The sequence below is a fragment of the Bacteroides sp. AF29-11 genome, from assembly GCF_003602895.1.
Classification (GTDB): Bacteria; Bacteroidota; Bacteroidia; order Bacteroidales; family Bacteroidaceae; genus Bacteroides; species Bacteroides uniformis.
This window is the reverse complement of sequence record NZ_QTLY01000011.1, coordinates 57,672-115,342: the sequence shown is the minus strand read 5'-3', so window position 1 is coordinate 115,342 and position 57,671 is coordinate 57,672. Positions and strand designations below refer to the sequence as shown.

General features: G+C 47.2%; 44 protein-coding genes, 1 pseudogene and 1 riboswitch (1 of these 46 only partly in view). Of the genes and pseudogenes, 17 read left to right on the top strand and 28 right to left on the bottom strand.

What is annotated here, in order from left to right:
* Positions 1 to 63 precede the first annotated feature (63 nt).
* The 4 genes from mutY (at position 64) to DWZ03_RS18205 (ending at position 3,664) form a co-directional block, all read left to right on the top strand.
* Positions 64 to 1,104, top strand: coding sequence for an A/G-specific adenine glycosylase (gene mutY, locus DWZ03_RS18220; RefSeq protein ID WP_120130516.1), 1,041 nt, complete (start codon positions 64 to 66; stop codon positions 1,102 to 1,104).
* 72 nt (positions 1,105 to 1,176) lie between these two features.
* A complete protein-coding gene (locus DWZ03_RS18215) occupies positions 1,177 to 1,632 on the top strand; it encodes a single-stranded DNA-binding protein (RefSeq protein ID WP_016273371.1) in 456 nt (151 codons plus the stop codon).
* Between the two features lie 23 nt (positions 1,633 to 1,655).
* The gene (gene gldE / locus DWZ03_RS18210) at positions 1,656 to 3,005 is read left to right on the top strand and encodes a gliding motility-associated protein GldE (protein WP_057281787.1); all 1,350 of its coding nucleotides are present in this window, start codon (positions 1,656 to 1,658) and stop codon (positions 3,003 to 3,005) included.
* Between the two features lie 29 nt (positions 3,006 to 3,034).
* Positions 3,035 to 3,664 (top strand): 4'-phosphopantetheinyl transferase family protein, encoded by a 630-nt coding sequence (locus DWZ03_RS18205; RefSeq protein ID WP_005826741.1) that lies wholly within the window; start codon positions 3,035 to 3,037, stop codon positions 3,662 to 3,664.
* 5 nt (positions 3,665 to 3,669) lie between these two features.
* Here DWZ03_RS18205 and DWZ03_RS18200 read toward each other — a convergent pair whose 3' ends face one another.
* The 3 genes from DWZ03_RS18200 to DWZ03_RS18190 form a co-directional block, all read right to left on the bottom strand.
* Positions 3,670 to 5,043 carry a tryptophanase gene (locus DWZ03_RS18200; RefSeq protein ID WP_016273374.1) on the bottom strand — a complete coding sequence of 458 codons (1,374 nt, stop codon included), beginning with the start codon at positions 5,041 to 5,043 and terminating at the stop codon, positions 3,670 to 3,672.
* Between the two features lie 272 nt (positions 5,044 to 5,315).
* A riboswitch (cobalamin riboswitch) is annotated at positions 5,316 to 5,517 on the bottom strand.
* 327 nt (positions 5,518 to 5,844) lie between these two features.
* Positions 5,845 to 7,638 carry an ATP-binding protein gene (locus tag DWZ03_RS18195; protein ID WP_120130502.1) on the bottom strand — a complete coding sequence of 598 codons (1,794 nt, stop codon included), beginning with the start codon at positions 7,636 to 7,638 and terminating at the stop codon, positions 5,845 to 5,847.
* Positions 7,613 to 8,302, bottom strand: a complete 690-nt coding sequence (locus DWZ03_RS18190) for a response regulator transcription factor (protein WP_005835972.1) — start codon at positions 8,300 to 8,302, stop codon at positions 7,613 to 7,615. Before DWZ03_RS18190 ends, DWZ03_RS18195 begins: the two co-directional genes overlap by 26 nt.
* 288 nt (positions 8,303 to 8,590) lie before the next feature.
* On the opposite strand from DWZ03_RS18190, the gene DWZ03_RS18185 reads away from it, so the two are divergent.
* From DWZ03_RS18185 to DWZ03_RS18160, 6 genes are all read left to right on the top strand, one after another.
* Positions 8,591 to 9,787 (top strand): hypothetical protein, encoded by a 1,197-nt coding sequence (locus tag DWZ03_RS18185; RefSeq protein WP_005835974.1) that lies wholly within the window; start codon positions 8,591 to 8,593, stop codon positions 9,785 to 9,787.
* 681 nt (positions 9,788 to 10,468) lie between these two features.
* On the top strand, positions 10,469 to 13,678 hold the full coding sequence (locus DWZ03_RS18180; RefSeq protein WP_120130501.1) for a SusC/RagA family TonB-linked outer membrane protein: 3,210 nt from the start codon (positions 10,469 to 10,471) through the stop codon (positions 13,676 to 13,678).
* A 21-nt stretch (positions 13,679 to 13,699) separates the two neighbouring features.
* Positions 13,700 to 15,547, top strand: a complete 1,848-nt coding sequence (locus DWZ03_RS18175) for a SusD/RagB family nutrient-binding outer membrane lipoprotein (protein WP_035447986.1) — start codon at positions 13,700 to 13,702, stop codon at positions 15,545 to 15,547.
* A gap of 332 nt (positions 15,548 to 15,879) precedes the next feature.
* Positions 15,880 to 16,686, top strand: a complete 807-nt coding sequence (locus tag DWZ03_RS18170; protein ID WP_165859871.1) for a DUF3805 domain-containing protein — start codon at positions 15,880 to 15,882, stop codon at positions 16,684 to 16,686.
* A 70-nt stretch (positions 16,687 to 16,756) separates the two neighbouring features.
* Positions 16,757 to 18,646, top strand: a complete 1,890-nt coding sequence (locus DWZ03_RS18165) for an ABC-F family ATP-binding cassette domain-containing protein (RefSeq protein WP_005826716.1) — start codon at positions 16,757 to 16,759, stop codon at positions 18,644 to 18,646.
* 44 nt (positions 18,647 to 18,690) lie between these two features.
* Positions 18,691 to 19,533 (top strand): histidinol-phosphatase, encoded by an 843-nt coding sequence (locus DWZ03_RS18160; RefSeq protein ID WP_120130499.1) that lies wholly within the window; start codon positions 18,691 to 18,693, stop codon positions 19,531 to 19,533.
* 72 nt (positions 19,534 to 19,605) lie between these two features.
* Here the strand turns inward: DWZ03_RS18160 and DWZ03_RS18155 are convergent, their stop codons facing one another.
* The 5 genes from DWZ03_RS18155 to DWZ03_RS18135 all read right to left on the bottom strand — a co-directional run bounded on the left by DWZ03_RS18155 (position 19,606) and on the right by DWZ03_RS18135 (position 26,164).
* Positions 19,606 to 20,034, bottom strand: coding sequence for a thioredoxin family protein (locus DWZ03_RS18155; protein WP_005826712.1), 429 nt, complete (start codon positions 20,032 to 20,034; stop codon positions 19,606 to 19,608).
* Between the two features lie 9 nt (positions 20,035 to 20,043).
* The gene (trxA, locus tag DWZ03_RS18150) at positions 20,044 to 20,340 is read right to left on the bottom strand and encodes a thioredoxin (RefSeq protein ID WP_120130498.1); all 297 of its coding nucleotides are present in this window, start codon (positions 20,338 to 20,340) and stop codon (positions 20,044 to 20,046) included.
* Between the two features lie 71 nt (positions 20,341 to 20,411).
* Positions 20,412 to 22,571, bottom strand: a complete 2,160-nt coding sequence (locus tag DWZ03_RS18145; protein ID WP_120130497.1) for a S46 family peptidase — start codon at positions 22,569 to 22,571, stop codon at positions 20,412 to 20,414.
* Between the two features lie 139 nt (positions 22,572 to 22,710).
* Entirely contained in the window at positions 22,711 to 24,876 is a 2,166-nt protein-coding gene (locus DWZ03_RS18140; RefSeq protein WP_120130496.1) for a S46 family peptidase, read from the bottom strand.
* A 52-nt stretch (positions 24,877 to 24,928) separates the two neighbouring features.
* Entirely contained in the window at positions 24,929 to 26,164 is a 1,236-nt protein-coding gene (locus tag DWZ03_RS18135; RefSeq protein ID WP_120130495.1) for an anaerobic sulfatase-maturation protein, read from the bottom strand.
* A 133-nt stretch (positions 26,165 to 26,297) separates the two neighbouring features.
* Between DWZ03_RS18135 and DWZ03_RS18130 the strand changes: the two genes are divergently transcribed.
* Positions 26,298 to 27,047 carry a DUF4369 domain-containing protein gene (locus DWZ03_RS18130; RefSeq protein ID WP_008663699.1) on the top strand — a complete coding sequence of 250 codons (750 nt, stop codon included), beginning with the start codon at positions 26,298 to 26,300 and terminating at the stop codon, positions 27,045 to 27,047.
* 83 nt (positions 27,048 to 27,130) lie between these two features.
* On the opposite strand, the gene DWZ03_RS18125 is transcribed toward DWZ03_RS18130, so the two are convergent.
* The 7 genes from DWZ03_RS18125 to DWZ03_RS18095 form a co-directional block, all read right to left on the bottom strand.
* On the bottom strand, positions 27,131 to 27,889 hold the full coding sequence (locus tag DWZ03_RS18125) for a lysophospholipid acyltransferase family protein (protein ID WP_005826706.1): 759 nt from the start codon (positions 27,887 to 27,889) through the stop codon (positions 27,131 to 27,133).
* A gap of 49 nt (positions 27,890 to 27,938) precedes the next feature.
* Positions 27,939 to 29,114: a metallophosphoesterase gene (locus DWZ03_RS18120; protein ID WP_120130494.1), complete on the bottom strand. Its 1,176-nt coding sequence runs from the start codon at positions 29,112 to 29,114 to the stop codon at positions 27,939 to 27,941.
* Positions 29,102 to 29,728 (bottom strand): hypothetical protein, encoded by a 627-nt coding sequence (locus DWZ03_RS18115; RefSeq protein ID WP_005826703.1) that lies wholly within the window; start codon positions 29,726 to 29,728, stop codon positions 29,102 to 29,104. Before DWZ03_RS18115 ends, DWZ03_RS18120 begins: the two co-directional genes overlap by 13 nt.
* A 4-nt stretch (positions 29,729 to 29,732) precedes the next feature.
* Complete coding sequence (locus tag DWZ03_RS18110; protein ID WP_005826701.1) at positions 29,733 to 30,218, bottom strand: RNA polymerase sigma factor; 486 nt, start codon at positions 30,216 to 30,218, stop codon at positions 29,733 to 29,735.
* A 193-nt stretch (positions 30,219 to 30,411) separates the two neighbouring features.
* Positions 30,412 to 31,326 (bottom strand): vitamin B12 dependent-methionine synthase activation domain-containing protein, encoded by a 915-nt coding sequence (locus tag DWZ03_RS18105; RefSeq protein ID WP_120130493.1) that lies wholly within the window; start codon positions 31,324 to 31,326, stop codon positions 30,412 to 30,414.
* Between the two features lie 40 nt (positions 31,327 to 31,366).
* Complete coding sequence (locus DWZ03_RS18100) at positions 31,367 to 32,713, bottom strand: dihydroorotase (protein WP_057088097.1); 1,347 nt, start codon at positions 32,711 to 32,713, stop codon at positions 31,367 to 31,369.
* A 44-nt stretch (positions 32,714 to 32,757) separates the two neighbouring features.
* On the bottom strand, positions 32,758 to 33,513 hold the full coding sequence (locus DWZ03_RS18095) for a polyprenol monophosphomannose synthase (RefSeq protein WP_005826694.1): 756 nt from the start codon (positions 33,511 to 33,513) through the stop codon (positions 32,758 to 32,760).
* A 653-nt stretch (positions 33,514 to 34,166) separates the two neighbouring features.
* Between DWZ03_RS18095 and mfd the strand changes: the two genes are divergently transcribed.
* Positions 34,167 to 37,556 carry a transcription-repair coupling factor gene (mfd, locus tag DWZ03_RS18090; RefSeq protein WP_120130492.1) on the top strand — a complete coding sequence of 1,130 codons (3,390 nt, stop codon included), beginning with the start codon at positions 34,167 to 34,169 and terminating at the stop codon, positions 37,554 to 37,556.
* A 19-nt stretch (positions 37,557 to 37,575) separates the two neighbouring features.
* On the opposite strand, the gene DWZ03_RS18085 is transcribed toward mfd, so the two are convergent.
* From DWZ03_RS18085 to DWZ03_RS18045, 10 genes and pseudogenes are all read right to left on the bottom strand, one after another.
* Positions 37,576 to 38,220: a hypothetical protein gene (locus DWZ03_RS18085; RefSeq protein ID WP_005826687.1), complete on the bottom strand. Its 645-nt coding sequence runs from the start codon at positions 38,218 to 38,220 to the stop codon at positions 37,576 to 37,578.
* A 35-nt stretch (positions 38,221 to 38,255) separates the two neighbouring features.
* The gene (locus tag DWZ03_RS18080) at positions 38,256 to 40,094 is read right to left on the bottom strand and encodes a YgiQ family radical SAM protein (protein WP_005826685.1); all 1,839 of its coding nucleotides are present in this window, start codon (positions 40,092 to 40,094) and stop codon (positions 38,256 to 38,258) included.
* Complete coding sequence (locus DWZ03_RS18075; RefSeq protein ID WP_005826683.1) at positions 40,091 to 40,309, bottom strand: sulfurtransferase TusA family protein; 219 nt, start codon at positions 40,307 to 40,309, stop codon at positions 40,091 to 40,093. Before DWZ03_RS18075 ends, DWZ03_RS18080 begins: the two co-directional genes overlap by 4 nt.
* Positions 40,310 to 40,624 carry a hypothetical protein gene (locus DWZ03_RS18070; RefSeq protein ID WP_009036810.1) on the bottom strand — a complete coding sequence of 105 codons (315 nt, stop codon included), beginning with the start codon at positions 40,622 to 40,624 and terminating at the stop codon, positions 40,310 to 40,312.
* A 116-nt stretch (positions 40,625 to 40,740) separates the two neighbouring features.
* The gene (locus DWZ03_RS18065) at positions 40,741 to 43,671 is read right to left on the bottom strand and encodes a xanthan lyase (protein ID WP_120130491.1); all 2,931 of its coding nucleotides are present in this window, start codon (positions 43,669 to 43,671) and stop codon (positions 40,741 to 40,743) included.
* Between the two features lie 148 nt (positions 43,672 to 43,819).
* The gene (locus tag DWZ03_RS18060; protein ID WP_120130490.1) at positions 43,820 to 44,698 is read right to left on the bottom strand and encodes a DUF4886 domain-containing protein; all 879 of its coding nucleotides are present in this window, start codon (positions 44,696 to 44,698) and stop codon (positions 43,820 to 43,822) included.
* A gap of 169 nt (positions 44,699 to 44,867) precedes the next feature.
* Positions 44,868 to 46,859, bottom strand: coding sequence for a glucosamine-6-phosphate deaminase (locus DWZ03_RS18055; RefSeq protein WP_005826674.1), 1,992 nt, complete (start codon positions 46,857 to 46,859; stop codon positions 44,868 to 44,870).
* Between the two features lie 95 nt (positions 46,860 to 46,954).
* A complete protein-coding gene (nagA, locus tag DWZ03_RS18050) occupies positions 46,955 to 48,121 on the bottom strand; it encodes an N-acetylglucosamine-6-phosphate deacetylase (RefSeq protein ID WP_016273389.1) in 1,167 nt (388 codons plus the stop codon).
* Between the two features lie 337 nt (positions 48,122 to 48,458).
* Positions 48,459 to 48,705: pseudogene (locus DWZ03_RS20295) on the bottom strand (penicillin-binding protein 1C); the annotation flags it as partial.
* A gap of 109 nt (positions 48,706 to 48,814) precedes the next feature.
* Positions 48,815 to 50,572: a BACON domain-containing protein gene (locus tag DWZ03_RS18045; RefSeq protein WP_016273391.1), complete on the bottom strand. Its 1,758-nt coding sequence runs from the start codon at positions 50,570 to 50,572 to the stop codon at positions 48,815 to 48,817.
* A gap of 813 nt (positions 50,573 to 51,385) precedes the next feature.
* Between DWZ03_RS18045 and DWZ03_RS18040 the strand changes: the two genes are divergently transcribed.
* The 4 genes from DWZ03_RS18040 to DWZ03_RS18025 all read left to right on the top strand — a co-directional run bounded on the left by DWZ03_RS18040 (position 51,386) and on the right by DWZ03_RS18025 (position 54,706).
* Positions 51,386 to 52,195 carry an ISAs1 family transposase gene (locus DWZ03_RS18040; protein ID WP_310591525.1) on the top strand — a complete coding sequence of 270 codons (810 nt, stop codon included), beginning with the start codon at positions 51,386 to 51,388 and terminating at the stop codon, positions 52,193 to 52,195.
* 342 nt (positions 52,196 to 52,537) lie between these two features.
* Entirely contained in the window at positions 52,538 to 52,768 is a 231-nt protein-coding gene (locus DWZ03_RS18035; RefSeq protein ID WP_016273394.1) for a hypothetical protein, read from the top strand.
* 41 nt (positions 52,769 to 52,809) lie between these two features.
* A complete protein-coding gene (locus DWZ03_RS20470) occupies positions 52,810 to 52,965 on the top strand; it encodes an HTH domain-containing protein (RefSeq protein ID WP_165852465.1) in 156 nt (51 codons plus the stop codon).
* A 1,039-nt stretch (positions 52,966 to 54,004) separates the two neighbouring features.
* Complete coding sequence (locus tag DWZ03_RS18025; RefSeq protein ID WP_016273396.1) at positions 54,005 to 54,706, top strand: SIMPL domain-containing protein; 702 nt, start codon at positions 54,005 to 54,007, stop codon at positions 54,704 to 54,706.
* On the opposite strand, the gene DWZ03_RS18020 is transcribed toward DWZ03_RS18025, so the two are convergent.
* The 3 genes from DWZ03_RS18020 to DWZ03_RS18010 are packed head-to-tail and all read right to left on the bottom strand — an operon-like array spanning position 54,678 to position 56,332.
* Positions 54,678 to 55,484, bottom strand: coding sequence for an amidohydrolase (locus DWZ03_RS18020; protein ID WP_005826667.1), 807 nt, complete (start codon positions 55,482 to 55,484; stop codon positions 54,678 to 54,680). The genes DWZ03_RS18025 and DWZ03_RS18020 overlap by 29 nt on opposite strands.
* A gap of 22 nt (positions 55,485 to 55,506) precedes the next feature.
* On the bottom strand, positions 55,507 to 56,061 hold the full coding sequence (locus DWZ03_RS18015) for a 1-acyl-sn-glycerol-3-phosphate acyltransferase (RefSeq protein WP_005826663.1): 555 nt from the start codon (positions 56,059 to 56,061) through the stop codon (positions 55,507 to 55,509).
* Between the two features lies 1 nt (position 56,062).
* On the bottom strand, positions 56,063 to 56,332 hold the full coding sequence (locus DWZ03_RS18010; protein WP_005826660.1) for a hypothetical protein: 270 nt from the start codon (positions 56,330 to 56,332) through the stop codon (positions 56,063 to 56,065).
* 303 nt (positions 56,333 to 56,635) lie between these two features.
* Between DWZ03_RS18010 and DWZ03_RS18005 the strand changes: the two genes are divergently transcribed.
* Positions 56,636 to 57,671, top strand: partial view of an efflux RND transporter periplasmic adaptor subunit gene (locus tag DWZ03_RS18005; RefSeq protein WP_005826657.1) — the 5' portion only. Its footprint extends 239 nt past the window's final position; only the first 1,036 of its 1,275 coding nucleotides appear in the window; the start codon lies at positions 56,636 to 56,638; its stop codon lies beyond the right edge, outside the window.

The following is a 57,671-nucleotide window of genomic DNA, read 5'->3' as shown; positions in this document are numbered from 1 at the left end:
CAATTTTCTAAAAAAGTCTTGGCATTAAGCTTTGTTAGGCTGAAAATGAAGTATTTTTGCAGCATGAATATTTTTAGCGGAACATTGTTGGACTGGTATGCGGAGAACAAACGCGACCTTCCGTGGCGAAATACCACGGACCCTTATCTGATATGGATTTCTGAAATCATCTTACAACAGACAAGAGTGGCGCAGGGGTATGAGTATTTTCTGCGTTTCATAAAACGCTTCCCGGATGTGGTGTCGCTGGCTGCTGCGTCCGAGGACGAAGTGATGAAATATTGGCAGGGCCTGGGGTACTATTCGCGTGCCCGCAACCTGCATGCCGCAGCCAAAAGCATGAAGGGGACATTTCCGAAAACCTATGCAGAGGTACGTGCTTTGAAGGGAGTGGGGGATTATACGGCAGCGGCCATCTGCTCCTTTGCCTATGACATGCCTTATGCGGCGGTCGACGGGAATGTGTATCGGGTGCTTTCCCGCTATTTCGGCATTGATGTTCCCATTGATTCTACTGAAGGGAAAAAGACTTTTACCGCTTTGGCGGGTGAGGTGCTCGATAAATCCAGGCCGGCAGATTATAACCAGGCAATTATGGACTTCGGAGCCGTGCAGTGTACGCCGCAGTCGCCCAACTGTCTGTTTTGTCCTTTGTCCGGCAGCTGCCGGGCATTGTCTGAAGGAAAAGTGCAGCAACTGCCCGTGAAGCAGCACAGAACCAAGACCACCAACCGCTATTTTAATTATATATATGTACGCATGGGCGCGCATACCTTGATACATAAGAGGACGGAGGACGATATCTGGAAAAATCTCTTTGAATTGCCTCTGGTTGAAACGGAAAAAGATTTATCCGAAGAGGAATTTCTGGCATGTCCGCAGTTTCATGCGCTGTTTGCAGAGGGAGAGGTGCGGATGGTCCGTACACTGCTTCGGGGGGTGAAACATGTATTGTCCCACAGAGTGATTTACACCAACTTCTACGAGGTTACTCTGCCCGATAATTCGAGCTCCTTCTCAAGTTACCAACGGGTTGCAGTCGAAGATTTGGACCGTTATGCGGTACCCCGGCTGATACATGCTTTCTTGGAGAAATATGTATAAAAGTTGTTCGTATTCTTGCATGGTGTGAATATTCTCGTTAATTTTGGCAGCAAATTAATAAAATAGAAGCTTATGTCAGTAAATAAAGTGATATTGATAGGAAATGTGGGACAAGACCCTAAAATAACCTATTATGAAGGTGGAAACTGTGTTGCCCAGCTTTCTTTGGCCACTACGGAGAAAGGATACACTTTGCAGAATGGTACGCAGATTCCGGACCGTACCGAATGGCATAACCTGATATTCCGTGGCCGTTTAGGCGAAATCGTTGAGAAATATGTGCATAAAGGCGATAAGCTTTACGTGGAAGGTAAGATACGTACCCGTTCTTACGATGACCAGGGAGGCATCAAGCGCTATGTGACTGAGATATTTGTCGACAATATGGAGATGCTGACTCCGAGAACGGCAACTCCCGGTGCCGCCCCTTATGCGCCGCAGGCGGGAGCCGCCCCCCAGCCACAACAACCAGTACAACCGCAGGCTGCCCCTGCACAAGATAACCCGACGGACGACTTGCCGTTCTAATTGTTTAACTAAAACCAAAATCTTTGGACCCAGACGCTTATTTATGCCAGTTGGCAGATGTTTTTAACGGTATATCCGTACAGACTCCTTCTATTTCGGCCATTGTAGCCATTGTGTTGGCAGGTTTGCTTTTGCTTGTTTCCGGTTTTGCATCAGCTTCCGAAATAGCCTTTTTCTCTCTTTCTCCGTCAGACCTGAATGCAATAGCGGAGAGAAAGCATCCTTCGGATGAGAAAATCAGTAATCTGCTGGACAACAGCGAACGTTTGTTGGCAACGATTCTGATTACGAACAACTTCGTGAATGTAACCATAATCATGCTCTGCAACTTCTTCTTTATGAATGTGTTCCAATTTCATTCTCCCATTGCAGAGTTCCTCATTCTGACAGTGGTCCTTACATTTTTGCTGTTGCTTTTCGGTGAAATCATGCCTAAGATATATTCGGCTCAGAAGACGCTGGCTTTCTGCCGTTTTGCCGCTCCCGGCATCACGTTTTGCCGTTCCGTATTCTATCCGATGGCATCTATGCTGGTACGTTCCACCTCTTTCTTGAACAAGCATATGGTCCGCAAGAACCATAACATATCGGTCGATGAACTCTCGCATGCGTTGGAGCTGACCGACAAGGCAGAGCTTTCGGAGGAGAATAATATTCTGGAAGGTATCATCCGCTTTGGCGGGGAAACGGCCAAGGAGGTCATGACCTCTCGCCTTGATGTGGTGGACCTGGATATCCGTACCCCTTTCAAAGATGTGGTGAAGTGCATCGTAGAGAATGTCTACTCCCGTATTCCCATCTATGCGGATAGCCGTGACAATATCAAGGGGGTGCTTTATATCAAGGATTTGCTTCCCCATCTGAACAAAGGGGATAATTTCCGTTGGCAGTCGCTTATCCGGCCCGCCTATTTTGTGCCCGAAACCAAGATGATTGATGATTTGCTGCGCGATTTCCAGGCAAACAAGATTCATATAGCCATTGTGGTCGATGAGTTCGGTGGTACGTCGGGCATTGTCACCATGGAGGACATTATTGAGGAGATTGTGGGCGAAATTCATGACGAATACGATGATGAAGAACGTACATATGCCGTACTGAATGACCACACTTGGGTATTTGAAGCCAAGACCCAGCTGACTGATTTCTATAAAATAACGAAGATAGACGAGGAAACGTTCGATGAGGTGGCAGGGGATGCCGATACGCTTGCCGGACTTCTGCTGGAACTGAAGGGGGAATTTCCTGCTCTCCATGAAAAGGTGACCTACGGCCGTTATGAGTTTGAGGTGTTGGAGATGGACAACCGCCGTATCCTGAAAGTGAAGTTCACAGTAAATGCCCCGGCAGAACCCAACTCTTCTTCCCTTTAATTTTTAATTATTAATTTTTAAATTGTTCCGTGCCCCTCTTCTTGCAACATACCGCTCTTCCCTGTCGATGGGGAATTTGGAAAACGGAGGAATCTCCGGAGGAATTGCTGGCCATGCTTCCTCATCAGGAAGTATACCGGGAAGGTATGCGGCGCTTCACCGCGGCACACCGCCGTTTGGAGTGGCTGGCTGTCCGCGTATTGCTTTATACTCTGTCGGGAGAAGAGAAAGAGATTGCCTATCATCCCAGTGGGAAACCTTATCTGGCGGATGACTCCGCCTCTCTCAGTATTTCGCATACGAAAGGTTATGTGGCTGTTGTCTTGGGATTGCCGGGTCGGGAAGTGGGTGTTGACATCGAGCAGTATGGTGAGCGGGTAAGGAAGGTGGCACATAAATTCATGCGCGAAGATGAACAGCCATCCGTGTTTCGCGGAACCGACACTTGGTCACTGTTGCTGCACTGGTCGGCTAAGGAGACCATGTTCAAATGCCTGAATGCTTCCGAGGTTGATTTTCGCGGGCACATGCGCATTCTGCCTTTTGCTGTAAATGAAAGCGGCGTATTCTCCGCCGAAGAATATCGTACGGTGGAGAAACGCCGGTTCACTATTCATTATTATTTGTTTCCGGATTTTGTCTTGACATTGAGTCTGTAAATCTCTTACAGCCTTTCCAGTTGTACCGTGAAGTGTCTCATCAACGGAGCTTCCCAGGTGATGCGCACTCCGCGGGTAATACTTTCCCGTTTGTCATATACATTTTTCAGAGCGGCTGCCACCACATCCATGTGGTTGTCGGTATACACACGGCGGGGGATGGCAAGCCGGAGCAAGTCCAGGCCGTTGAAGCGGTTTTCGCGGGTCACCGGGTCGCGGTCTGCCAGCAGATAGCCGATTTCACAACCGCGTATGCCTGCTTCCAGATAGAGCTCAGCGGTCAGTGTTTGTGCCGGGAATTCTTCTTTGGGCACATGTGTCAGCACTTTGGGGGCATCCACAAATATGGCATGGCCGCCTGCGGGACGTTGGTAGGGTATCCCGTACTCATCCAGTTTCATGGCGAGATAGCCCACCTGGTGGATGCGGGTTTCCAGATTGTCGAATTCGGTATTCTCGTCCAGGCCGATAGCAAGGGCGTTCATGTCACGACCGTTCATGCCTCCGTAAGTAAGGTAGCCTTCGAACTGCACGCAGAAGCCTTTGGCACCTTCATACCAGTCTTTCCGGCGGGTGGCTATGAATCCGCCCATGTTGACAATACCGTCTTTTTTGGCACTCATCGTCATACCGTCGGCAAGGTCAAACATCTCGCGGGTAATTTCCTTTATGCTCTTGTTGCGGTAACCTTCTTCTCTCATTTTGATGAAGTAGGCATTTTCCGCAAAGCGTGCCGAGTCAAAGAGAACGGGCTTGCCGTACTTGTCGGCAATGGCGCGGACTTCGCGCAGGTTCTGCATGGAAACCGGCTGGCCGCCTGCAGTGTTGTTGGTTATGGTGACGATGACGAACGGTATCCGTTCGCTATGTTCCTGTAATGCTTTTTCCAGTTTTTTAGGGTCTACATTGCCTTTGAAGGGAATTTCCAGCTGTGTCTGTTTGGCTTCGTCTATGGTGCAGTCCAGAGCCAATGCCCGGCGTCCCTCGATATGTCCTTTGGTGGTGTCGAAATGGGAGTTTCCCGGCACAATGTCGCCCTCGTGCACCAAGTAGGAGAAGAGTACATTTTCGGCAGCGCGTCCCTGGTGGGTGGGGATAATGTATTCAAATCCGGTGAGGCGGGTGATGACTTCCTTCAGTTTGAAGAATGAGGTGGCTCCGGCATAGCTTTCGTCGCCCAGCATCATGCCTGCCCATTGGCGGTCGCTCATGGCTCCGGTGCCCGAGTCGGTGATGAGGTCGATATAAACTTGTTCCGATTTGAGTTGGAATACGTTGTAGTGGGCCTCTTTCAGCCATTGTTCGCGTTCCTGGCGGGTACTTTTGCGGATAGGTTCCACCATTTTGATTTTCCATGCTTCGGCAAATGGTAATTCCATAGACTCTGTATCTTTAATAATTTGACAATAGGTTAACGGATAAACCGATTATTGCGGTTTAATGTGCCGAATTTAGACAAAATCTATGTAATAACCAATTTAAATATGACTTTTTGTAATGTAAATGTCCGGACGAAATCACTTCGGCCGGACATCATCAAATAAACTTGGCAGAGTTTATTACCTTCTTTACTTTCTCTGAATTAGGTTTGATGAATGAAATGATGGACGGTTTGTCCGGCTCATTAGACTCAACGCTTTTTCCTCGAAAGCAATGATAAAGTATGCATGGCAGGTCTTCTGACTTGTTTCTGTTGCAGGCGCCTTCCCGGAAGAATATTCCAGTGGCATAGAGTAATTGTCTGCAACGTTGCACGAAACTTACAGCAGCGGGACTGTCCAGGATTTACACCTGATTCCCTTTTAATCGCTTTCCCAGAAGAGGGGGAGCGAACCAATGCATGACAAAGATACGGATTCTTTTTGAGAAAACAATTCTATGAGTGATAAATTTTCTTCCCCTCTCTCTTTCTTTTTGCCGACAAATTGGCAAGGTTTTGCCACCCTCTTGGCAAGACTTTGTCACCGCGTTGGCAAAACTTTGCCATAGGTATGGCAAAAGTTTGCCAAAAGCATGGCAATAGGTTGGCAAAATTACTCTCTGATTGATAGTGACTTAAGGCGATTTAAGCAATCCGTCATGTCGGTAAGGTGAAAAGATACCAATACAAGCCACACTTGCCACAAGAACCTTCTCCAGAGGTATGCAAAGCATTTTGTTTGGTGTGGTAAAACGGGCTGTTATCTCTCTTTTGCCAGTGTGAATACAAACTCCAGTCCTCCGCCTTGGTTGTTTTTGGCAGAGATGGTGCCTCCGTGAATAAGGACTGCATTCTTCACTATGGCGAGCCCCAAGCCGGTGCCGCCCAACTTGCGCGAGCGTCCTTTGTCTACACGGTAGAAGCGTTCGAACAAACGGTTCAGATGTTCGGGAGAAACGCCGATGCCGGTATCGGCAAAACTGAAATAATAGTAATTCTCGTCTTCGCGGAAACAACTGATGTTGATGTGTATGTTGGTGCCGGCATAAGCGATGGCGTTGTCCATGAGATTGCGGAAGATGGAGTAGAGCAGAGAGTAGTTGCCCCGCAACTGTATCTTCGGTTTTAGGGAATTGACAACGGTGATTTGCTTCTGTTCCAGTTCCAGGGACACTTCGTTGACGATGTTTGAAACCAGCATGCTGATGTCCACCTTTTCCATATCAATCATGTTGGCGGCTTCGTCCATGCGGGTCAGTACGGATATGTCGCGCAGCAGGCGGCTCAGGCGGTTGCTTTGCGCGTAGCAGCGTTCCAGGAAGACCTGTATCTTTTCGGGTGCAATGTTTTCGTTGTTCACGATGGTTTCCAGATAGCCTTGTATGCTGCTTACGGGGGTTTTCAGCTCGTGGGCGATGTTTTGGGTCAACTGCCGTTTCAGCCGTACTTGCTCTTCTTCCTGGGTGATGTCGTTGATGGAAATTTCAAAGCTGAGGTCTTGGAAGATGATGCACTCCACGATGAAGGTGCGTCCGTTCTTGTTGATGTGTACGGACATCCTTCGTTCTTCGTTGTAGGAGGGGCGCTTCTGCGCCTTGTTGATGAAATCCGTTATCTTCTGGAATTCGCAGATGGAGAATATCTCTTCGGTAGCCTGCAGGTTGGAGTCTGAAATCAGATTGCCGTATTGGGTGAACAGATTGTTTACCAATATCTCCTTTTTGTCTCTGTTGAATACGCCCAGTCCTTCGCGGGAGGTTTGCAAATGGGTGATAAGCTTTTCGCGCTCAATGTAAAGCGCCTCTTTGGTTTCGCGCAGGCGCTTGTATATCTGTATGATATGCTGCGAAATCTCTCCAAGCTCATTGTGCGGGAAGGCGGCTTGTATGTCCATGTCTATGGGTTCGTTCTTGTCGGCCCTTTTGGCAAACTCGCGCAGGTGGTTGATGGCGCTGCCCAGTTTGGAGGTGAATTTGTAGAAGACGGATATCAGCAACAGTGATACAATGACCGTGAACCAGATGTAGTGTGGGTCGGCAGCCAGATTGTTCATCAGGTTGACGTTGTAGGGGAGGGCTGAACGGATGATGCAGCCTTCGTAGGCGGTGGCAGAATAAAAATAGGTCTTGCCGGTGGTTTCGGAGATGCGCCGCAGGTCATAGCCCTTGCCGTCTTTCAGCGCTTTCTGTACTTCGGGGCGTTTGATGTGGTTGTCCAGTTCATGGCTGTCGTTCTGGGAGCTGTCGAACAATACGTTGCCATGAAGGTCTACCACAGTGACGCGCAATTCCTTGTTCACATGCTTGGAGATGTAGCTGTCCAGCATGGAAGTCCATAGGCTGTCGGGGAGGTAGCGAAGCTCCTGGTGCAGTCTGTCGTTATAATCTTGCAGCTGCATGTCCAGCAGCTCCACTTTGTATTCCTTTTCCCGCTGATACTGGTAGGCGATGAAGCAGGCGGCGAATACGAGGAACAGCGAGATGACCGAAAGGAAAAGCTTCCGGCTGAAGGACAGAAAGTGTCTGTCGTTATTCGGCTTCGAAACAATAACCATATCCCAAGCGTGTTACGATACATTTGCCATAAACTCCGATTTTCTTGCGCAGGCGTGTGATGTTCACGTCGATGGTGCGGTCCAGCACATATACTTCGTCGCTCCAGATGCGGTTCAGTATATCCTCGCGCGAGAATACGCGTCCTTTATTCTGCAAAAGCAGCAATAAGATTTCAAATTCCTTTTTGGTGAGCGGTGCCTCTTCGCCGTCAATGCAGACTTTCTTCTTGATGATGTCCAGTACCAGCGTCTTGTAGACAATCTGTTCCGGTGCATGTTCCGTTTCTCCTTGCCGGGTGCGTCTAAGTACGGCTTTGACACGTGCCGCCACTTCGCGCAGCGAGAAGGGTTTGGATATGTAGTCGTCCGCTCCCAGGTTGAAACCGGTCACGGTGTCATTTTCCGTATCTTTGGCGGTAATGAAGATGATGGGTATCTGGGCTGTCTTCTTGTCCTTCTTCAGCATGCTCGCCATTTTGAAGCCGGAAATTTCTCCCATCATCACGTCCAGCAGTAGCAGGCTGTAGCTGCCAATGTCCATTCTCAGAGCTTCTTCAGCGGAGTTTGCCGTATCCACTTCGTAGCCTTCGTTTTCGAGGTTGAACTTCAGAATTTCACATAAGTCTTCTTCATCGTCCACTACTAAAATCCGGTAATCGTTCATTGCTTTGTTGTTTATGTATGACAAGGATAAAACAATTCTCTTGTCACAAAGTTAAACTTTATTTCTTTTTATCGGCAAAAATAGTGCAAACCGAATGCAGAATTTTCATGTTTGCATGAAAACTTGTGCTGAGATGCAGGCCATTTCTACTTTCTGGGTACAAAAGTGAGGCTAATTTGTTACGGAATGATGAAACAAGTGTTACATTTGGGTTACATTAAATTCTCGTTTATCTAAAAGCCCTGTCACATATAAAATATTATCTTTGCTTCGTAAATATTGAATTGTATGAAAGAACTTATGTATATCAGGAGTTTCTCTAAAAGGCGTTTGCCGGTTATTGTGGGAACTCTGCTTTTAGTGATAATCGGCTCTGTCTGGCTGAATACGGCTCCTTTCCGTTCGGGCTTTGATATCGCGGATGAGCTGGGCGGTAATATATTCCCTTCCAGTATCCTTTCAGTGGCTACCACCGATGCTCAGGTCATAGTGCCGGTAGACTCCATGTATGTAGGTAATCCGAAGTCGTGCATCGCTGTCCGTGTCCGTTCGAGGAATGCTTATAGCCGGGTGCGGGTAGAAGTTGCGGAGACTCCGTTCTTTTCCCGTTCAGTGTCGGAGTTTGTGTTGGCAAAACCGCGTACGGAGTATATTATCTATCCTGATATCATATGGAATTATGAGGCTCTGAAGAATAACAACCAGGCGGAACCCATTAGTGTGGCCGTTATGGTAGAGATGAACGGTAAGGATTTGGGGCAGAGGGTGCGTACTTTTTCCGTTCGCAGCATTAATGAATGTCTGTTGGGGTATGTCACGAATGGTACAAAATTCCATGATACCGGCATCTTTTTTGCAGCATATGTAAATGAGGAGAATCCTATGATTGACAAGCTGTTGCGTGAAGCGCTGGATACGCGTATCGTCAACCGTTTTTTAGGCTATCAGGGAGGTGCCGAAGTGGTGGACAGGCAGGTTTATGCCTTGTGGAATGTACTGCAGAAGCGTAAGTTCCGTTATAGCTCGGTCTCCAATACGAGCCTTTCCAGCAATGTGGTCTTTTCACAGCGTGTGCGCACGTTCGATGACGCCTTGGAGTCCTCGCAAATCAACTGTGTGGATGGAAGTGTGCTTTTTGCTTCTCTGCTCCGTGCCATCAACATAGAACCTATATTGGTGCGCACCCCGGGGCATATGTTTGTAGGATACTACACGGATTCCAGTCATAAAGACATGAATTTCCTTGAAACGACCATGATTGGTGATGTGGATTTGGATGATTTCTTTCCGGACGAACAGTTGGATTCGACGATGGTGGGAAAGTCGCAGAACCAGATGTCGCGCATCACCTTTGACAAGTCCAAGGAGTATGCCAATAAGAAGTATGCCCAGAATAAGGAAGGCATTCATTCCGGCAAACTGAACTATATGTTTCTGGAAATATCCAAAGAGGTGAGAAGGAGAATACAGCCGATAGGGAAATGAGGCGTAGAATGCAAACAGCCGATTTTCACGAACCGGCCGTTCCAATCATCATCTATGAATGAAGACCGTTGAGAGGCTTCAATGAATTAAATCTCACACTCATGCTACGTGCTGTCATGAAATAATCTGTACCATTATATATGTCACCACTACTGATATGGAAATTCCACAACATGGAAAGAGACCAGTTCTTATAAGTGAAACTTGTATATATTAGTATTATGCTGAAAAATAAAATGTTAATGTAGATTATATATGGAATTTATTATTGTTAATAGTCTAACACTATTTTTTGATGAACTTATGAATCATTTTAACTAATTTGCTTTTTAGAATCCTTATCCATACCAATATCCCCACGTAATTAAGTTCTTTTTATATAAAAAGATTTATGAATATGCTTTAATGCGTAAATCAAATAGTTCAAAATATCGCTATATATAAATGATAAATGTGATGTGTTTTTCGTTTTTTTCGCATCATTGAGATATATTATATACAAGTACGGCATCAATATGATTAAGAGTTAATGCTTTGAATAATTACTAAATAGATATTTAAAACTTTGCAAAAATATAAATGCAAATGTTTTAATATTTATTTAGTATTTTTTAATTCGATTGATGATAGAATTTCTAAATTAATTCATATGTTTGCAAACAAATCCAAATAATAGAGCTTATGAAAAGAAATTATTGCTTATCATTAGTGTTGCTTGCATTGTTTGGGGTGTCTGCACCTTTTGCTGCTAATGCAGCTGTTGAAAGTGTGCTAAGTTCCCAAAGTGCTCAGCAAGCCAAGAAAATCACAGGTAAAGTTTTAGATGCGGCAGGCGAACCCATCATCGGCGCCAGCGTGTTAGTAAAAGGTTCTGGTACCGGCGCTGTGACGGATATTGATGGAAATTTTTCTGTAGAGGCGCCGGTGGGTAGCACATTGGAGGTATCTTTCATTGGGTACAAAACAGTGACATTGAAGGTGACGAACGCCACTACTTATACTGTGAGTTTACAAGATGACTCGCAAGCGCTGGACGAAGTGGTTGTGACGGCAATGGGTATCAAGAAAGAGCGCAAAGCTTTGGGATATTCAATGGAGGATGTGAAGTCGGATGAATTGATGAAGATGAAAACTGCCAATCCTATTTCATCCCTTTCGGGGAAAGTGGCCGGTGTGAATGTTACTCAGTCATCCGGTGCCGCTGGTGCGGGCGCTCAGATTATATTGCGTGGAGGAACGTCGGGTGCTGAAGGCAAAGACAATCAGCCGCTCTTTGTGGTGGATGGTGTTATTTTTGATAACTCTTCATCAGTGGTGGGCAATTCGGCTTTCGATGGTTCTATGCGTTCTGCCTCTACTACTTCCAATCGTTTGATGGATATAAACCCCGAAGATATAGAAAGTATGTCGGTGCTCAAAGGCCCTGCAGCTGCCGCTTTATACGGTTCACGTGCAGCCAACGGAGTTATTCTTATCACTACCAAGAAAGGTAAAGAGGGCGTGGTTGAAGTGAATATCAATTCTAAGTTTACTGCTTCATGGGTAAAGAGCCTGCCGCAAACGCAACGCCAATATGCCCGTGGATATATGGAAGACCAATATGATTCAAAGAAGAACTATACTGGTACTGTGTTTAATGACTTTGCTTATACTTCGTGGGGAGAGAAGTCGAACGCAGCTACTTATGATAACATAGGTGATTTCTTTCAAGGCGGAAACATTTTCGATGAAAGTGCCAGCGTAGCCGGGGGTACCAAGAATAGTAAATTCTATCTTTCAGGGTCTTACTATGATCAGGTAGGTGTTGTGCCCGAGACCGGATACAAGAAATATGCTTTCCGTTTCAATGGTGAGCAGAAGGTGGGGATTTTTACCTTTAACGCCAGTGCCGCATATAGCGATGCTCATACGGACCGTACTTTGACGGGTGCCGGACTTTATAATTCGAGTGGTAATGGTGCTCTTTATGGTGTGTACAACTGGTCTCCTTTCGACCGAATGACCCACTATCAGAACGAGGATGGTACCCGTTATCGTTTGTTTGGCGATCGTCTTGATCCATGGGACGAACGCGACAACCCCTATTGGATTGTCAATCGTAACCACATGTATGACGACATCGACCGTTTCAATGGGATGCTCAGTATAAAAGCCGATATTGCCAAATGGTGGTTTGTTTCTTATAAAATAGGTATTGACCGTTATACCCAAACCGCTTCCAACCGTTTGGCTGCCAATGGCGTGCTTAAACAAGTGTGGCAAAAAGGTATGATGAGTGACAACACCCAGCAGTTCCGCTATATGAGCCATGACTTTATGTCGAACATGAGCCATAAGTTCGGTGATTTCGATTTGAATCTTTTGTTGGGTGCCACAATGGACGAAACCAAGACAGACCGTAGCTCGATGATGGCTTGGAACTTTTCCGTTCCTGATTTTTTCTCATACGCCAATGCCAGTAAAGACAATAAGCAATTCACACATGCAGCTACTAAGAAACGTTTGGTAGGAGCTTTTGGAGAATTCCGTGCATCATGGAAAAATATGCTCTATCTCACTGTGAGCGGTCGTAATGACTGGACTTCTACTCTTCCTCTTGAAAATCGTTCGTACTTCTATCCTTCGGTAAGCGGTTCATTCGTATTTACTGAAGCCTTGCAGCGACTCGGTTGGCTGGATGACAGTGTGCTCAACTTTGGTAAATTGCGTGCATCGTGGGCCAAGGTAGGTAAAGATACCGGTGTGTACGAATTGGAAACTGCCTTATGGCCTACGGGTACCTATCTTGACGGTACGGTAGGTGTGGGAAATACTTGGACACGCGGTAATGACAAACTGAAACCGGAAATGACCAAGTCTACCGAAATAGGCGTGGAATTGAGTTTCTTCAAAAACCGCCTGCACATAGACTATGCTTACTATACCAACAATTCATATAATCAGATTCTTGCTCCTCGCGGTCCGCAATCTACCGGTTACATCTTTTGGAGTATCAATGCGGGCAATGTGTATAACAAAGGTATGGAACTCTCTATTTCGGGAACTCCCATACAGACTAAGGACTGGACATGGGACATTGGCTTGAACATGGCAGGTAATCGTGGTACTTTGGACGGGCTTCCCGAAGGTATGGGCGTGATGTATGTTACCGATGTGCAATATGCCGGTATGCAGGCAGCCTCGTTCAGCGGTGGAGATTTTATGGGTATTGCCGGTACCAAATGGAAACGTAATGACGCCGGTGAGGTGATACTCGACAAAAACGGTATGCCTACTTATGATAAAACCCTTGTAGCAGTAGGTAATCGTGAATCATCGTTTACCGGTGGATTAAACAATACCCTTACTTGGAAGAATTTTACTTTCAATATGCTATGGGAATTCCGTGTAGGTGGTGATGTGGTCAACGGTACTCAATATGCTATGGATAACAGCGGTGTGAGCCAGTTTTCTGCCGATGTACGCAATCGTTCTCTCACTGTAACGGGTGTCAATTCCAATGGTGACCCAGTGACCAATACTTGGGAAGCCGATAAAACTTATACTTTTAATGGAGTGCAAATGAGTGGTTACAACATCATTAAGGATTATTATCAGAACTATTACTCCAAGGAGTCAGCCAACTATATTACCGATGTCAATTCTTTGCGTTTACGCTCTGTTTCATTGAGCTATGAGTTTCCTAAAACGTGGCTTTCCAAGATTGGATTTGTAAAGCGTGCTTCGGTATCGGTAGCTGCTACCAATCTATTGCTCATCACCAATTACGACGGTGATCCTGAAGTGGCTGCCGCCGGTGCGGGTGTAGGTGGCTCATCATCAGTAGGATTTGACTACTGCGGTGTACCTGCCACTTCTACCATGTCGTTTGGCTTGAATCTTACTTTCTAACTCTTAAAAAACAGAAGCAATATGAAATTATTCAAATCTATGATATTATGTAGTGTGGGTGCCCTTATTACTTTGTTCTCGGGGTGTAGTGACTGGCTCGATGTAAATGTCGATCCCGAAAATCCCACAGCCGGAAATGCGACCTATGATTCACGATTGGCACATATTGAATTTTATACCAACAGTGCCACTCAGTTTGCTGCTTGGCGTTCCAGTATGTCTATGGGCGATTGGACACGCTATTATGACGGCGGCACTTATTGGAGCATGTCTTATTGGAGTCCTCAGACCGGTGCCGTTACCACTCCCTACCAATGGTGGTTCTGTGGAGCTGCTGTAAATATTCCATTTTTGATTGACAAGGCTACGGCAGCCGAGGCTTGGCATTATGTGGGTGCAGCTCGCGTAATTCGTGCCTATGGTTTTATGCTTATGACAGACCTTTATGGAGAAATGCCTTACAAGTCGAGTGAGGCTGAAGCCGGTGTTACTCCTACCTATAATGACGGAAAAACAATCTATTTGGGCTGTTTGGCCGATCTTGACACCGCTATCGAGATGTTCCAAAAAGAGCAAGGGTCTGCGACAGCTTCGTTGGCTGTAGGCGATATTTGGAATGGTGGTAGTGTAGACAAGTGGCTTAAATTGGCATATTTACTTAAAGCACGTTACATTAACAAGCTTATTAAAAAGGGTGAAGGCAGTTATCTTGAAGGGAAATACGATGCCGCAGAAATCTTGGCTTGTCTTGACAAGGCTCAGCAAAGCAATGCCGACAATACCGTATTCAATCATATTGATGCCAATAATTCGCATGATGTATTGGGATGGGACGAACCGGTTGATTATTCACCGCTCTTTTCTGTATGTGGCATGAATGCCGGCTATATGCCTACCAAGATGCTTTACGATAATCTGACAAATTTTGCCGGAAGTGGAATAGAAGATCCGCGTGCCGATAAGATTTTACCTTGGGCATATTCGAAGCAATCAAGTAATTCACCCGCAGAGGTGAAGTTCAAAAACGGTTGGCGTCGTTCTATGGGTGTAGACATGATTGGCAATGATAGTCCCAGCCTTACCGGCGGACCGTTGCGCTCGAACTTCTCGGCAGCCAAAGGTTGGTGGATTGACAGTGAATCTTCTACCCGTAAGGGGGACACTATTTATGTAGAGTGTACCAGTCAGTGCAAAGCTTATCAAGGACGTCCTGATTTACTTTATCGTCGCGATGGCACTGATGCCTCTCGCGAATCGGGAACTTTCTATACTCGCGTGTCTTCTCCCACCTATATTGGAACCTATGCCGAAGCTTGTTTCATACGTGCTGAAGTACTCTTTAACCAAGGTAATAAAGGAGCGGCTTTTAATGCTTATAAGAAAGGTATTGCAGCCAGTATCGACGGTATGAACGATAAGTTGAAAGTGTGGTGCCGTGAAGATGCCAATTTGGAAGCATGCCCCTCGTTCTCTCCTATGACGCAAACCGACATTGACAACTATTTGAACAATGGTATTGGCACTGAAGAGAATATTACTTTGGGCAAGATTCTTACTCAAAAGCGTTTGGCATTGCATTTTTCCATGGAAATTTGGAACGATATGCGTCGCTACGATTTTAATCCGGAGCTTTTCTTAGGCTGGGGTATTCCTGCACGCTATGGCGTTGATGCTACTGCCCAAAAGAATATTCCGCAAGGTAAACAGTTCCGTCGTTGGCAGCAATGCAGTCATGAACTCAACTACAATACGGCCAATCTGCAAGCTATCGGTGCCACTGTTCCGGGAGCTGATACTTCAATTGCACTTTGGAATGCTGCCGAGGACGTATGGACTTTACCCGTATGGTGGGACAGTGCCCAAAACTAATTTTTCATTGCATTTTATTTTGTGATACAAATTCATTATCTTTACGCCCAAAATGTGGATTTTAAGATATAGTTAAGATATTGAAGGCTCTAATGGTCTTCATTCATAGATGATGATTGGAACAGCCGGTTCGTGAGAATCGGCTGTTTTTTTTGTTTCGTTTGTTTGCATATCAACGGCGGTAATATGTTACTTTTGCCCTAAAACCGAAGATAGGCTGCACCTCAGCATAAAAAATGGACAAGTTCATTTTATTTTGCATTCGGTTTGTACTATCTTTGCGAGAAATAGCTGAGATGGTAGGAACTGTCTTTGCAAAGATTAGTCTATATATGGAACAAAGCAAGAAATTTATCTCTCCGGGGGCATGGTTCTCCATGACTTATCCGGCAGACTGGAATGAATTCGAGGACGGGGAAGGCTCTTTCCTTTTTTATAACCCCAATGAGTGGACCGGTAATTTTCGCATTTCGGCTTTCAAAGGGAATGCTACATATGGCAAGGACTCCGTGAAGCAAGAGTTACGGGAAAACTCCTCTGCCATTCCGGTTAGGATAGGCCGGATGGAATGTGCATATAGTAAGGAAATGTTCGAGGAAGAAGGTGCGTACTATACTTCCCATTTATGGATAACGGGCGCGGATGAAGTTGCCTTTGAATGTTCGTTTACGGTGAAGAAAGGAGAGCCAGTTGCAGAAGCGGAGAAGATTATCGCTTCGCTGGAAACGTGGAAGGATGGAGTGAAGTATCCAGCGGAGATAATTCCGGTGCGCCTTTCGGAAATCTACCAGATTAATGAAGCATACGAGTGGGTGGATACTACTATAAAGGAATTGTTGAAGAAGGATTTCCAGGGAGCCGAGGAAGACATTGCCAAGATGCAGCAGATGATGGAAGAAAGCAACATCAGCCCTAAAAAGAAAGATGCGTGGCTGGCTTTTGGCATTGTGCTTTGTGTTATTTTCGCCAATGAAGTGGACGGTATGGAATGGCGTACCTTGGTGGACGGAAACCGGGAAGCGCCCATATTGCTGAACACGTCTACCGGTGAATGGATAGACCCCATGAAGCTGGTTTGGAGCAAAGTAAAGGCAGGAGGTAAAGTGAATCTGCTGGAGATATACAGCTCCTTGTTCTAAGGTCCGGTCATCTCGGTACTGTGATTTTCAACTTTCAATTTTCAATTTTCATTTTTCAACTATTAAAGCATTGGCAGCAGTAAATTCAATTCTTCAGGTGGAAAACTTGACCAAGTCGTTCGGTGACTTGGTACTATTCGAAAATATTTCTTTGGGCTTGTCCGAGGGACAGCGTGTCGGGTTGATAGCCAAGAACGGCAGTGGCAAGACGACATTGCTCAATATCCTTTCCGGCAAGGAAGGGTATGACAATGGCACCATTTCCTTCCGTCGTGATTTGCGTGTGGGTTATCTGGAACAAGACCCGCAATATCCCGAAGAGCTGACCGTGCTCGAAGCGTGCTTCCATCATGGCAACAGTACTGTCGAGTTAATCAAGGAATATGAACGTTGCATGGAAACGGAGGGGCATCCCGGCTTGGACGAAATTCTGGTGCGTATGGACCATGAAAAAGCTTGGGAGTACGAGCAGAAGGCGAAACAGATTCTGTCTCAACTTAAAATACGTGATTTCAGTCAGCACGTAAAACATCTGTCCGGCGGGCAGTTGAAGCGTGTGGCACTTGCCAATACCCTTATCACTGAACCCGATTTGCTGATACTGGACGAGCCTACCAACCACCTCGACCTCGATATGACGGAGTGGCTGGAGGAATATCTCCGCCGGAACAACCTCAGCTTGCTGATGGTGACGCACGACCGTTATTTCCTCGACCGGGTATGCTCCGAAATCGTAGAGATAGACAACCGGCAGATTTATCAGTATAAAGGCAATTACAGTTATTATCTGGAGAAGCGCCAAGAGCGTATCGAGGCCAAGACTGTGGAGATAGAACGTGCCAATAACCTCTACCGCACAGAGCTGGAATGGATGCGCCGCATGCCGCAAGCCCGCGGGCACAAGGCACGCTATCGGGAGGATGCCTTTTACGAGTTGGAGAAGGTGGCTAAGCAGCGTTTCAACAACGACAATGTAAAGCTGGACGTTAAGGCTTCTTATATAGGCAGTAAGATATTCGAGGCAGACCATCTGTACAAATCCTTTGGTGACTTGAAGATTCTGGATGATTTCTCCTACATCTTCTCCCGTTACGAAAAGATGGGTATCGTAGGGAATAACGGTACGGGCAAGTCGACCTTCATCAAGATACTGATGGGGTTGGAGCAGGCAGACAGCGGTACGCTGGACATTGGCGAGACGGTCCGCTTCGGTTACTACTCGCAGGACGGCTTGCAGTTTGACGAGCAGATGAAAGTGATTGATGTAGTGCAGGACATTGCCGAAGTCATAGAACTGGGCAACGGCAAGAAGCTGACGGCATCGCAATTCCTGCAACATTTCCTGTTTACTCCCGAGACACAGCACAGCTATGTCTACAAGCTGAGTGGGGGAGAACGCCGCCGCCTCTATCTGTGTACGGTCCTGATGCGCAATCCCAACTTCCTGGTGCTGGATGAGCCGACCAATGACCTCGATATTGTGACGCTGAATGTGCTGGAAGAGTATTTGCAGAATTTCAAAGGATGCGTGATTGTGGTGAGCCACGACCGTTATTTCATGGACAAAGTGGTAGACCATCTGTTAGTGTTCAACGGACAAGGGGACATCCGCGACTTTCCCGGCAACTATACACAATATCGCGACTGGAAAGATGCGAAAGTCCATCAGGAAAAGGAGAAAGAGAAAGAAGCCGCCAAGGCTCAGGAGGACAAGACGGCGAAGGTGCGTCTGAACGAAAAGCGGCGCATGTCTTTTAAGGAAAAACGCGAGTTTGAACAATTGGAGCAGGAGATAGCCGACCTGGAAACCGAAAAGAATGCAATTGAAGAGGCTTTGTGCAGCGGTACTTTGTCTGTGGACGAACTGACGGAGAAGTCGAAACGTTTGCCGGAATTGTCGGACTTGATTGACGAAAAAACATTGCGCTGGCTGGAGCTGAGTGAGATAGAATCGAACTGAAGTTCGAAATTGAAAATTAAGAATTAAAAATTAGAACTGAGAAAGTGGGAAATCTGACGAATTATCATAGCCATAGCCTTTATTGTGACGGGCGTGCCGGCATGGAGGACTTTGTGCGTTTTGCATTGAGTGAAGGTTTTACATCTTATGGCTTTTCATCGCATGCTCCATTGCCTTTTTCTACGGCATGGACTATGGAGTGGGATATCATGGACGACTATCTATCTGAATTCCATCGTCTGAAGGAGAAGTATGCTGGACGTATCGAACTGTATATCGGTCTGGAGATTGATTATCTGAATGAAGCGAGTAATCCGTCCATCGCCCGTTTCAGGGAGTTGCCGTTGGACTACCGTATTGGTTCTGTACATCTTCTCTACAATGACAAAGGGGAAGTGGTGGATGTAGATGTACCTGCGGATACCTTTAAGACCATTGTAGACGGACATTTCTGCGGTGACTTGGAGCATGTGGTCCGTCTCTATTATGGTAGGTTGACGAGGATGCTTGAGCTGGGTGGTTTTGATATTGTGGGCCATGCCGATAAGATGCACTACAATGCAGCATGCTATCGCCCGGGATTGCTGGACGAGCCTTGGTATGATGAGCTGGTTAGGGCGTATTTCGCAGATATTGCCCGTCGCGGCTATCAGGTAGAGGTCAATACCAAAGCCTATCATGACTTGGGCACTTTCTATCCCAATGAGCGGTATTTCTCCTACCTGCATGATTTGGGTGTACGTGTGCAGGTGAACAGTGATTCACACTATCCGGAACGGATAAACAACGGACGTCCCGAAGCTTTGCGTGCCTTGAGGAAAGCTGGATATGAATCGGTGATGGAACTACACGGAGGAGAATGGAAAGAGATGCCTATCGTGTTTTGAGTGAATAGGATACAAAAACTCCTGACTTGCCTTTTTGTAAAGGTAGTCAGGAGTTTTTCTTTCTATTATGAACTATTCTGTTTTCAGTAAAAAGTCATCAATCGCCTTTTTGTAGGTAGCCTTATCGGCTGCTCCGCGGAAGAGCTGAGGCTCTCCATTCATAGGGATGAATACAAAAAGAGGGATGCTTGTTGCATTGAACAACGCTGCCAGTTCCTTTTCCTTATCCACATTGACTTTGTAGACAACGATTTTATCGGCATACTCTTTGGCCAGTTCCTTCATAATGGGAGCCACCATGCGGCAAGGTCCGCACCAGTCGGCATATAAGTCTATGATGGCAGGCTTGTTTCCCTTGTATTTCCAGTCCTGGGATTTCTCATAGTCGAACACATCCTTGATGAACATGGCTTTGTTCATGACGATAACTTCTCCGTTTGTTTGAGCATAGGCCAGCATGCAGGAAAACACGAGGGCAACCATTGCTATAATCTTCTTCATTTCTTCTTGTTAAGAGTTTTGTTCTATAACGGCTTTCAAATCCTTACCGCTGATGACACCCGAGTGGCGCCATACGGCTTCACCTTTCTTAAATACGATAAATGTCGGTACTGCTTGTATGCGGTAGCGGGCAGCAAGTTCTTCGTGCTGGTCTACATCTATTTTGGCGATACGGGCAGCATCTCCTATTTCGTTTTCGAGTTCCTCCAGTACCGGATGCATGGCCTTGCACGGGCCACACCAGGTTGCAAAGAAATCAACTAAAACGGGCTTTTCTGATTGTATCAATTCTTCAAACTTTTCCATAATTTTTTCCTTTCTGTTTTTATTTATTTGTAATGATAACAAAATAGGAGGAGGATTTGTTCGCTAAATCATTATTTAATCGTCATCTCTTCAATGAGATGCGAAGCTCCCGCGTATTTGTCGATGATGAACAAGGTGTAGCGGATGTCTACACATGCTGCTCGTTGGGAGGACGGACGGAAGGCAATGTCGCCAGTCAGACCTTCGTAATTGCGGTCAAAGCCGGTACCTATCAGTTCTCCTTTGGCATTGAACACTGGGCTGCCGGAGTTTCCACCGGTATTGTCTGTGTTGACAATGAAGCAGATGGGCATTTCGCCGTTCGGCATGGCATAACGTCCGAAATCCTTTGCCTGATACAGCTGTTTCAGTTTGGCGGGGACTACAAACTCCCAATTGTCGGGATCTTCCTTCTCCATAGCTCCTTTCAGAGTGGTGTAGTAATCATATTTCACACCGTCTGCCGGAGCGTAGGGGAGCACTTGACCGTAGGTCAGGCGCAAGGTGGAGTTGGCATCCGGATAGATGGGCTGACCATTGGCAAGTTTCATGTCCATCATGCCCTTTACCCATACCTTGTGGGCGGCATTGTAGTTTTTATTGGCATCCATCATGGCAATGGAGGTCTGAAGCAGGCCGTCCGTGATGGAATATTTCAGCAAGACCATCCAGTCTGTATTAATCTTGTAGAGGCTGGGCTTGCGGATGAACTTGGCAAAGTTCTCCTTGTTGCCGAAGATGGAATGTTCAAAGCAGGCGTCGATGAAAGCGTCGCTGTTGCCCTTGAAACGCTTGTCTATGATTTGGAAAATACCGATGCGTTGTTCGGCAGGGATATACTTCATGTAGATTTTCAGCATTTCCTTGCCAACAATACGTTCCACTTCGGGGAAGGGGACAGAGGCAAAGTAGCGGTCGGCTGCCTTCTGAAGGCTGTCTTTAGCTGCTGCAATCTGTTTCTTGTCCTTGTTCTTCAAGGCAGATACCAGTCCTGCGGTGCTGGGGATACGCATGAAATCGAGTCCCGTCACCAGTGCTTCTTGAATGGCTTGCTGGTGGTAGAGGGCTGGACGGCGTTGCTTTACGATGGCGCGTATCTGGTCGAATGCTTGCTGATAGCTATTGTCGTTCAGCGAGCGTCCGCGTGCCAGGAGTGCCTCTTGCTGTGCACGTTTAGTGTCCAATACTTTCAGACGGACGAGACCTTCGTTCATACCGATGGCATTTTTCCAGTAGTTGGCAGAAGATGCATACTTGCTGGCATAGTGGATGCGTACGGCATCGTCTTGCAACATTTGTTTCATCAGAGCTTTCTGGCGGACATCGCGCACGTGGTGGCGCATGAAGTTGGTGGTTTGCATACGCTCTTCCACCTCGTCGGAAATCATGTAGCGCCAGTTGCGTCCGGGGAATCCCATGACGAAGGTAAAGTCGCCCTCGCGATAGCCGTCAAGGCTGATGGTGAGATGTTTCTTCACTTTCAGGGGAACGTTGTCTTTGCTGTAAGCGGCGGGTTTCCCGTCTTTGTCGGCATAGATGCGGAACATGGAGAAATCTCCCGTGTGGCGGGGCCACATCCAGTTGTCGGTGTCTGCGCCGAACTTGCCGATGGAGGAGGGGGGAGCGCCTACCATGCGGATGTCGCTATAGGTGGTCTTTACGAACAGATAGTATCTGTTTCCACCGTAGAAGGCTTTCAGTTCCAGTTTGCGGCCAGGTGTCAGGGCGATGCCTTCGGACTTGGCGAAGCGGTCGGCTACTGTCTTCAGGTATTTGGGAGACAGATAATTGGTGCCGTTCGGGTCGTCGTCGGTTTTCAGTTGTTCGTTCACGTAGTCCGTCACGTCCAGTATCCGGTCGATGTAGGTGACGGTGAGTCCCTTGCAGGGAAGCTCCTCTTCGCGCGACATGGCCCAGAAACCGTCGGTCAGGTAGTCGTGCTCCACCGAGCTGTGCTGCTGTATGGCGCCATAGCCGCAGTGGTGGTTGGTCAGTACCAGCCCTTCGGCAGAGATGACTTCGCCGGTGCAACCGCCGCCGAAGTGCACTACGGCATCCTTCAGGGCAATGCCGTCGGGGTTGTATATTTGGTTGGCAGGGATGAGCAGGCCCAGTTCCGTCATGGCGACCTCGTTCTGCTTTTGCAGGTCGGTGAGCATCCACATACCCTCATCGGCGTGTGCCGATAAAACAGTGGATGTTAAAAATAATGATAGTATGATTCTTTTCATGCTAATGTGCGTTAGAAGGGTGTCTGAGAGGGGGGCTATTCAGTATACGACTGAATAGGGTTAAGTATACGACTGAATGGCATTCACTATACGACTGAATGCCATTCAGTATGGGAGGTAATCTCTCGGAGGCTTTAATTTATTCTATAATGTTCATTTCTTTTATCAGATGACCGCAGTTGCCCAGCTTGTCGAGGATGAAGAGCACGTAGCGTATATCCAGTGCGATGCAACGTTGCAGGTTGTTGTCGAAGTTGATGTCGCCGCTCAGTGACTCCCAGTTTCCGTCGAAGGCACATCCGATGAGCTGTCCTTCGCCATTGATGACGGGGCTGCCGGAGTTACCGCCGGTGATGTCGTTCGTGGTGAGGAAGCAAACCGGCATGGTGCCGTCTGCCATGGCGTAGCGTCCGAAGTCTTTCTTTTGAATCAGTTCTTTCAGCTTGGCGGGTACCACGAATTCACGGTCTTCGGGATTCTCTTTTTCAAGGATACCGTCGGTAGTGGTATAGTAGTCGTAGTGTACGGCATCGCGTGGGCTGTATGATTTTACATTACCATAGGTCAGACGCATGGTGAAGTTGGCATCCGGATAGGAGGGGACGGGCTGTTTCATTTCACCCAAGCCACGGATGTAGGCCTTGTGGAGCAGTTCCATTCCGCTTTCCAGTTCCATGTATTGCTTTCCGAGTTCCTGCAGCTTTTCGTTCTTGGAGCGCGAGTAAGCCGTAGCAGGGTCTTTCTCGATGGCTTTCACGGTGGGCTTTGCCAGGAATTTATCCAGGTTCTTGCGGTTGGAGAGGATGGAGTTGTCGTAAATGTTGTCTACGTATGCGTTGTAGTCGCCCTTGAACTCTCCGTTGATGGTTTGGTAGAAGGAGGGCAGCTCGTCGGCGTTCAGTGCCTTGGCAAGGGCGGGCAGGATGGCTTTGGCTACGGCGCGGTCCACTTCGTGGTCGTAGTCTTTATTGTGGATACCATCGTATGCATTTTCCAACTGCTTCTTCGAAGCTTGCAGCAATGAGTCGTTCTTCTCTTCGAGCGCTTTCTTTATGTTATCCATAATAAGGTAGGTACTGCCGAATTCGATAGCACCGCGCAATGCTTCGTTGGTATAGTAGAGCTGGCGCAGCGTGGGGGTGCTTTTCTCGATGATGGCATCAATTTTCTCTACCACACCCTCGTATTCGGGTTTTCCTTGGGCAAAGGCGGCATACTTTTTCTCGATTTCGGCTTTGGCGCCCAACACGTCATTGTCGATGATTGCCTTGTTCATACCAATGGAGTTCTTCCAGTAGTTACTGCTTCCGGCAAACTTGCTGGCATACTGGATGCGGGTCTTGTCACTGGCATCCATATACTTGCGCAGCACTTCGAGGCGTACGCCGCGCATATCAATCATTGCCTGATTCACGGCGTTCATGCGTTGCTTCACTTCGCTCTGGGTGAGGTAACGTTCTGTGCTGCCGGGGAAGCCCATAATCATGGCGTAGTCACCTTCGTTCAGACCTTTGATGGAGATGGGCAGGAACTTCGGCGTTTTCAGGGGTACATTGCTTTCACTGTATTCAGCCGGCTCTCCGTTGGCATCGGCATAGATACGGAACATGGAGAAGTCGCCCGTGTGGCGCGGCCACATCCAGTTGTCGGTCTCACCGCCAAACTTACCTACCGAGGAGGGAGGAGCGGCAACCATACGCACGTCGCTGTATACCTTATAATAGAACATATAGAATTTGTTTCCTGCATAGAAGGGGAGTGCGCGCACTTCAATGCCCGGTTTACCCTTCAAATCGCTCTTCTCCAGTTCTTCCTTTGCCAGTTTGCTGAGGAACGGGGAAGTCAGTGCATCGATTTCCGTCACTTCGCCTGCCTTTATTTTAGCGTTGACAAGGTCGGTGATGTCTACAATGCGGTGCACGAAACGGAATTTCAATCCCGGGGTGGGCAGTTCTTCACTGCGGTTCATGGCCCAGAAACCATCTGTCAGATAATCGTGTTCCACGCTGCTGTGCTGCTGTATGGCACCGTATCCGCAATGGTGATTGGTCAGAATCAGTCCTTCCGGAGAGATGATTTCGCCGGTACAGCCACCGCCAAAGATACCTACAGCATCTTTCAGTGACACGCCGTTGGGATTGTAAAGGTCGTCAGCCTCCAGCTTCAGTCCTTGCTTTTTCATCATGTCGATGGAGTTCTGCTGTTTCATCAGTTGCAACAACCACATTCCTTCGTCTGCACGCGCAGAGCAGACTGTCAGTGCGGCAATGGCCGCAAGCAAACCTTTCTTAAATGTAATCTTCATATAATCAATTATTAAGTAATGTCTTTGAATTTCATTGTCATCGCTTGTGGGCTTATGGCTTTATGGCATTGTTTCTTATTGCTTCCATAATGTTTGCAGGCGGACGCCGGTTCATCAGTTCGTTCTTCATAAAGTCCATGTATGGGGCTGCGTGACTGAAGAACTTATGATATCCTGCACAAAGGTAATTCAGTCCCGGCTCTCCGTCGGCTGTACGTGCAAAACGGTTCTTTGGACATTCGCCGTTGCAGGCAAACAGCCATTCGCACTCCCTGCATTGGGTGGGGAGAGATTGTTGCTTCATCAGTCCGAAGGCTTGTTGCCGTTCTCCGTACATCATCTCCACCAGTGTATTCTGATGGATGTTGCCCAGTTTATATTCGGGGAAAACAAAATGGTCGCACGCATATACGTCTCCGTTGAACTCCATGACGCCTGCATGGCCGCAAGTCTTTGCCATGGAACATACACCCGGTTGTTCGCCTATCCAGTTGGCAAGGGTAGAGTCGAATAACTGTATGTAGTAAGTACCCACGTCCTGCTTTACCCATTCGTCGAACAAGGCGCATAGGAAGTCTCCCCATTGTTCCGGCGTGACGGAAAAGTCTGCCAGCTGCGTGCTCTTTTCCTTGTCTGCCAGGGAGGCAAGATGGCGTCCGTCCCCATGAGGGGCAATGCGCTCCACGATGGGGGCAAACTGGATGTAATGGCATCCTATCTCCTTGAAGAAATTATAGAAGTCCAGCGGATAGTCGGCGTTGTAGTCATTGACCACTGCCATTCCGTTCCATTCCACACCGTGCTTTTTCAGCAGGTTGATGCCCTGCATCACCTTGACGAAAGAGGGCTTGCCCTGCTTGTTCTTCCGGTATTCGTCATGGAACTCTTGCGGTCCGTCTATGGAGACGCCCACCAACCAGTTGTTTTCTTTGAAAAACCGGCACCATTCATCGGTGAGCAACGTGCCGTTGGTCTGTATGCAGTTGTCGATGGTGCGTCCGTTGGCATATTTCCTTTGCAGCTCCATGGCCCGTTTGTAGAAAGACAGCGGACGCATCAGTGTCTCTCCGCCATGCCAGGTGAATAGAACCTGGGGCATGGTCTGCGAGTTGATGTACTCCTCGATAAACTTTTCCAGAAGTTCATCACTCATTACATGCTTGGGATTATCTCTATATAGTTTGGATTTCTCCAGATAATAGCAATAATCGCATGCCAGATTGCATACCGCACCTACCGGTTTCAGCATTACATAGAGCGGTTTGGCAAAAGGTGCATAGGTTGACATGTATATTTTCTCTATTTTTATAATTTATAATTGTGCAAAAATACGTAAACCGAATGAAAAATCCTTTCTTTCTATCCGGTTTATAAGGAATATTAATACCTTTGCTGGGTGTAATTCAAAAATCGTTTCTTGCATGATTAGAATGAGTGTGAACCGCATTTTACCCTTTTTGCTCCTGCTTGTGCTCTTTACTTCTTGCAACCGCAAGTATAAGATAGAGGGCAGTTCCTCGGTAACCAGCCTTGACGGAAAGATGTTGTTCCTCAAGACGCTTCGGGACGGGCAATGGGTGAACGTCGACTCGGCAGAGGTTATCCATGGGCATTTCAAGATGAAAGGCCGGGCCGATTCCGTGATGATGGTGACTCTTTATATGGACCACGAGGGCATTATGCCTTTGGTGCTGGAAGACGGCAAAATCGTGGTTTCCATCTCCAATACTCAGTTGATTGCCAAAGGGACTCCTTTGAATGACAAACTGTACGAGTTCATAGACAAGCGCAATTCCCTGGAAGTGAAGATAGAGGAGCTGGAACGGAAAGAGGCGCGTATGGTGCTGGACGGTGCCAATCTGGATGACGTGCATGGGCAGTTGGCAAAGGAAGGCGAAGCACTTGTGAAGGAGATGAACGACTACGTCCGGCAGTTCATTGTAGATAACTTTGAGAATGTGCTGGGCCCCAGTGTATTCATGATGATGTGCAGCACACTGCCCTATCCGGTGATGACTCCGCAGATTGAGGACATCATGAGGACTGCTCCCTTGTCTTTTAAAGAGAATACTTTGGTGAAGGATTTCCTTACAAAGGCGAAGGAGAACATGCAGCTGATTGAAGAGCAGAAACGCATGAAGCAAAATGCTTCTGTAGGAGGACAGAAATAAACAGGAATGAGTTGATAATGACAAACGGGAATGCCTGAATATCTTGATAGGATATTCAGGCATTCCCGTTTGTCATTATGTCTTTATCTGTCCTGGTCTTCGTTCTTCACCATCCCTTTATACTTTTCCGGCAATGCACTCTCCACCGCCGCATAAGCCTCGTTCATGCTTGCCTTGATGTTTTCTGCCCCTTTCCCTTTGGGAGGAATAGGTTCATGGATGGTCAGTATCATCCGGTGGCGGTGTATCCACTTTCCGGTGCGTGGAAGAATCTCGAACGAGCCGTCTATAGTGACGGGCACCACTTCCAGTTGCAGTTCATCTGCCAACTGGAAAGCACCTCTCTTGAAGTACCCCATGTGTCCCGTGAAGGTACGTGCCCCTTCGGGAAATACTACCAGTGACACGCCGTCTTTCAAAGATGATTCTGCCTGCCGCATGGTGGCAAGCACCTTCTTGGGGCTGGAACGGTCGACGAAGATATGTCCTGCGCTCTCGCATGCCTTGCCGACAAACGGGATTTTGCGCAGGCTCTTCTTCATCATCCATTTGAAGTTCCGTCCCAGGAATCCGTATATCAAGAATATGTCGAAGGCACCTTGGTGATTGGGCACAAACACGTAGGAAGTACGTTTGTGTATTTTCTCCCTTCCATGTACCTCCACCGGAATAAGCAGTATATAGCAGATGAGCTGTGACCAGATTTTACCGGGATAGTAACCCCAGATATGCGCTCCTCCTATCAGCGAACCGATGATGGTGACCAATGCTGTAAGGATAGTCAGTACCAATAAAATGGGTAACGCAAAGCAAACCTGATAAATAATATAAAGTATCTTCATAGGTGTCGGATTTTTTATTGCTACAAAGATATACCTTTTTCTTATTTCGTCACTCTTTCTCTCTTACTAATTTTAGTACTGTAATTTCCGGCCATGCCCCGAACCGGAACGGCAGTCCTACATAGCCGATGCCAATATTTACGTACAAAGCCCTCTTGCCTTCGTAGTACATTCCTCTCCATTCCGGATAGATAAGTTCGGCAAGGGAATGTCCGAACAAGATGCCTTGCATGGCGTGGGTGTGTCCTGCAAGCATCAGTGAAATACCCGATTGGGGCAGTACCTCGCGCCTCCAGTGGGTAGGGTTATGGCTGAGCAATATTTGGAACATTCCCTCCGTGCCCTGCATGGCTTGCGGCAAGTCTGCAAATTGGGAGAAAGGAGGCTCCCCGTCGTTTTCCACACCGATGAGGGCTATGCTGTCACCTTTGTGATGAAGGATGTCATGCTCATTGTTCAGCAGTTTCCATCCCATTGCTTTCTGCTGCCGGATTAAATAGTCCAGATTGGCGATTTCTGCTTTCGGGCTTTGCCAGTGATAGTATGAGCCATAGTCATGGTTGCCGAGGATGGAGTATACTCCGTCCGGTGCATATAGTTGGGAGAGTATTTCTTGGAAACCATCCAGTTCGTGGCTCTGCTGGTTCACGAGGTCACCGGTGAAGACAATCAGGTCCGGCTTCTGTCCGTTGACTAAATCGACCAACTGTTTGATGGGGTCCGGATTGCCTTGCCAACTGCCGATGTGTATGTCCGATATTTGCACGATGCGGTAGCCGTCGAAACCTTCCGGAATATTGGCAGAACGGTATTCCACTTCTTTTGTATCGAAACGGGTGATGCCTGCCAGGGTACCGTAAAGGATATTGAAGAAGCTGACGACAGCCAAAACCAGTCCTATAGCGGTGAACGGGCTGCGGGGACAACGACGGATGATGAAGTGTGCCAGTATTCCCACCAGCGAGCAAAGCATGAATATGGTTTTTGGAAAGACAAACAGCATGATGGTAATTGCCAGTCTGCCTATGGCCTGCGTATGGTTTGACATCGCATTGTCGCCCGTAAGGAATATGAAGTAAACATAGCCTGCCGCTAATAGCAAGGTGGGAAGCCAATAAAGGCAGTGAAGGACTGCCTTTCTGGTTTTTCTTACTACATAAACCAAGTAAATGTAAAGGTCGGGGATGAGAAGGAAAAGGATGAAAACAAGAGTTACTCGGTGCATATATCTTTCAATTCTTCAATGTTCTTTTTAATATTGTCCAGATGTTTGTAAATCACTTTTTTGTAGAGAATATAGATAATTAGCGCGTCAAATACTACGAAAAGGGTAATCAGTAGGGCTTGTACGCTGGCTGGTGCCAGATGATATTCCATCACCCAATAGTTGAGGATATTGAAAAGGATAATCCAAATGGAGATGCCCATCACTTCATATCTGGTCCATTGGCGGAAGGTGGTCATACGGCGACTGACTTCGGCAACCCCCATTTCATCAATACGCGTGTCCTTGTTCCAGCGGTATGTTTTCCAGTCCCACCACATGCCTATGAGGATGCTTATAGCGATGAATCCCAGTAAAGCGACAATCTTGCCTTGCAGCTGCTCATTGAAGCCGAAGGTGGGCAGCAACAGCCATATAAGCAGAAGGGCTGCCAGACCTACCGCTCCCATTCCGATAGAGAAACGCTGTATGACTACGAGTCGTCCCAGACTTTTGCGGGTATTGGCCTTGTAGCCGGCAATCAGTTCGGTAATCTGCTGTTCGTCAGCAATCGGTTCTTTCTGCAACTGTTCATTCAGTGCGTTCCATGATTTCTTCAGTTCATCCAGTTCCATATATTTATTCCTCCTTATTCATTTTTTTCAATTTGTCCTTGATGCGGCTGAGTTTGGTGGCAACGTTTGTCAAGGTCAGCCCGGTGATTTCGGCAATTTCTTCGTAGCTTTTCTCTTCCAGATAGAGCAGTATGATGGACTTTTCCAATTGTCCCAGTCGGTTTATCATCCGGTAGAGCTGCCGTAGCATGGCTTGTGTCTCGTCGGTTTCTTCAGTCCGGTCGGCTTCCTGGGTGAGGGTGACGATTTCGGGGATGTTCTTTTCTTTGCGGATAAAGCTGATGCACGTGTTCAGTGCGATGCGGTAAATCCATGTGGAAATCTTACACTCCCGCCGGAACTTGGGAAATGCTTTCCATAAGTTGAGCACCACTTCCTGATACAGGTCGTTGAGGGTAGCATTGGGCGTGGTGTACAGATAGCACACCTTATATATCACGCGCTCATACTCCCGTACCACGGATACAAACTCTTGTTCTGCATTTTCCATCTTTTAGCTTCTTTCGAATTGCTTTTGCACTGTTAGTCGCATTGTGTGGCGATAAATCACAGTTCAAAAAGGATTATTTTAATGTGTTAATGTGCCTATATGCTAATGTGCCAATGACCTGCGGCATGGTAGCACAATATACATATAGCGCAGCCAATTGGCACATTAGCATATAGGCACATTAGCACATTATTCATATTGTAGTGGCTAAAAACTTCCGCATATCCCCTATTGGCATTCCCCGGCGGCGGGCGTAGTCGTCCAGCTGGTCTTCTCCAATCTTGCCCACTGAAAAGTATCGGGATGCGGGATGTGCCAGCATCATGCCGCAGACGGAGGAGTGAGGGTGCATGGCTCCATGTTCAGTCAGCGTGATGCCTATCTGCTTCATGCCGAGCAGTTCGTCCAGCAGGAAATTCACGGATTGGTCGGGTAGGGAGGGGTATCCCACAGCGGGGCGGATGCCTTGGTATTTCTCGACCAGCAGATCCGGAATGGACAAGGATTCGTCGGGGACATACCCCCAAGCCTCCTTGCGGACATATTCGTGCATCTTTTCTGTGGCGGCTTCGGCAAGGCGGTCGTTCAGAGTCTGTACAAGGAGATGTTTGTAAGGGTCGCTTTTATAAGTCTCTTCGGCCTCTTCACTGATGGTGGAGGCGAAAAGTCCTACGATGTCGGGCGTGCCTGAAGAGAGGGGACGTATAAAATCGCTCAGACAGAGAAATGGACCGCCATCGGGTTGGGGTGTCTGCTGGCGGAGCAGTGGGAAGGTTGTTCCTTCTATCAAGAGGTTATCTCCGTCTGCATTTGCCTGGCAAAGCCTGAAGATGCAATGGATGGAGATTGTTTCGTCCAGTCGGCCGAGCATTCTATTGGCTTCCTTGAAGAGCTGCATGGCTTCGGAAGCTTTGGTACGTTCCTCCTCGGGAAAGGTTGTCAGCCAAAGTGCACGGCAGGAATCGCAGCCATGGATGTTGGCAATAGCCGCAAAGCGAGGCTGGAAGCCCCAGGCATGGAAGAAATAAATCCAGTTGATGTAAGGGGTTACTTCATGAATCCGATACGAAAGCAATTCATGCCCCGGTGCCAGTATTGTCCTTTTCATCCCATTTAATCCTTAATCCCTAATCCTTAATTCCTAGCCTTCACTCCCCAAATCTCAGTTCCTCGCCACGATAAGCATCGTCCACCATGCCGTCGCTATAAACGGGATGTCCGTTGGCAAAAGTCCTTTCCACTTTCCAGTTGAAGGTATGTCCTTCCAATGGGCTCCAGCCGCATTTGCTCAAAACTTTGTCGGCTGTCACTTCCCACGGGGCATCGGGGCGTACCAGCACAAGGTCTGCCCGGTAACCTTCACGGATATAGCCGCGCTCGTTGATGCGGTAAATTTGTGCGGGAGCATGGCACATTTTTTCAACGATGGTCTCGAGTGTGAATATTCCCTCATCTACCAGTTGCAGCATGCTGACAAGCGAAAACTGTATCATCGGCATGCCGGACATGGCCTTCAAGGCACCCCCTTCTTTCTCGGCGAGCAGATGGGGGGCATGGTCGGTGGCTATTACGTCTATCAGGCCGGAGTTGACGGCGGCACGCAGGGCGTCGCGGTCGGCTTGCTTCTTAATGGCGGGATTGCACTTGATACGTGCACCCAGCGTGCGATAGTCACTGAGCGTGAAGAGGAGATGGGCAACGCATGCTTCGGCGGTGATATGCTTCTCGGAAAGTGAATAGTCATTGAATAGTTGCAGTTCCTTAGCTGTGGACACATGCAGGATATGCAACCGTGCTCCGGCAATTCTTGCCAGCCGTACTGCCAGTTCAGAGGATGCATAGCATGCTGCCGAAGAGCGGATGTAGGGATGCTTGCCTATGGGAATATCATTCTCTCCGGCAAACATTTCCTTATACTTGGCAATATTGTTCTTGATGGTTTCCTGGTCTTCGCAGTGGGCGGCAATCAGCATGTCTGTACCATTGAAGATGTTCAGCAGGCTGTTCATCTTGTCTACCAGCATGTTTCCGGTACTGGAGCCCATGAATAGCTTGATACCGCAGACGCGGTGCTTGTCCAGCTTGCCGAATTCGCTGTAATTGTCGTTTGTTGCGCCGAAGTAGCAGGAATGGTTTACGATACACTTCTCGTTCAGCAAATCAAGTTTGGCGTTCAAGGCATCCAGCGTAGTGGTCACCGGATTTGTATTGGGCATATCCATGATGGAGGTCACACCACCTGCGGCAGCCGCACGGCTTTCGGTGAGGATGTCCGCTTTGTGGGTCAGCCCGGGATCGCGAAAATGTACATGGTCGTCGATGATGCCAGGCAACAGATAGCATCCGGTGGCATCTATGGTCTCGTCACAAGGGGCGGAGAGAGGTTTCCAGTTGGTCAGTACCTCTGCAATGCGCCCGTCTTCTATCACTACGGAACCTTTCACGGATTGTCCTTCGTTGACAATCGTAGCGTTATGTATCAATGTTCTTTTCATATCTTCCTAATATTTATAGTAAACCCCTATCACTCTATCACCCATTACTTCATCTCCTTATCTACGGTAGGATATTTATGGAACCAACTGTTCCATTTCAACCGAATCACTCCGAATACGGCTTCACCAAAAATACTGCTGTTCATTTTGGAGGTGCCCAGTTCGCGATTGATGAAGATGACAGGCACTTCCTTTACCTTGAAGCCGCATTTGTAGGCGGTGAATTTCATTTCTATCTGGAAGGCGTATCCTTTGAAGCGGATGCCGTCCAGATTGATAGTCTCCAATACCCGGCGGCGGTAACATACGAATCCGGCTGTAGTATCGTGGATGGGCAGCCCGGTGATGAAGCGTACATATTTGGAGGCAAAATAAGACATCAGTACACGTCCCATGGGCCAGTTCACTACGTTCACACCACTCACATAACGTGAACCGATGGCTACATCGGCACCCTCTTCGGAGCAAGCGCGGTAGAGACGGGGCAGGTCTTGGGGATTGTGGCTGAAGTCGGCATCCATTTCGAAGATATACTCATAACCTCGTTGCAATGCCCACTTAAAGCCGGCTATATAGGCTGTTCCCAATCCCAGCTTTCCTTTGCGCTCCACCATGAAGAGGCGTTCGGGAAACTCCTGCTGCAAGGTCTTTACAATGGCAGCTGTTCCGTCGGGCGAACCGTCTTCAATGACAAGGATGTGAAAACCATGTTTCAGAGCAAAAACGGCACGGATGATATTTTCTATATTCTCCCGTTCATTGTAGGTGGGGATGATGACAATGCTGTCTGATGTTTGCATACTTATAGGTAATGGGGGTTATAACTGGGAACAAATGTAATACATTTCTTTTTTATCTGGCAGCATTTTCACACAAATCTTGATTTTGCAAAGTTCTGGCGCCACGACTCTTTCATTTATGTAGCTCCTTCTAACTCCTGACTATAAGGAATGCAGGTTAAATCAAAGAACCATATGCTTGACTTTGAACTTTAGCCTCAATCTTTAGCTATTCCCGTTTCAATCATTAACAGAAAACATTCAAACTATTAAAGAAAAACTTTCGAAGTATAAAGGATAAAGTGGGTAGATATAGGGAGAAAAAGTGCTCTTCAGTCTTGGTCTGTCTATCCCAAGCCTTGGGATAGACAGACCAACCCCTGGGATACATGTCCGCAGGCTGGGGATAAACTTTGTGTAACATAACTCCTGAATAGGGATTGTGCAGGCTGTGTTATTCATAATTGGAGGAAAAGAAGTTTCATTGCCTTCCCCGATAAATAGGGCGATACAGAAAAAAGGTGAAGGATGTGCAGGCTGACAGCAGAAAGATTATTTCAGAGAACATAGTTGCCGACAGGTCAAAGCTAAAGATTATTTGTGTATTTTTGCACCGAATTTATTTCGGTAGGATACCTTATGAGAGGCAATACCGGGGGAAAAAGCGCAAAGCAATGAATATAACTGAACTGCAACAATCTTATGCTTCCCATCCCAATGTAGAGGGGGTGTGCAGGCTTCTGAAAGATAACTCTGTCCGTCACCTATATTGCGGAGGTTTATATGCCTCTGCCGCTTCTTTGTTTTCGTCTGTATTGGTTCAGCGGGCTACTTGTCCGCTCGTTTTCATTCTGGGCGATATGGAGGAAGCCGGTTATTTCTATCATGATTTGACGCAGATATTGGGGACAGAGCAGGTATTGTTTTTTCCTTCTTCGTTCCGCCGCGCCATCAAGTACGGGCAGAAGGATGCGGCAAACGAAATACTCCGTACAGAAGTGCTGAGTCGCCTGCAAAAAGGAGAAGAGGGGCTTTGCGTGGTGACCTATCCGGATGCGCTGGCCGAAAAGGTGGTCTCTCGTAAGGAACTGGGAGAGAATACACTGAAACTGCATGCAGGCGAGAGGGTGGATATGAACTTCGTGACGGACGTATTGCGCAGCTACGGTTTCGAATATGTGGACTACGTCTACGAGCCGGGGCAGTATGCCGTTCGTGGCAGTATTATCGACGTCTTTTCCTTCTCTTCCGAATATCCCTTCCGTATAGACTTTTTCGGCGATGAGGTGGAAAGCGTCCGTACCTTCGAGGTGGAAACACAGCTCTCGAAGGAGAAGAAAGAAAGCATCGTGATAGTTCCCGACTTGAGCCATAGCCTGGAAAAAAAGGGAAGCGGCGGCATGGTGTCGTTCCTCGATTTCCTTCCGTCGGACAGCTTGCTTGCCATGCGCGACTTTCTCTGGCTACGCGAACGCATCCAGACCGTGCACGACGAATCGCTCACCCCACAGGCCATCGCCGCCCGTGAGTCGGAGGAGAATGGAGCCATCACGCTGGAAGGCAAGCTGATTGATGGTGGCGAGTTCACCCTGCGCGCCCTCGATTTCCGCCGGATGGAGTTCGGCAACAAGCCCACCGGAACGCCGGATGCTACCGTCTCGTTCCATACTACGGTACAGCCTATCTTCCATAAAAACTTCGACATGGTGGCGGAGAGTTTCCGCGAATACCTCTCCCGTCACTACACCATCTACATATGCAGCGACAGCCTGAAACAGACCGACCGCATCCGTGCCATCTTTGAGGACCGTGGAGACAACATATCCTTTACCGCCGTGGAACGGACACTGCACGAAGGCTTTGCCGACGACACTTTGCGTATCTGCGTCTTTACCGACCATCAGCTGTTCGACCGCTTTCACAAGTATAACTTGAAGAGCGACAAGGCACGCAGCGGCAAGGTGGCCTTGAGCCTGAAGGAGCTGAACCAATTCACCCCCGGCGACTATGTGGTGCATACCGACCACGGTGTGGGGCGTTTTGCCGGACTGGTACGTATCCCCAACGGTGACACCACGCAGGAGGTGATGAAGATTGTCTATCAGAACGAAGATGTGGTGTTTGTCTCCATCCACTCTCTGCACAAGGTTTCCAAGTACAAGGGAAAGGAGGGTGAAGCGCCCCGCCTCAACAAGCTCGGCACCGGAGCCTGGGAGAAGCTGAAAGACCGCACCAAGACGAAGATAAAGGATATTGCCCGCGACTTGATAAAACTCTACTCGCAACGCCGCGAGGAGAAGGGGTTCCAATACAGTCCCGACAGCTTCCTGCAACGGGAGTTGGAAGCCTCCTTCATCTATGAGGATACCCCCGACCAAAGCAAGGCTACTTCCGACGTGAAGGCCGACATGGAGAGTGCCCGTCCGATGGACCGCCTGGTGTGCGGTGACGTGGGCTTCGGCAAGACGGAGGTGGCTGTTCGTGCCGCTTTCAAGGCTGTGGCGGACAATAAGCAGGTGGCTGTACTGGTGCCCACTACCGTACTTGCCTATCAGCATTTCCAGACCTTCAAGGAGCGCTTGAAAGGCTTGCCTTGCCGGGTGGAGTATCTGAGTCGTGCCCGCACCGCTGCTCAGGCAAAGGCTGTAGTGAAAGGGCTTGCCGAAGGGGAAGTGAATATTCTTATCGGTACCCACCGTATCCTGGGAAAAGACGTTAAGTTCAAAGACCTTGGTTTGTTGATTATTGATGAGGAGCAGAAGTTCGGCGTCTCCGTCAAGGAGAAACTCCGCCAATTGAAGGTGAATGTGGATACGCTGACCATGACGGCTACACCCATTCCCCGTACCTTGCAGTTTTCGCTGATGGGTGCGCGCGACTTGAGCGTCATCCAGACACCGCCGCCTAACCGCTATCCCATCCAGACGGAAGTGCACACCTTCAACGAGGAAATCATTGCCGACGCCGTCAATTTTGAGATGAGCCGTAACGGGCAGGTATTCTTCGTGAATAACCGTATTTCCAATCTGTTTGAGTTGAAGGCCATGATAGAGCGGCACATTCCCGACTGCCGTGTCTGTATCGGACACGGACAGATGGAGCCTGCCGAACTGGAGAAGATAATCTTTGATTTCGTCAATTACGATTACGACGTGCTGCTTGCCACTACCATCATCGAAAGTGGCATCGACATACCCAATGCCAATACCATTATCATCAACCAGGCGCAGAACTTCGGCCTCAGTGACTTGCACCAGATGCGCGGACGTGTGGGGCGGAGCAATAAAAAAGCTTTCTGTTACCTGCTGGCACCGCCTTTGTCCTCCCTTACTCCCGAAGCAAAACGACGCCTGCAAGCCATCGAGAACTTCTCCGACCTGGGCAGTGGCATCCACATTGCCATGCAGGACCTTGACATCCGTGGCGCAGGCAATATGCTCGGTGCCGAACAGAGTGGTTTCATTGCCGACCTAGGCTACGAGACGTATCAAAAGATTCTCTCCGAAGCTGTGCACGAACTGAAGACCGACGAGTTTGCCGACCTTTATGCCGAAGAACTGAAAGCAGACGGAGGCGTCATCAGTGGCGAGCAGTTTGTGGACGAATGCCAGGTGGAAAGCGACCTCGAACTTCTGTTGCCTGCCGATTACGTGACTGGCAGCAGCGAGCGTATGTTGCTCTATCGCGAGTTGGACGGATTGACACTCGACAAGGATGTGGATGCTTTCCGTTCCCGCCTCGAAGACCGCTTCGGCCCGATTCCTCCCGAAACGGAAGAACTGCTGCACATCGTTCCCTTGCGACGCCTGGCTGCCCGCCTCGGCGTGGAGAAAGTCTTTCTGAAAGGTGGGCGCATGTCCCTGTTCTTCGTCTCCAATCCGGACAGCCCGTACTATCAGAGCCAGGCTTTCGGTAAGGTCATTGCCTACATGATGAAGTACACCCGGCGTTGTGACCTGCGCGAACAGAACAACAAACGGAGTATGTTGGTGAAGGATGTCAAGACGGTAGAAGAAGCTGTCTGTGTGTTGCAGGAGGTAGTGGCAATGCAGGTGGAAGAGTAAACTGTTGCCACTCCTGCCACTAACGTCCGAACTGCAAGGCGAATCCCAAATTGAAGAAAGTGATGTTGTTTTTGAACCAGCTATGGTCTACTCCGTCATCATACCCGTCTGTGTTATAAAGTCGTGCATCGGGGTTGGCAAACCAGTCTGCTGTCAGGAAATCACAGCGAATCATGCCCGAGAGTTTACGGCTGATGCGGAACTCATAGCCTGCTGCGAAAGTTATTCCACAATATCCTTTATGGAAAAGGTGTCCGTTCCGTTCACCGCGTTTATATGTCCGTTCCTGATAGTTCATATACCCGATGCCGAACGAGAGGAACAGTCCTTGATTCCCGTTGCTCCACAAGGGCCGGTATGTGATGTTGGGGCGTATGCAGTGCAGATGTGCCTTATCCGGCAGGCGTGCCATGCGTAGATAGTCATATTGAAGTCCTGCGGCAAATAGGGGCGTGATGTAGTAGCGGCCTTCTGTCATCAGGTCATATCCCACCCGGTTGCCATTCTTGCTGAAGAAGTCGTTACGGTTTCCCTCTACATGAGGTAAGGATACACCGCCACCGAAGATGATACTGTAATTTTGCGGCAGGCATTCGCTTTGTGCCAGCAGACCTGTCGCTCCAATGGGGAGTAGGGATAGGCAGAGGAGGAGGAATCGTTTCATGCAGTTGCTGTGAGTTTCTTGGAAATATCGTATTTTTATCGTTTCCCGTATAGCTTGTCTATCAAATCCGTCCGTCCTATCCGGCGCAGTTCGTTTATGATGTTCCTGCGCTCTTCGGGTTTGTACCAGAAGAAGAATTGGCGTTGAGCCAGTTTCTCGCGCTGCGTTTTGGCACTGAATACCGGTTCCAGCGTATAAGGATGGAAGCCCGTGTACCATGCTTCGGTGGCAACGGTCATGGGAGTAGGGGTAAAGTCTTGCACTTGTTCCAGATGGAAGTCCAGTCGCTTGGTGATGACGGCAAGTTCTGCCATATCTTCCTCCTTGCATCCGGGATGGCTGCTGATGAAATAAGGAATAAGCTGCTGGCGTAGTCCTTCTTCATGGTTAATCCTGTCGAATATCTTCTTGAACTCACCGAACTGGCTGAACGGAGGCTTGCGCATGATGTTGAGCACGCGGTCTGACGTATGCTCCGGTGCTACCTTCAGGCGACCGCTGACATGGCGGGCAATGAGCTCGCGGGTATATTCCTGCGTACTTTTGTTAGTGTTCGGGTCCTTGCTCTGGTGCAGCAGCAGGTCATAGCGTACACCGCTGCCAATGAAGGACTTCTTGATGCCGGGCAGGGCATCTACGGCATGATAGATGTCGAGCAGCGGACGGTGGTCCGTATTCAGGTTGGGGCATACCTTGGGGTAGATGCACGACGGGCGTTTGCATTTCCTGCAGACGGCCTCATCCCGTCCCTTCATGCGGTACATATTGGCCGACGGGCCTCCCAAATCGCTCAAATAACCCTTGAAGTCTGGCAGCTCCGTGATGGCTTTCACCTCTTTCAGAATGCTCTCCTTGCTGCGGCTTACGATGAATTTGCCCTGGTGTGCGGAGATGGTGCAGAAGGCACATCCTCCGAAACATCCGCGATGCAGGTTGACGGAGAACTTTATCATGTCGTATGCCGGAATACGTTTTCCCTTGTATTTGGGATGGGGCAGGCGCGTGTATGGCAAGTCGAAAGAACGGTCGAGTTCAGCTTCCGTCAAAGGGGGATAGGGAGGATTGACTACTACCGTCAGCTTGCCGCTCTTTTGCAAGATGCGGGATGCTGTATATTTGTTGCTTTCCTCCTCGATATGACGGAAGTTGGCAGCTTCTTTCTTTTTATCTTTCAGACATTCTTCATGGGAAAAGAGGGTGATATCCCCTTCTTGTACCACTACTTCCTTGTCAAGGTAAACCATTTGGGGAATATCGGCGATGAGCTTTTTGAAGCTTGGGGCGTCCATCTGTGTCTGTTGGCGTTTCAGCCTTTCCGCAAGTTCCACCACCGGTTTCTCTCCCATACCGTAGATGAGTGAGTCGGCTCCGCTGTCGAGGAGGATGCTGGGGCGTACACGGTCCTGCCAATAGTCATAGTGCGTCAGGCGGCGCATGCTTGCCTCGATGCCGCCCAGTACGACGGGGACATCGGGGAATAGCTTCTTTAATATCTGGGTATATACAATGGAAGGGTACTCCGGACGCATATCCGGACGTGCATCCGGGGTATAGGCGTCATCACTGCGCAAGCGTTTGTTGGCAGTATATTTGTTGACCATCGAATCCATACAGCCGGGACTGATGCCGAAGAACAGACGGGGACGTCCCAGTTTTTTGAAGTCGCGCAAGTCGTCGCGCCAGTTGGGTTGGGGGATGATGGCTACGCGCAATCCTTCTGCTTCGAGGATGCGGCCTATGACGGCGGCTCCAAAAGAAGGGTGATCCACGTAGGCGTCACCGCTGAAAAGTATTACATCCAATTCGTCCCAACCACGTAGTTCCACTTCTTTCTTGGTAGTAGGAAGCCAGTCTGTAAGGCGATATTCTTTCATTTGCACATTAAAAACTGTAATGTCATCCGTTCTCCGTCGTAAATCTCACGGAAGCCTATCTGCTGCTCGGAAAGATACTCTTTCATGTCATTGAAGGCAGCAGCGTCGTCCATGATGATTTCCAGCTTCTCGCCTTTTCCGGCCTCGCACATGGCTTTGATGGCAGGGATTAAAGGGCTGTAATGCTGTTGTCCGCAGGTGTCGATGGTTTTCATTTATTCTTCTTCTATGGTGTCTTGTTGGGAAAGCCATTGCAGATAGAGCTTGATGAGCTGTTGTAGTCCGAAGGCCTTCATGTTGTTGTGATAGATAACGTCGATACAGAGGTCGAGCAGGTCTTTGCTGTCTTCCTCTTGCGAGGCGATGAGGGAGCGGATGTTCAGTTTCAACTTGTCGAGCACGGTTTCGTCCACAATACCGTTGCTGTCGATGAGATGGCGGAAGAGGCCGTATTTCTCGATGGTGGCAAGATTCTCTTCAGAAACTTCTAAACTACGGGTTCCGCTGGGGTTGGCTTGTATAGTGTACATGATGTTTAATGTTTAGTGGTTAATGTTTAATGATTAATGGAAGCAAAGATAGTTTTTTCACTACAGATTACACAGATTTTCACAGATTATTTATAGGGATTGCTATTTTGTCTGTGTTAATCTGTGTAATCTGTGGTGAGAAAGCGGAGTATGGAGGCCATAATTGCATTTCTGGATGTTTCTTCCCGGATGCTTTCAAAAGGGAATCCCATGACAAAAGTGCGATAATCACTGCCTTGATAGGCTACGGCGGCGGGTGTGTTGCCGATGGCATAGGTCATGACTGGAAAAGCGGGAGACATGGGCAGGATGCAATCAGGGGAAGTGACCGGATAGCTTTGCTCATTCGGCAGGCGGGGAAGGGTGAAGGTATGCCCCAGTCCCCGGACAGCGATTTTGTCCCCGTCTGTTTTCAGAGAGTTGCCATGCCGGTACTTCAAGATATTCTGAATAAATTCTTTATTGCCCTGCGAGCTGTCCATATCGCTGCCTACGTAGGCACCGCTGACCAGGAGATGACCTCCCGACTGGCAATAGGAAGTCAGTATGCGCTGCATGGGCGAGGAGAATGTTTTGTAGTAGGTATTGCGTGCCGGATTGCTGGAATTGTCTTCTTTCTCAAGTCCGAGGATATAGTCCACTATCGGATAATCCTCTAATGAGAGGATGCCCTTTTCCACAGCCTCGTCGCTGCATGAGACGAAGCTGTAATTTCCGGCTGCCTGGATGGCTTTGCCATGTACGAAGGGGTAATCGAAAGTGTTTCCGATGATTTTCATGCCTTCGTATTCGTCACTGCTCTCTCCCAGACGTCGTCCTGCTTCCTTCCGGCTAAAATTCTGCTGGGCGCCGCAGAGGGAGATGTCATAGAGATAGGGTACGCCGGGATCTTGTGACAAGTCGAAGCCTGCCGCATCGGGGGTGTCTATAACGGCAGGCCCGCTGATGCGGTCGAATCCGTTGACGATAAGTATCTGTCCTTTTTCACGCTTTGCCTTGTAGGCGGCAAGAATTTCCGAAGGGAAGCTTTCGCCACCCCGGTTTACGGCGGTTACTTTAAAGGAATAGACGATGCCCGGTTCTATTTTTACGGTGTGGGATGGGGAGCTGACGCGTACGCCATTGTCAAATCCTCCACGACCGATACGTGTATATACAATGTATTCACGTGGTTTGGCAGTCGGCTCCAACGGGTCTTCCTCTCCTTGCCAGGAAAGCTCTAAAGTATTCTTCTTTTGACCGAAGCGGATGGCAAAGTGGCTGACGGGAAGGGGTTGGACAACGTAGTCTCTGCCGTGCTGGCTGCATATGTATTGCAGAATGGCTTTATAGAGCGCACGCCCGACGGTGAACTTGAAGTTAGGGTCATGTCCCAAGCGCATATCTGCGAAGTTCTGGTGCGACAACAGTTCTACGATGGTGGAAGGGACGGCGGGCAGGCGTGTTTCACTGTAGTTGCGGTTCCATAGGCTGCGGCGTGTCCAGTCTACGTTGAAGGTAGAGCGGATATCACGCTGCAACTGCGTTAGCAGAATGTCCGAAAGGTCACGGGAGGCATGGCGGTCTGTACCGGCATGCAGTCGGCCGTTGTTGAAGTTGGTGGTATAAATGCCGAGAGTGCCTATAATCTCATCTTCCTTACTGAAACCGGCATCGCTATGCAGGGCCATACTCATTTCAAAGGGGATGCCCAAACCTTCTTCCGTTGGGTTGAATAGTGATTTTCCTGCAAGGTAATTCACTGTACGGGAACGTACGTTGATGTCGTCGTTCATATCATTCTTTCCCTCATAGCCTCCATAGACGGGATAGGGCATGCCTGCCCATTGGGCAAAGTAGCGTGCGCCTTCCAGGTATCTGGGCAAGCCGCTGGTTTGTCCTCCGCGGGCAATGTTGCCCATGCCTCCTCCAAAGCGGACGGCATCGGCACAGACCACGCCTTTCTCTTTGCTTTCGTTGCTCAATACCACCATGCCGTAGTCGTTCCGGCCTTTGTCAAAAGTGAATGTGCCGAGGTACACCCATGTGCCGCTTCCTATTTGCTGGTTCACCTTGAACTCCGTGACGCCTCCATTGTGAAATACAAGATATTTGGCATCGCTTACGCTGCCCGGCAGTGTTTGGTAAGATACGTATACAGCATATTCTCCCGTTTCCGGAATATCGGGTACCCATTCGGCAAAAGCCTTGTCTTTCTTCTTTTCAGTTTTGGCAAAGCGTGCCGTGCCGGAGAGGAAAGGGTTTTCATTGTCCTGATAGATTCGTTTCCGTTGGGCAAATCCGGGTCGGGAGGTCTGTTCCCAACGTGCTTTCCGGCTTTTCACGTCCAGATAAAGGGAACCTTGTCCTCCATGTCCGCTCAGGCTACCGTCATTGTCTACGATGACTTCCTGCTTCTGCGTGTCCCTTTCGCGGGGAGTGAATACATTGGCTCCTGCATTCTCCAGCATGGGCAGGAGGTAGGGCAGGATGAAGGATTGGGTGAACTGGTCTTCTGTAGTGCAGAACAGCCTCGGGCGTTGCCATCCCCATTTGTCCTTGTCATTGATATAATATTTCCCGTGGCTTTGCCAAAGGGCGATGTGGCGTCCTTCCAGTCCGCGGGTGATGTCGTAGGGGCGCGAGGTACGGGTTACCCAGGGGGTACCTTTGTATTCCAGGTGGCTGAACAGACGTGCCTTGTCTTTCTTCCCTTTCCGGTAGAGGTTGGGGATAAGCTCTTCGATGCTCTTCCCGTCAGCAAAGACGGTGAGGTCGAAATAGTTCACCGGTCCTGGCAGGATTTGTCCCAGATGGCGGTAAATGGCATCAACGGTTTCAGGCCGTAGAGGCTGGTAGGCAAAGCGCTCGTTTGTATAGACAAGCAATTTCTTCTTCCGGAAGTCAATGCGGAAACTATCCAGCTTGCAGGTACCGATGTTGGCCGTATGGGTGGTGTATTTCCTAAAGAATGTCTGGAGGCGTTCTTCCACATTCTGCTCTAGTTCTTGTGCTGGAAGGAGGAATCCACACAAGAGCCATATGCCGGTTAGGATAAGTTTTTTCATACTGATGAAATATTGAAGTTGCCAATATCTGCTTTTACCAGACGGTGGTGCGTGCAAAAGTACATAAAAGAAAGCTTCACTGATGAGCGGGTTACTTTCTTTTTATTATTTTGCAGACATATAAGTAAGTCTTAAGAATTAAAAAGCATTAATCGGCAATCTTTTTCAGTTCTGTCAGTTCCGTAACTTTGTCCGGATAGAGGATGGCGTTGTGCGCAGCCATTTGAGCTGCTTTCTTATGGATTGGGTCCATTCCTTCGGGAGAATATGGGTTTTCTGTTACATTCTGATGGGTCAATGCCTCAAACCATGTGCAGGCAGCTGTATATCTGCCTATGGTTAAGTCAAGGTGGTATCCGTCCCTATTCATATGGTCGCCGATAAAGGAGGTACGTGCATTTTGTATGGCGGTTCCCGAAGGGATAATTTTCTTGATACCCACCAGGTTGGCGGCTTTCTTTACTGCATCCACAATGCTGGTGTACATTTTCATTTGGTTCTGGTCATAGTTTTTGAATCCGGTGTGGTTGGCATTGGTAGCATAAGCCCATGTCTGGTGCATCATTAATACGGTTTCCTTTCCAATTCGTTCCCTGATATAGTTAACCAATTCAGGTAGGGAAGCTTTGTAGCTGTCATAGATACCAGACAAAGGGCTGGCCTGCTGAACACTGATATAGTCCCATTTCTCATCGGCCAGTACTTTCTCAATAGTCATTGACCGGGTTTCTGTTTTTTCCCCGTCTTTCTCTACTTTGCGATAGGCATAGGTCGGAGCGTTGTTGCGTATGTTTTGTACGTGCCGTTCCAGTGAACATCCTCCGATAAACATATTGCCGATAATCATGGTGATACCTTCAGCTTCTCCCAGTTCGTGCAAATATTGCTCTACTGCATCTTGTGAAAAGCTGTTGCCTATTGCCAATACTTTGATGGTGTCGTTATTGGCATGGCATCCATTTGCAAACAATGTAAATGGCGTGAGTAGGAATAAAATGACAAGGATGTTGATAGCATACTTTTTCATAATGGTGTTTGTTTTTAAGTTTTGTCGTTTCGATAAATAAGTAACAAAATTATTTGATTGTTTTTATATCTGCAAATATTCCTTGGGAATATAAGAAGGCTGAGACATGAAAAAATGAGATGCATTGCCGGAGCAATACATCTCATCCTATTGTTAATATTTTATCCGTTTATAGCGGAATGTATTCCACAAAGGCTTCCATCGCCTCATAGGAAGCAAGTCCGAGGCTGTCATACAAGGCAGCTGTTCCGCGGTTACGGTCCTCGCTGCGTTGCCAGAACAAACGTTCGTCATTGCCCAGGAACGGTGCGCTTTCCATCTGCGATTGATGCTTCAGGATAGAGTTACGCTTGGCACGCAGTTCTTCCGGGCTGATGGGCACAGCCATCTCGATGTTTTCGATTTCCCATTCGGCCCATGCACCGCGGTACATCCAGATGCGGCATTCCTTCAACCATTTGGCACCTTCTTCTTTTTCCAAGTCAATGGCGGCAAATACGGCGTCCGTACAAACACGGTGTGTGCCGTGCGGGTCGGCCAGGTCGCCGGCAACGAAAATCTGATGGGGTTTCACTTCACGCAATAGGTTGCGTACAATTTCCACGTCTGCTTCGCTGATAGGATTCTTCTGTATCTTGCCCGTTTCGTAGAATGGCAGGTCAAGGAAATGACAGTGATCCAGAGGGATATTATTGTATGTACATGCAGTGCGTGCCTCGCCACGGCGAATCAGTCCCTTGATGGTCAAGATGTCGCGTGTATCCATGTCACCGTCTTTCTTCTCCTTCAAGTATTTACGGATTTCAGTATATTTGTCATTGATGACCTGGTCTTCGCTGTTGTTGAAGATTTGGTTGAACCCGTTGATGAAGTGCAGGAAGCGGATAACTTCTTCATCGCCTACGGCAATGTTACCGGAAGTTTCGTAAGCCACATGCACGTCATGTTTCTGCTCTACCAGACGACGGATGGTGCCTCCCATGGAGATAACGTCATCATCGGGATGCGGAGAAAATACGACCACACGTTTTGGATAGGGCTTTGCACGCTCAGGACGATAGGTGTCGTCAGCATTCGGCTTGCCGCCCGGCCATCCGGTGATGGTATGTTGCAGGTCATTGAATATCTTGATGTTCACGTTATAGGCTGAGCCGAACAATGCCAGCAGTTCGCTCAGACCGTTTTCGTTGTAGTCCTTGTTGGTCAGTTTCAGAATGGGTTTTCCGGTGAGTTGGCACAACCAGACGATGGCACTGCGGATGAGCTTGTCGTTCCATTCGCAGGAGGTTACCAGCCAGGGGCGTTGGATACGCGTCAAATTGGCGGCGGCAGACAAGTCGATAGCTACATGTGCATTGTTGTGAGTCTGCAGATAAGATGCAGGGATAGTATCTGTTACCGGACCTTCAACGCATTCTTTCACCTTTTGCGCTTTCTCCTCACCCCATGCCAGCAGATATATTTTCTTTGCCGAGAGGATGGTGGCTACTCCCATGGTGATGGAGCTGATGGGGGTATTTTCAATGCTACCGAACATCTTGGAAGCTTCATTGCGGGAGTCGTTGTCCAGCAATATCAGACGAGTGGTAGAGTTCAGGCGTGAACCCGGTTCATTGAAACCTATATTACCTACACGGCCAATGCCCAGCAAAGCGATGTCTAAGCCACCGAAACTTTCAATGCGCTGCTCGTAAAGACGGCAATATTCAAAGATGGCGTCTTTGGCGATGGTGCTGTCGGGGGTGAAAACATTCTGTTTGTCAATGTCCACATGGTCTATCAGCATTTCCTTCAATGCGTTGAAGTTGCTGTTGATGGCATTGGGAGCTAATGGATAATATTCGTAGAGGTTGAATATGACTACGTTGCGGAAACTTAATCCCTCTTCCTGGTGCATACGTACCAAGTCTGCATATACATTGCGCGGAGAGTTACCGCCTGCCAGTGCCAAGACACAGAAACGTCCCGCCTTTTGCTTGTCACGGATTAACTGTGCAATGTCAAGGGCAATCTGGTTGGCGCCTTCTTCCGCAGACTCATAAATATCTGTCGGGATTTTTTCCAGTCGGGTCAATACCGACCGTTCAAATGCATTCTCAGGTCTGTAGTACCTGGGGGAGACTCTGTTGAGAGTGATTTGAGAGCTTAGATTGGTTTTCATAAATTGAATATTAATAAATGATTAAGTATTGCGCTGTTCTTTCAATCAACAAATATACGAAAAACAATGTTCATTCGCATGTTGTTGAAGATTAATTAAGAGATTGTATTGGTTTCCGGTACAAGTTTGCCCATGGCCCATACGGCTCTTACGTTCAAGTCTTCGTCCATGACGATGATGTCGGCATCCTTGCCTTTTTGGAGGGAGCCTTTGCGGTCGTATACGCCCATAATCTTTGCCGGGGTTTCAGAAGCCATGCGTACGGCGTCTGCCAACGGAATTTCGGCTTTTTGTACCATGGTACGTATCAGTCGGTCCATGGTGGCTACGCTGCCGGCAAGGGCAGAATGGTCGGCAAGCTTGCAGACTCCGTCCTCGATGATAACGCGCGGGTCAAAGGCTTCCCGGCTGTCGCTTGCGGCACATGCCAGGGCGTCGGTTATCAGGCAGGTGCGTTCTACGCCTTTTATCTTGTAGACCAGTCGCAGGATGGTGGGAGGGACATGGATGCCGTCGGCCACCACTTCCACCGTCATGTCGTCCAGCAGATAGATGCTTTCTACCGTGCCTTCGTATTTGTACTCGCGGCGTTTGTGGAAACCGGGCATTGCATTGTAGAAGTGGGTGGCATGGGTATAGCCAGCTTCGTAGGCTGTACGGATGTCTTCAAACTCCGCTTGCGTATGGGCTACCGATGCCAAGATACCTTTGGCGGTGATGTATTTTCCGAACTGCATGGCTCCCGGAAGTTCGGGGGCAGCGTCCCAGCGCTTGATGCAAGACCAGGTTTCTACGATGGGAATATATTCGTTGGGGTCGGGACTCTTGATGTTCTCGGGGATTTGTCCGCCTGCCATCGCCATATTCAGGTAGTGCCCTTCCAGATGCAGGCCGAGGATAGGGCTGTCTTTTTCTTCCATCAGCTTGGTGCAGGTTTCGGCTGCTTGCTCAATCATGGGGACGGTGGAGGAGGAGAGGGTGGGGAAAATACTGGTCGTTCCATATTTCATATGGGTTTTGACGGCTGCACGGAAGGCATCTTCGGTACATTCCATAAAATCACGGCCTCCACCGCCATGAGCATGAATCTCCACGCCACCGGGGAGTACATACATACCTTTTACGTCTATCAATTGTGCACCGATTACGGCAAGGTCACAGTTGGTCACTTCCAATATTTTTCCGTCTCTGATGAGTACAGAGCCGTCTTTAAGCCATCCTTGCGGGGTAAGGATGCGGGCGTTGATAAGTTGGGTCAACATAGGATTTGGGGGTTAGAGTTGTTAAATTAATCATGTTGTCGTTTTGACATTGTTTCGGAGGGCAAAAATAGGTACTTTTTGGAGAAGATGTACTCCTTCTTTTTAGGTATTTTCATTAAATACTCTAAAAATGGACGTTTATTAGATAAAACTGTATGATTTGCAATGCATAGAGAAAGATGCCTATTCTTATTTTGTTCCTCCATAGAGGAGAGAATAGCTAATCTATCAGTTCCTATTCACAGAAAAGTAGTAGATATTGTATGTTTTTTCACCATCTATGGTGGTGAGGGAACGTTTGCCTGGGGAGACTGGAGGGAAATCTTGGTTACGCCTACACCGTTGCTTCTGTTTCGCCTGGGATGAGAGATAGCCATAATGAGAAGTGAGGCGGTTCAATGTCTTTAGGCCTATCTGTTGCAAAAGGTTATGGAACTTAGAGATGCTATAACGCTGTTACATCGTTACGGCGGGTATATTAAGCAAACGTGCCAAAGCCTCTGATTCCGGAGCGTCACCTTTGAACTGTAGACTGAAGTTTTTGAGGTAACTCCGTTTATATTGATAGGAATACCCGGTAATAACTATAAATCTTATCCATCTTCAAAGGCTATAAGTATTACCTTTTTTAGTGATGGGTAATTTTTTTAACTGTATTCGGGTATAATTTCATCTTATCTCCTGAAAGTACCCTTAGTCAATTCTTGATAGTTTAAGTGGTAGTGAAACTTTATCCTCCGGGTCGGAATAATCTAATGAGCTATATATCTGTTGGTAATTCTCGTCTAACATACCATTGATAGCTATTATGGCATCATCTATATGGAATGTGGCCTTTATATTTTCTTCATTTTGTTCCCATGTTCCTGTCATAGTTTCAGTTTCTCCATCTCCTTTAATTGTTAATTTAGCAACATTGTTTTTTGCAAATTGTAAAATAAGAGTAGCTTGTTCCTCGCCTATATTAATGCTTCCCTGATATATCCCAATAATAGATTTAACTTCTTGTTCTATTCTAAGAGTCGCACTTGCACCGTCCTCTTTAGTCCTGAATGTTACAGAGCCTATACGTTTGTTACTTTTAGTATTGGCCTCATATCCTATTTTGACTGGGATTTTGCCAGCTGGCATGTCTTTCAATTGTTTTTCTGATGGATTGACTGATAACCAGTCTGACACATTCTCAGTATGCCAGTCCGCATTTGATGAGACGTTGATTTCGAAATACCCCTTTTCTGCTGATACTGTTTTATACGTAATGTCAAGAGCTATTTCGGGATAGAAGATTTCTGTTGCTTCTTGTGTTATATTAAGGACTTGTATAATCTCTCCGCTTTTGAAAAGTACTTGCTCAGTCCGTTCTTTATAACCGGTATTGGCTGAATATCTGACTTTTACTTTGGTCTCTCCATTTCCGGATGGTGGGGATAGGGTTACCCAGCTATTGTTACTTATATTTGTTTCCCATGGAGCTTCATTAGTAGTAACGGTTATGTCAAATGAACCTGCTATATTAGTGACTTTTTGAGAATAAATATTTAATGAGATTACTGCATCGGCGGCTTCTTGTATAATGGTTAAGGTTTGCGATGCTGATTCTGTTTTGAAATATATCTCACAAGAACGTTTTTTGTTTAATGTGTTTTTCTTGTAAGATACTGTAATTCTTTTATTTCCAGTGGCATAAGATTCGCTAAGTTCTACCCATTCTGGTACCCCATAGGTAGTCCAATGGATGTTATTGGTATTTATGTCTATACTGAAACTACCCGCAGCAGCTTTTACTTCTTGTATGGAAGGTGTAATACTGATGGCTGTATTTGCTGCACTTTGTTTTACTGTAAATTTTTCCATGTAATCTCCTGCAGCAAAACATACTGTTCCCTCACGCTCTTCGGTTTCTGTATTTTCAGTATAACTGATGGTGATAACTGTATCATTATCACCCTTTTCTGGTGATACCTTCAACCATGGTGATATGTCTGTAATATTCCATGGCGCACTATTAGTTTTGATGCTAATTATTAGTTGACCAGCTGAGGAGGAAACTCTTTCTGATTTTTTACTTAAAGTAAATGTAGGTTCTTGTGATGATTTACCTTTTTGTGTCACTAGAATGCTTTGGTTTACAGAGCCGCAATTGATAGTAATGGTTGCTGAACGTACTTCTTGGCTGTCATTTGGAATGGTAGTGATGCTTATTTGTGCTTTTCCTGCCCGGCCATTATTGGGCTCTATTTTACACCATCCTATTGAGCGTGTTTCCATTACTGAAGCTGTCCATTCTTTACTGGCTGTAAACGATATAGTAGCATTTCCACCTGCGGATGAAAAGGCCGGTTTAAGATTTTCAGTTCCCGGAACTATGATTGACGGAGCTTCGTTTGTATTATCTTCTTTACATGCCATTCCTACAATCACAAATGCTAATAGTATTAATATTTTCTTCATAGCATTATTAGAGTTGGATATTATTTATTATTTGTATCTCAATAGTAATTTATAAAATAGAAAATATGATACTTTAACTCGTTTGGGTTAGGCGGCTCCTAGTAGATTCTAAGTTTGTATAACGAAAATGGGTTTATATTTTCTTTATCATTCTATAATGGACAAAAATAAATATATTTTTAAAAAATACAAAATATTTTTAGGTGTTATTGAACATGGCTTTTTCATTTAAGAAATATTGTTTATCGCTTGTTGTTGCCGTAAAAATCCCTATATTCGTGCGCAACGATGCGGAAGCACCGCCTTAGGGGTTTCTTCTTATCGTTCATTTTTATTTTTTTTATAGGGGGAATTCAATAGTGATAGGATATCGATATTGTCTTTCGCCTTTGTTTTTGCGATAGCAAAAATATGATTTATTTCCTTGATATACAACTTTTGCGTATAATAATACTAAAGAAGAAACACCTTGACTGTTTTCGTGGCAGCATCATGACTCATTTGAGGGAATTTGTATCCTCAGTCCTTGAATACCGCAGAACAAGCAGGGGAAACTTCAAGCACAAACTTGAAGACATACTCATGCTTGTCATATTGGGGGACGCTCAGCAAGTGTATTACCAGGGCTGACATACTTCAATTTGGCAAACGTCACTTGAAACGCCTGCAGGCGAAAGGGCTATTCCCGTATGGATTACCTTCAGAAGCTACGCTTTGCCGTGTGTTTCAAAGCATAGACGACGAAAAGATGGCTGAACGAATGTCTGCTTTTGCCGAGTTTTCCGTAAAGAGACCCCCGCTTCGGCAACGGACATCATTTGCATCGACGGCAAGGCCATGCGAGGTACCTTGTACCAGAACGGACGTAACCCCGATATTGTATCTGCATATTCACTCCGTTCGGGTTTTACTTTGGCTACTGATGTTTGCAAGGAGAAAAGTAATGAAATTAAATCTGTGCCCCGGTTATTGGACAAACTGGACGTTTTAGGATGTGTAGTCACAGCGGATGCCATGTCATTCCAAAAGGTAATAATAGACAAGATTAGAGATAAAGGAGCGGACTTCGTGATCGAACTCAAGGCGAATCAAAGTTCTTTGCGTTATGGACTTGAAGATTCTATAAAGACCGCCACCCCAACTGACATTTATAAGGAAAGCCCATGCTTGGAACACGGCAGGATTGAGTCAAGGGTATGCTGTATATACTGTGGGGAAGAACTTATTGCTGACAGGGAAGAATGGAATGGGAATTTGACAGTCATAGAAATACTCACATCTACAGAGAAAAAGTCTGATGGCAGGAGTACATCTGAACAGCGGCTGTACATTTCAAGTCTGGATAGCAGTGCAGGGCGGCTTAGTCAGATAACCAAACAGTATTGGGCTATTGAAAGCATGCACTGGGATCTTGACCGCAACCTCCGGCAAGACAGCATAAAGCGTAAAGCTGAACGGTCGGCCAGGAACCCGGACACAATTCAAAGGATGGTGTTGGCACTGATTGCAGTTTGGAAGAACAGAAGGAAAAAAATATCAGATAAGAGAAAGGGGACGGCTGAAATAATAAGGGAGTTATCGGTAAACTTCACTAACGTATTGCATTTTCTGAATCAAAAATGAGAAAAATATAGATTTGATATATTCGTAACAAGTTGATTATCAACAACGAAATTTTCACCCATGCCGCACTGACATGGGTAGGGGGATTGTACCCTTAAATCAAAGGTTAAATGAAAAAACCGTGGTTATTGAAACTATATATGTAATGTGGGAGTTTGACACTTCTTGTCTTCGACGAAATTTGTAACTCTCTGAAATAGTTTCTATAAGAACTCTTTTTCATGTCAAATATACTATTTACATTTCTATATATCGTCTTCTCCGATAAAGCCCGTCTTCTTTAGCAACAACCTGGCGAATACATTTATTCGTACCAGTAGTGGCGATCAGCGTGCTACAGATATGGAAATTCTGGCAATACAGTGCGACCAAGCATTCGGAATCCGTTCTGAGGTGACTATACCCGGCATAGGCATGGAAGATATTAACACTGTCTCGTTGCAAACCTATCGCCGCAGCATTCAACAGTTCAATAGTGAGTTTGCTTACAACAACTTAAATGATGAGGCTTTTTGCCGGAAGATTGGTGCTGTCATTGACGGTCTCCTAACAGAGTTTATAATGATTGCATAGAATTTCAGAATCCGGGAAGATTCTTTATTGATTTTAACCGATTGAAAGAAAATTCGAATATTCCACGCAAAGAATTACCTGAAAGACTTCAAGTATCTGAATCTGCCATACAAAAACACATTGTTTTTCTTAAAGAACAAGGAATCATAACGCGGGAAGGTGGCAATAAATATGGGAAATGGAAAGTAATTGAGTGATACACTCAATTACCTTTATTCGTCTGTTTGCTTTATCCAAAAAATCAAGCGAATGTAAGGTAAGTTGCGCTCATATATGCTCAAAAGATTTTTGAGCGGGTTTAAACCGAACAGAAAGATAAGTGATAAGTTTGTCAAAGAACTAATTGAGATAGCTACCTCTATAGGGCAGCATGAATATCTTAAACGCTATGTGATTTTATAACGAACCATTTCTTATAAAAGAAGCCCTAAAAAACAGCGATTTTACTTAAAAGGATTGCCCTGAAAACTATGTTGAAAACTGCAAATGAAAGGGATGTTTTGCCGATAACCACAAAGGGCGTGTTGAATTCTGCAAATGCCATTGCTATAATCGACGATAGGCGCGCAGAAAACAACGTGAAAAAGAATAAATAATAGAAGTAGATTATAATTTATCAAAGAAATAATAACAGCATCATCAGAATAGGAATCGACTGCTGCTGTTGCTTTTTGTATATCTACACGAGTCTGGGAGTAATGAAAAGGCTTGTGGCTGAAAGCAATCTGTTTGTCGCCGTGGTCCGGTCGAAATGCCACACTTCATCGTCCGGAATGCCACACCTCACCACCCGAAACCTGTGGCATTTGGGGCGATAAAGTGTGGCATTTGGGACGATGAAGTGTGGCAGTGCGCGGCACTGCCTAAATAATGATTTAAATTTCACCACGGAGGACACAGAGGACACGGAGGTTTTTAATAAATTCAAATCCGTAGTATCTGTCATTCAGAGGGCTTTAGCCCGAAGAATCTCTTCTCCTTGCATACAATGCGCTATCTTAATAGAGGAGTAGACACGGCTCTTTCATTTAAGGGAGTTAGAGGAGTTATCGCCCTTAAATGATAGTTTTAGCTCATAAAAAGAGAAAGAACTCCGTGTCCTCTGTGGTGAAATAAATTCCCATTAACCCATCGGTGGTATTTATGCGGAATCATAAAAATACTATCCATCGCACTTCTTTTTCCGTTTGGGTTTGTTATATTTGTGTGTGTTTATAAACTCTAAAATATCAATGTATGAAAAGCTGGAAAGTAGAAGCAGCCATCATAGCCGTGGGGCTGCTTTTGTTGGGAATCATGGTAAAAGGCGGTATCAACAATTTTGTGAATAAGGATCGTGTGGTCAGTGTGAAAGGGCTGGCCGAAATGGAAGTGCCTGCTGACAAGGTAGTCTGGCCTCTTGTCTACAAAGACATAGGTAATGACCCTGCACTGCTTTATGCCAATATGGAGAAGAAAAACGCTGCCATCGTGAGTTTCCTTGAAAACAATGGTATTGAGAAGGAGGAAATCAGTATTGCACCGCCCGAAGTGATTGACATGCAGGCCGAACGTTACGTTGACCGCAACGTGGCCTATCGTTATAATGCCACGTCTGTCATCACTGTCACTTCCAAGAATGTGGATAGGGTGCGTAAGCTCATGTCGGGGCAGGCTGAACTCTTGAAGCAGGGTATTGCCATCACGGGAGGGGATTATAAATATAATGTGTCTTATGAATTCACCGGTCTCAACGAAGTGAAGCCCAGAATGATAGAGGAGGCCACGAAGAACGCTCGTGCTGCAGCCGAGAAGTTTGCCAAGGATTCGGACAGTGAACTGGGGAAAATCCGCAATGCCTCGCAAGGGCAGTTCTCCATAAGTGACCGCGATGCCTATACTCCTTATATAAAAAGCGTACGTGTAGTGACTACTGTGAACTATTATTTGAAGAAATAACGAACTCGTCCGCATCTTTCCAAGCGGGAAACTTTAGCCTGAACTCCTGCAGGGAGGAAAGGTTGAGGGAGGCGGTGGCAATCGCCTCTTCGTTGTCGGGCACAGTGGCAAGCACTTCCCCCTTCGGAGAGTAGACCACACTGCCTCCGCTGTGTGGAATGTCTCTGCCGTCCTTGCCGATACGGTTGACACCGCAGACATAACTGATGTTTTCCAGCGCGCGCGCTTGCAGCAGGATGTCCCAGACTTTCCGGCGGGGAATGGGCCAGTTGGCGACGTAAATCAGGAGGTCGTATTCATTGCTCGTATTGCGGCTCCAGACCGGGAAACGAAGGTCATAGCATACAAGCAGCAGTATGTTCCAGCCGCGATATCGGATGATGGGACGCCGGTTACCGGAGGTGAAATGTTCTGTCTCGTGCCCCATCCGGAAGAGGTGGCGTTTGTCGTAATAGTAAGTATTGCCTTCGGGCGTAAGGAAGAATGCGCGGTTGTAGTAGGATGGCTTTCTGCCTTCCGAGGCTGTTTCGCAGGCAATATAGCTGCCGGCAAGAGCAAGCCGGTACTCTTCGGACCATTGGCGCAGTGTTGCGATGGTTTCTCCCGTTGTGGGTTCGGCCAAGCTGGCGGTGTCCATACTGAAGCCGGTGGAGAATGTTTCCGGTAAAACAACAATCTCCGTTGTTCCACGAAGAGTTTCTAACTTCTCGCGGAGACGACGGAGATTTTCTTGTTTATTTTCCCAGACGATGTCTGTTTGCAAGATGCTTATTCGCATGGCATTAATGCTTAATACCTGATTAGATATTTCCTAAATCAAAATTTTCGGGATTTTTTCCTTTAAAGTTCTTGAAGTACAGTTTTATCTCGCGCATATCCTTTTCGATGTCTCCGGTAGGCATGACAGCCTTGGTAGAGGAGATGGTCTTGGAAGGATAATCAATCCCGATAAGCATGATGGGCACTTGTGCTTTAAGTGCTATGTAATAAAAACCTTTCTTCCAGTTGGGATTGGCTTTACGGGTTCCTTCCGGTGTAATAGCCAGGTGGAAATGCTTGCTGTTTGCAAACTTTTCGGTCATTTGGTCCACTAAGGAAGATTTACGTCCCCGGTTCACCGGAATGCCGCCAACGGCTTTGAATATCAGTCCCAGAGGAAAAAAGAACCATTCCTTTTTCATCATGAAACTGGTCTTGCGACCGATGGCACCATAAAACAATTTACCGATAAATAAGTCCCAATTGGAAGTATGGGGTGCCGCACAAATTACACATTTGTCGTAGTCGGGCACCGTCACGTTTGTCTTCCAGCCCAGCAGGCGATAATAAATGAAGCTATAAAAGGCTTTCTTCATCTTATTTCAGTTTGCCCATTGCGTCAATAATTTCGTCTACTTTTGCATTGAAGTCAGCACGAAGTTTTTTGTAGAAACCTTTTACATTTCCTGGCTCGGTGTGGCTGATGCGGCTTATGAATTCATCTTGCATTTTCAGAATTTCAGCCATCAGTTCATCGGCTTTTTGTTTGTCTGTTCCAGGCACATATAAGCTGTTTACAAGACACTCTGTGAACAATTCACCTGCAATATAGTTTATATTCTTCTTTAGTTCTTTTCTACTTGCCATAATCTTTACGTTTAAAATGAATAATCTGAATTATTTTCGGTAAAGATAATGTTTTTCTTTGTTAGTGTAGAGCAAAAAAGGGTTTTTATGTGTTTTTAATTTAGTAGTTTTGTGGAATTATTCCACAAACTGTGGACACATTCCACAGGGAAAAATGGAGGATGCCACCATGAATAAAGAACTGCCGTCTGCTTTTCTGCTTGATATATAGTTTGTTAGACGTAATGGATGAGATGGTGATAGATTGGCATCGGATTTGCTTTAATAGAAAGAAACAGGGTTAAATTTAATATACAAACAAGCATGAGACAGTTTTTTACGAAAAAAGAATTGAAACTAAAGAAGAAGAGGTTGCTGATGATGGTTGCCTGCATGGCGGTATTGTTGGCAGGTTACGTTATTCTGACTTGGCCTAAGAAGGTGGAATCGGAAGCTCCTACCGTGATTGTGGAATCTGCGGAAAAAGGAGATGTGGAGATATATGGCGAGTACGTGGGACGTATTCGCGCTCAGCAGTTTGTAGAGGTACGTGCGCGTGTGGAAGGGTATTTGGAGAATATGCTTTTCGCAGAAGGAACATATGTCACCAAGAACCAGGTACTTTTTGTGATAAACCAGGACCAGTATAGGGCAAAGGCTGACAAAGCTCGTGCACAGTTAAAGAAGGATGAAGCGCAGGCATTGAAGGCAAAGCGCGATTTGGAGCGTATCCGCCCCCTCTATGCGCAGAACGCTGCCAGCCAGCTGGATTTGGACAATGCCCAGGCTGCTTACGAGACTGCAGAAGCCTCAGTAGCGATGAGCCAGGCCGATTTGGACCAGGCTGAATTGGAATTGGGATATACGTTGGTCCGTTCTCCGCTATCGGGACATATCAGTGAAAGAAATGTGGATTTGGGAACATTGGTCGGACCGGGAGGCAAGTCCTTGCTGGCTACGGTTGTGAAAAGTGATACGGTTCTGGTAGATTTCAGCATGACGGCATTGGATTACCTGAAAAGCAAGGAACGGAATATCGATATAGGGCGTCAGGACTCTACACGTTCCTGGCAGCCGAACATTACGATTACTTTGGCGGATAATACCGTCTATCCTTATAAGGGCTATGTGGATTTTGCCGAACCTCAGGTGGACCCTCAGACCGGAACATTCTCCGTGCGTGCCGAAATGCCGAACCCTAACAAAGTGTTGTTACCGGGGCAGTTTACAAAGGTTAAGCTATTGCTGGATGTACGTGAGGGTGCTGTCGCCGTTCCTCAAAAGGCGGTTACCATTGAGAAAGGTGGTGCATATATTTTTGTGATGCGCCGGGACTCTACGGTTGAAAAGCGTTTCATTG

Excerpts from the sequence above, each read along its gene's own strand:
- mutY (WP_120130516.1), top strand. The coding sequence starts at position 64 with ATGAATATTTTTAGCGGAACATTGTTGGACTGGTATGCGGAGAACAAA.
- DWZ03_RS18215 (WP_016273371.1), top strand. The coding sequence starts at position 1,177 with ATGTCAGTAAATAAAGTGATATTGATAGGAAATGTGGGACAAGACCCT.
- DWZ03_RS18200 (WP_016273374.1), bottom strand. The coding sequence starts at position 5,043 with ATGGAATTACCATTTGCCGAAGCATGGAAAATCAAAATGGTGGAACCT.
- DWZ03_RS18195 (WP_120130502.1), bottom strand. The coding sequence starts at position 7,638 with ATGGTTATTGTTTCGAAGCCGAATAACGACAGACACTTTCTGTCCTTC.
- DWZ03_RS18190 (WP_005835972.1), bottom strand. The coding sequence starts at position 8,302 with ATGAACGATTACCGGATTTTAGTAGTGGACGATGAAGAAGACTTATGT.
- DWZ03_RS18185 (WP_005835974.1), top strand. The coding sequence starts at position 8,591 with ATGAAAGAACTTATGTATATCAGGAGTTTCTCTAAAAGGCGTTTGCCG.
- DWZ03_RS18180 (WP_120130501.1), top strand. The coding sequence starts at position 10,469 with ATGAAAAGAAATTATTGCTTATCATTAGTGTTGCTTGCATTGTTTGGG.
- DWZ03_RS18175 (WP_035447986.1), top strand. The coding sequence starts at position 13,700 with ATGAAATTATTCAAATCTATGATATTATGTAGTGTGGGTGCCCTTATT.
- DWZ03_RS18170 (WP_165859871.1), top strand. The coding sequence starts at position 15,880 with ATGGAACAAAGCAAGAAATTTATCTCTCCGGGGGCATGGTTCTCCATG.
- DWZ03_RS18155 (WP_005826712.1), bottom strand. The coding sequence starts at position 20,034 with ATGAAGAAGATTATAGCAATGGTTGCCCTCGTGTTTTCCTGCATGCTG.
- trxA (WP_120130498.1), bottom strand. The coding sequence starts at position 20,340 with ATGGAAAAGTTTGAAGAATTGATACAATCAGAAAAGCCCGTTTTAGTT.
- DWZ03_RS18145 (WP_120130497.1), bottom strand. The coding sequence starts at position 22,571 with ATGAAAAGAATCATACTATCATTATTTTTAACATCCACTGTTTTATCG.
- DWZ03_RS18140 (WP_120130496.1), bottom strand. The coding sequence starts at position 24,876 with ATGAAGATTACATTTAAGAAAGGTTTGCTTGCGGCCATTGCCGCACTG.
- DWZ03_RS18135 (WP_120130495.1), bottom strand. The coding sequence starts at position 26,164 with ATGTCAACCTATGCACCTTTTGCCAAACCGCTCTATGTAATGCTGAAA.
- DWZ03_RS18130 (WP_008663699.1), top strand. The coding sequence starts at position 26,298 with ATGATTAGAATGAGTGTGAACCGCATTTTACCCTTTTTGCTCCTGCTT.
- DWZ03_RS18125 (WP_005826706.1), bottom strand. The coding sequence starts at position 27,889 with ATGAAGATACTTTATATTATTTATCAGGTTTGCTTTGCGTTACCCATT.
- DWZ03_RS18120 (WP_120130494.1), bottom strand. The coding sequence starts at position 29,114 with ATGCACCGAGTAACTCTTGTTTTCATCCTTTTCCTTCTCATCCCCGAC.
- DWZ03_RS18115 (WP_005826703.1), bottom strand. The coding sequence starts at position 29,728 with ATGGAACTGGATGAACTGAAGAAATCATGGAACGCACTGAATGAACAG.
- DWZ03_RS18110 (WP_005826701.1), bottom strand. The coding sequence starts at position 30,218 with ATGGAAAATGCAGAACAAGAGTTTGTATCCGTGGTACGGGAGTATGAG.
- DWZ03_RS18105 (WP_120130493.1), bottom strand. The coding sequence starts at position 31,326 with ATGAAAAGGACAATACTGGCACCGGGGCATGAATTGCTTTCGTATCGG.
- DWZ03_RS18100 (WP_057088097.1), bottom strand. The coding sequence starts at position 32,713 with ATGAAAAGAACATTGATACATAACGCTACGATTGTCAACGAAGGACAA.
- DWZ03_RS18095 (WP_005826694.1), bottom strand. The coding sequence starts at position 33,513 with ATGCAAACATCAGACAGCATTGTCATCATCCCCACCTACAATGAACGG.
- mfd (WP_120130492.1), top strand. The coding sequence starts at position 34,167 with ATGAATATAACTGAACTGCAACAATCTTATGCTTCCCATCCCAATGTA.
- DWZ03_RS18085 (WP_005826687.1), bottom strand. The coding sequence starts at position 38,220 with ATGAAACGATTCCTCCTCCTCTGCCTATCCCTACTCCCCATTGGAGCG.
- DWZ03_RS18080 (WP_005826685.1), bottom strand. The coding sequence starts at position 40,094 with ATGAAAGAATATCGCCTTACAGACTGGCTTCCTACTACCAAGAAAGAA.
- DWZ03_RS18075 (WP_005826683.1), bottom strand. The coding sequence starts at position 40,309 with ATGAAAACCATCGACACCTGCGGACAACAGCATTACAGCCCTTTAATC.
- DWZ03_RS18070 (WP_009036810.1), bottom strand. The coding sequence starts at position 40,624 with ATGTACACTATACAAGCCAACCCCAGCGGAACCCGTAGTTTAGAAGTT.
- DWZ03_RS18065 (WP_120130491.1), bottom strand. The coding sequence starts at position 43,671 with ATGAAAAAACTTATCCTAACCGGCATATGGCTCTTGTGTGGATTCCTC.
- DWZ03_RS18060 (WP_120130490.1), bottom strand. The coding sequence starts at position 44,698 with ATGAAAAAGTATGCTATCAACATCCTTGTCATTTTATTCCTACTCACG.
- DWZ03_RS18055 (WP_005826674.1), bottom strand. The coding sequence starts at position 46,859 with ATGAAAACCAATCTAAGCTCTCAAATCACTCTCAACAGAGTCTCCCCC.
- nagA (WP_016273389.1), bottom strand. The coding sequence starts at position 48,121 with ATGTTGACCCAACTTATCAACGCCCGCATCCTTACCCCGCAAGGATGG.
- DWZ03_RS18045 (WP_016273391.1), bottom strand. The coding sequence starts at position 50,572 with ATGAAGAAAATATTAATACTATTAGCATTTGTGATTGTAGGAATGGCA.
- DWZ03_RS18035 (WP_016273394.1), top strand. The coding sequence starts at position 52,538 with ATGGAAATTCTGGCAATACAGTGCGACCAAGCATTCGGAATCCGTTCT.
- DWZ03_RS18025 (WP_016273396.1), top strand. The coding sequence starts at position 54,005 with ATGAAAAGCTGGAAAGTAGAAGCAGCCATCATAGCCGTGGGGCTGCTT.
- DWZ03_RS18020 (WP_005826667.1), bottom strand. The coding sequence starts at position 55,484 with ATGCGAATAAGCATCTTGCAAACAGACATCGTCTGGGAAAATAAACAA.
- DWZ03_RS18015 (WP_005826663.1), bottom strand. The coding sequence starts at position 56,061 with ATGAAGAAAGCCTTTTATAGCTTCATTTATTATCGCCTGCTGGGCTGG.
- DWZ03_RS18010 (WP_005826660.1), bottom strand. The coding sequence starts at position 56,332 with ATGGCAAGTAGAAAAGAACTAAAGAAGAATATAAACTATATTGCAGGT.